The sequence below is a fragment of the Actinomycetospora sp. 2LY8.5 genome (assembly GCF_057180585.1).
The window spans coordinates 54,534-103,994 of record NZ_JBXUHE010000025.1 but is presented as its reverse complement, the minus strand read 5'-3'; the positions used below and the strand labels follow the sequence as shown (position 1 = coordinate 103,994).

Here is a 49,461-nt window from a genome sequence, read left to right as displayed (position 1 = left end):
AGCGGTCGTTGGCGCCCTCCGACCACGGTGACAACACCCCCCAGATCATCAACGACAGGGGCACTCAGTCATGCCGTGGCCGGCGGCCTGCAAGCCCTCACCGGGCCTGATCAAGAAGGTAACGGGGTCGTCAGACGATGCGCGGGCCGAGCGCGGCCTTCACCGCGCGGCTCGCGCGGAACGCGCCGAGCACCTCGATCGACGCGATCGTGGCCGTCGCCAGCTCGACGGGGACGTCGTCGGCGATGGTGGCCAGACCGAGCACCCGGACGTGCACCTGCTCGCCGGCGTCGCGGAGGGCTTCGAGATCGCGCCGGGAGAAGTGCTGCGTGCCGAGCACGAGCGTGCGGCGCGCGACCGTGTGCTCGATCGCGGGCCCGCTCGCGGCGAGCTGGTTGCGGACGGCGGTGCGGATGAAGTCGGTGCGGTTGGTGAAGTGCCCCTCCTGCACCAGCAGGTCGATGCGGCCGAGGTCGACCGGGCCGATGTTGATCGTGATCTTCTCGGTCCCCGGTTCACCGACCACGCGACCCCTTCCACCATCCACATGGATGGTGCACGGATGGTCGACCGGAAATCAAGCCCGTGCGTCGTAACGGTGCAGCACCAGCGACGAATCCTCCAGCTGCCGGGTCCCCAGCAGGCGCAGCGGCACCCGGGTCGGCTCGGCCAGCAGCGGCACCCCGGTCCCGAGCAGGGCCGGACCGACCAGGACGTGCAGCTCGTCGACGAGCCCCGCGACCAGCAGCGGGTTCCACGTCGTGAAGCTGCCGAAGACGAGGATCTCGCCGCCGTCGCCGGCCGTGAGCTCCTCGACCACGTCGGCTGCCGACGCGCGGCGCACGACGCGGGTGATGTCGGCCCACGTCGAGCCCGGCTCGATCTCCAGCGAGTCGGAGACCACGACCTTCTCCAGAGTGTTGTGCACCCGGGAGATGTCGCGCTCCACCTCGCCGTGCGACGGGTCGTCGGCGACGCCCGGCCAGTACGCCCGGAACTCCTCGTAGGTGGTCCTCCCGGCGAGCAGGGTGCCGGCGGCGCGGAGGCGCTCGCCCGCGTAGTCGTTGAAGCCCTCGTCGAAGGGCATGACCATGACGTGCCCGCCGGGGCCGGCGACGAAGCCGTCGAGCGTGCAGATGGCGGTGACGACGAGCTTGCGCATCTCGGGGTGCTCCTTGTTCGTGTCGGTGTGCTGCCTTCACCGTGCTTCACCGTGCTTCACCGTGGAGACGGAGCCGGCTCGGGATTCCTCGACATACCGCCGGGAAATCTCGGTAGCGTCTCGGGCGTGACCGCGACGGTGCCCGACGACGGGCTCGTGGTGGTCCTCAAACAGGACTGCCCGACGTGTCAGCTGGTGGCGCCGGTCCTCGACGTCCTCGACGCCACCGTCTTCAGCCAGGACGACCCCGCGTTCCCGCCCGGGATCGCGGTCCGCGACGACACCGCGCTCGACGCCAGCGTCGCCTTGGGCATCGACGTCGTCCCGACCCTCCTGCGCCGCGAGGGCGGGCGCGAGACCGGGCGCACCGAAGGCTGGGACCGCGAGCGGTGGCGGGAACTCGCCGGAGTGGCCGACCTCGGCGCGGAGCTGCCGGAGTGGAAGCCGGGCTGCGGGTCGCGCATCCACGACCCCGCGGTGGCCAACGAGATGCTCGTGCGCGCCCGCGGCCACGAGCTCGCCGCCCGTCGCGTCGAACTCGCGGGCCTCGAGGACGAGGCCGAAGCGCTCCACGACCGGGGCTGGACCGACGGGCTGCCCGTGGTCGCGCCGACGCCGCTCCGGACACTGCGGATGCTCGCGGGCACCGCGCGGGCGGCGGACGAGGTCGTGGCCGTCGTCCCGCCGAACCTCGTGCCCGCCACCGTCGAGAAGGTCGCGATCAACGCGGTCCTCGCGGGCTGCCGCCCGGAGTACCTGCCGGTCGTGCTCGCCGCCGTCGAGGCCGCCTGCAGCACGGAGTTCAACGCGCACGGCCTGCTGGCCACCACGTGGGGCGCGGCCCCCGCGGTGCTCGTGCACGGTCCCGTCGCGCGCCGGATCGGGGTCAACGCCGGGGGCAACGCGCTCGGGCAGGGCACGCGAGCGAACTCGACGATCGGGCGCGCGCTGCAGCTGGTGATCCGCAACGTGGGCGGCGGGCGGCCCGGCGAGGTCGACCGGGCGACGCTGGGGCAGCCTGGCAAGGTGGGGCTCTGCTTCGCGGAGGACGAGGACGGCTCGCCGTGGGAGCCGCTGGCGGCCTCCCGCGGCGTGCCGGCCGGGGCGTCGGCGGTGACGGTGTTCGCCGCCGAGGGCGTCCGCGGCGTCGTCGACCAGATCTCGCGCACCCCGGAGTCGCTGGCCCGCACGCTGGCGGGCGCGCTGCGGGGCGTCGCGCACCCCAAGCTCACGGGCGGCTTCGACGCGATGCTCGTGCTCTCGCCGGAGCACGTCGCGGTGTTCGCCGAGGCCGGGTGGGACCGCGCCCGGTTCACCGCCGCCCTCGACGACCTGCTCCTGCTGCCGGCCGCGGAACTCGTGCGCGGTACCGACGGCATCGAGGAGGGCCTGCCCGCGGCGACCCGAGACCGGCCCAAGTTCCGCCCCGGCGGGCTCATGGTCGCCGTCGCCGGCGGGGGAGCGGGCAAGTTCTCGACCGTGATCGGCGGCTGGGTCGGCGGCCCCGGCGGCAGCAGCCCCGTCACCCGCGTGATCGAGGAGGAATGACGCGATGGTCATCGTGCTGGACCCCACCGACGAGTCGCGCCCGGCGGCGCGCACCGTCGGTCCCCGTCCCGACAGCCTCGCCGGGCGCACCGTCGGGCTGCTCGACATCTCCAAGCCGCGCGGCGAGGTCTACCTCGACCGGCTGGAGGCGCTGCTCGCCGAGCAGGGGGCGACGGTCCGCCGCTACGCCAAGCCGACCTTCACCAAGCCCATGCCCGCGGACCTGCGCGCGGAGATCGCCGCCGAGTGCGACGTGGTGATCGAGGCACTCGCCGATTGAGGCTCGTGCACGTCGTGCAGTGTGCACGACCTCGCCGCCCTCGAGGCCGACGGCGTCACCGCCACCGTCGTCGCGTCGACGGAGTTCGTGACCGCCACCGATGCCCAGGCCCGCGCGCTGGGGTTCGCGTCGGTGCCCGCCGTCTACGTCGCCCACCCGATCCAGGACCGCACCGACCCGGAGATGGCCGCGCTGGCCGACGACTCGCTGGCGCGGGTTCTGGCCGCGGTCACGGGCGGCACCCCGACCGGGTGACGCCGCGCCACGCCGCGTCGACACGCCGTGTGGCACACAGGCCACGGTCCGTCGAGCGTCCGCTCGGGTGGCACACAGAACAGCTGAGATCCGGTGCTCTCGGGCTCACGGCGGGCATACGCTCGGCCGTGATCCGGGAGGGAGCACCCAGATGACGGACGCCGAGGTCGCGCACCGGGCGGCGGTGGACGCGGTACGGGACGGGCTCGCGGCACTGCCGGCGGACGCTCCGGTCCGGCTGCGCAAGAAGACCTCCAACCTGTTCCGCTTCCGCGGCGGCGCGGGCGGGCTGACGGTCGACGGACTCGACCGCGTGCTCGCCGTCGACCCCGTGGCGCGCACCGCCGACGTCGCGGGCATGACGACCTACGAGGATCTCGTCGCGGCGACCCTGCCGCACGGGCTCATGCCACTGGTGGTCCCGCAGCTGAAGACGATCACGCTCGGGGGGGCGGTCGTCGGGCTCGGCATCGAGTCGTCGTCGTTCCGCGACGGACTGCCGCACGAGTCGGTGCTCGAGGCCGACGTGCTCACCGGCACGGGCGACATCCTGTCCACCCGAGCACCCACGGCCGGCTCCGCAGGCTCCGCGTCCGGAGACCACCCCGACCTGCTCTCCGGCCTGCCCAACTCCTACGGGACGCTGGGTTACGCGCTGCGCCTGCGCATCGAGCTCGCGCCGGTGCGGCCGTTCGTGCGCCTGCGCCACGTCCGGTTCGACACGGCCGAGGAGATCACCCAGGCGCTGGCCGACGTCGCGAAGACCCGCGAGTGGGCCGGCGAGCGCGTCGACTTCTGCGACGGCGTGGTGTTCTCCGGCCGCGAGCACTACATGACCGTCGGCGAGATGGTCGACACCGCGCCCTACCTCTCGGACTACACCGGCCAGCAGATCTACTACCGGTCGATCCAGCACCGTGCCGAGGTCTCAGGGGAGGTCTCAGGGGGAGTCGACTTCCTGACGATCCACGACTACCTGTGGCGCTGGGACACCGACTGGTTCTGGTGCTCGCGCGCCCTCGGCGTGCAGCAGCCGGCGGTGCGCCGGCTGTGGCCCGCCCGCTACCGGCGCTCGGACGTCTACCGCCGCATCGTCGCTCTCGACCGCCGCCTCGGCCTCTCGCAGGCGCTGGCGCGTCGCGAGGGCCACGCGGGCACCGAGCCGATCATCCAGGACGTCGAGGTGCCGGTGGACAGGCTGCCGGAGTTCCTCGCGTTCTTCCACGACGAGATCGGGATCAGCCCCGTCTGGCTGTGCCCCCTGCGACAGCGCGACCGGCGGAGCTGGCCGCTCTACCCCCTGGACCCCGACACGACCTACGTCAACGTCGGGTTCTGGTCGGACGCCCCGCTGTCCCCGGGCCAGGCGCCGGACCACCACAACCGGCGCATCGAGCAGGTGCTCATGGGGCTGGACGGGCACAAATCCCTGTACTCGACGTCCAGCTACACACCCGAGGAGTTCGACGCGCTGTACGGGGGGACGACCTACCGGGAGCTCAAGGCTCGCTACGACCCGGACGGCCGCCTCCCCGACCTCTACACCAAGACCGTGACGGGCTGAGGAGGATCGTCGTGCAGGTCGCCGAGATGTTCCGACCGGTGCTGGGGGAGCAGGCCCCCGTAGCCATCCGCGCCTACGACGGGAGCAGTTCGGCTCCGCCGGGAGCCCCGCCCGTGGCCACCGTCGACGTGCGCAGCGAGACCGCGCTCGCCTACCTCGCGGGCTCGCCCAACACCCTGGGCCTCGCGCGCGCCTACGTGTCCGGGCACCTGGACGTGGACGGCGACATCTACGAGGCGCTGACGGCGATGGGCGAGCTGACCGTCTCCGACGTCACGCCGGCGACACTCGTGCGCATGGCCGCGCGCCTGGCCCCGCTGCGGTTCAAGCGTCGCATCGCCCCGCCGCCCGAGGAGCACCGTCAGCACGGCAAGCGGCACTCCAAGGACCGCGACTCCGACGCGATCGAGCACCACTACGACGTGTCGAACCGCTTCTACGAGATGGTCCTCGGGCCCTCGATGGCCTACACCTGCGCGGTGTACCCGTCGGAGACCGCGACGCTCGAGGAAGCGCAGTTCACCAAGCACGCGCTGGTGGCCGAGAAGCTGCGCCTCGAGCCCGGGATGCGGCTGCTCGACGTCGGCTGCGGCTGGGGCCAGATGGCGATGCACGCCGCCGAGCACCACGGGGTGCGCGCACTGGGCGTGACGCTCTCGCGTGACCAGGCGAACTGGGCGCAGAAGGAGGTCGCGCGCCGCGGGCTCGGCGACCTCGTGGAGATCCGTCACGGCGACTACCGCGACGTCACCGAGGGCGGCTTCGACGCGGTCAGCTCGATCGGGCTCACCGAGCACATCGGGCGCCGCAACATCCCGGGCTACTTCCGCTTCCTCTACCGCAAGCTGCGCACGGGCGGGCGCCTGCTCAACCACTGCATCACCCGACCCGACGCCCACCACCGGGCCCACGCCGACCCGTTCATCGACCGGTACGTCTTCCCGGACGGGGAGCTGCTGCCGATCGGCTGGCTCGTGTCGCGGATGAACGCCGCCGGGTTCGAGATCCGGCACGAGGAGAACCTCCGCGAGCACTACGCGAAGACGCTCGCCGGGTGGACGGCCAACCTCGAGGCGAACTGGGACGAGTGCGTCGCCGAGGCCGGCGAGGGGCGCGCCCGCGTGTGGCGGCTCTACATGCCGGCGTGCCAGGTGGGCTTCGACCTGAACAACATCCAGCTCCACCAGGTGCTGGGGGTCAAGCTCGGCCCCGACGCCCGGTCCGGGTTCCCGCTGCGGCCCGCGTACTGAGCAGGCCGCGTGGCGGGGTGTCGTCGGGACCGCGGTCGGCGCCGGCATCGGTCATGACACCCCGCAGCTTGGCGACGGCGCGGTGCTGGGCGACCCGCACCGCTCCGGGCGTCGACCCGACCGCCACGGCGGTCTCCTCGGCGGAGAGCCCGACGACGACGCGCAGCACGAGGATCTCGCGCTGCGTGGCGGGCAGCTGGGCGAGCAGCGCGCGCATCTCGGCACTCGCGGACGACTCGAGGGCGTGCTGCTCGGGGCCGACGGCGTCGGTGAATCCCTCGGGGACCTCGTCGGTCGGCTCGGAGCGGTCGCGGCCGGCGTGGCGATGGGCGTCGACGACCTTGTGGGCGGCGATGCCGTAGACGAACGCGAGGAACGGCTTGCCCTGGTCGGTGTAGGTCGGCAGCGACTTGAGCACCGCCAGGCAGACCTCCTGGGCGACGTCGTCGGCGGCCACACCGGCGCGTTCGGTGCCCAGCCGCGAGCGGCAGTACCGCACCACGAGGGGGCGCAGGATCGCGAGCAGTTGGTTGAGCGCCGCCCTGTCGCCCGCCACGACGGCGGCGACGAGCCGGTCGATCTGGTCGGATTCCTCGGTCACCGGCGCCCCCACCGGCGTCCTGGCCCTGCCCTCACGGTTCCCCCCGAGCACGTCCGGGTCCTCGCCCGGCCTTGATCGTGATCGGGTCGTCACGGAGCGAACATGAAAGTCGCGGTGTGCGACCCGGTCGTGACCTCACCGTGCTCGATCGTGTGCGCGATGGGAAGGAGGCGCGCGGTCGGCGGCACGACTATCCGCCGGGCGGCCGATCGATCGTGTGCCATTCAACGTTTCCGGCCCGTGGTGACGCCGTCACCGGTCGGTCCTCGCCGACGAGCGGATCTCGATCACCGACGGTTCCCGGGCAGCGACTCCGCACTACCAGCATGATCCGATAATCGACATTATGTCATTTCGGCAGAAGTGGCCCTTCCCCATGTCAGCGGCGTGGCGTCGCTGTCATCCAGTGTCCGTAACGCCACGCGCTCGCCGGTGCTCACTCGTCGTCGGCGCCCGCCCCGGGTGACGTCCCGGGCTCCGACCCCGCATGATCATCGGGACCTCGGGCCTGGCGGACACCGCCCAGGCTCGTTCGAACACCTGAGCGAATCTCCCCTCCCTCGCGCCGCGGCGGGTGAGGCCTAGGCTCCCGCGCGGTGGCAGAACAGCGCGCGAGGTGGCCGGGCGCCGGCGCCCGGTGGGCGCTGCTGGTGGTGGTGACCGTCGCCGCGACCCTCGGGTTCGCCACGCTCGCGGTCCCCTCGGCCGCGCTGTTCGCCGGGCTCGCGGTGGCGACGGTCGTCGCGCTGGCGGGTCTCGGGCCGTCGGCGGTCCCGCGCCGGGCGACGAGCTCCGCGCAGGCCGTGATCGGCGTGGTGATCGGCCTGCTCGCCCGCCCCGAGACGCTCGCCGCCGTCGTCGCCGAGTGGTTCCCGATCCTGCTGATCAGCGTCGCCACCCTGCTGGTGAGCATGGCGGCGGGACTGGTGATGGGCGTGCAGCGCGGGGTGTCGCCGCTGACCGGCATGCTCGCGCAGACCGCGGGGGGCGCGTCCGGGCTGGTGGCGATCAGCTCCGAGCTCGGCGGCGACGAGCGGATCGTCTCCGTCGTCCAGTACGTCCGCGTCGGGCTGGTGACGGCGACGATGCCCGTGGTCGCGGTCGTCGGCTACGGCGCGGTCCACGTCGGGGCGAGCACCCCGGACGTCGTCGGCCCGACCGCGCCCTGGTGGGTCGGCGTCCTCATGCTCGTCGGGTGCGGGGTGGTCGGCGCCCCGATCGCCCGCGCCCTGCACGTGCCCGCGGGCTCGCTGCTCGGGCCGATGGTGCTGGCCGCGGCGGTGAGCATGTCCGGCCTGGTCGTCGGGGCGAGCGTGCCGAGCCTGCTGGTCGACCTCGCCTATGCGGCGATCGGGTGGCAGGCCGGCCTGAAGTTCACCCGCCGGGCGCTGGTCACCGTCGCGCGCGTCCTGCCGCTGGCGACCGCCCTGATCCTGGCCGTCATCGCGATCTGCGCCGGGCTGGGCCTGGTGCTCTCGTGGACGACCGGGATGACACCGCTCGAGGGCTACCTCGCGACCACGCCCGGTGGCGTGTACGCCGTGCTCGCCACCGCGATCTCCTCGGGCGCCGACGTGACCTCCGTCGTCGCGGTCCAGGTGCTGCGCGTGCTGCTCATGCTGCTGGTGGCGCCCGCGCTCGCCCGGTTCGTCGGCCGGCGCACCGGATAGCTCAGCGACGCAGGCCGTCGAGCAGGCGGGCCGGGGACACGGCGATCGCGAACGGCGCAGTCGGGGCGACGGCCTCGTCACCGAGAGCCCGCGGCGTCGTCGCGTACCGCCCGTCGGCGTCGAGCTCGAGCACCTCCAGCTCGCCGTCGCCGTCCGGGTCGAGGAGCCAGTACGACGGCACCCCGAGACGCTCGTCGTGCGCCTTCTTCGTGTTGCGGTCGTGCAGCCGCGTACTGCGCGAGGCGACCTCCGCGGCCAGCACCGGCGCGACGGGCAGGTTCGCTCGCGTGAGGTCCGCGTAGCGGCAGACGATGACGTCGGGCTGGAGTCGCGTGCAGCTCTCGGCGACGGTGGACGCCGCGGTGGACGCCAGCTCGGTCACGGCACTCATGGTCCCGCTCCTCCCCTGTCATCACCAGCCGCTACCGGATGCGCCGCACACCGTCCGGGGTGCTGAGGAAGACGCCGACCGTCCCGAGCCCCGCGCCGGACGCCGCGCCGTGCAGCGCCCGGGCCCATTCCTCGTCGGCGGGACCGGTCTCGCGGGGCCCGAAGCGCTCGAGCGCGAACAGGCACGCGCCGGGCCCGGCGTCGGTGGCCAGCGGCCCGCCGAGGTGCGCCAGCATGTCGCGCAGGCCATCGACGAGATGGGTCTCGGGGTAGCGCGGGGAGTCCGCGAGCGGGATGACGACGGGCGCCTGCCGGCGATCGCCGTCGACGAGCATCAGCCAGACGCATCCGTCCTGGGTCGCCGGGCCGACGATCGCGGCCACGCGGTCGTGCACGTCGTCGTCGGTGAGCAGGGGTGCGGCGTTCTCGGGTGTGACGGTCATCCGCCCACGGTGGACGCGGGCGGTGCACCGTGGGTGCCGATTCGCGAAAGCAAACCGCTCAGGGCCGCACCCGCTGCAGCAGCGGGATCGCCGCGATCTTCTCCTCGGTCAGCTGGTCCCAGTCGATCCGTCCCGGGTGGCGCGCCGCACGCGTGCAGGTGATGACGCGGTCGGCGGTGACGACGAGATCGAGGCGCACGTCGTGGTCGGTCACCGGGATGTCGCCGACCGGCACGACCTGCTGCTCGTGGACGGTGGTCACCACCGGGGTGTCCGGCGCGATCAGGCCGGCCTCGCCGGCCACGGCGAACTCGAGGTCGCTGAATCCCCCGCCCTTGCCCAGCCGCGCGCCGTCCTCCGCGACGGCCACACAGCCGGTGACGACCAGGTCGACGGGCTCGAGGTCGTCGACCGCCACCGTCCGCCCGGACCGGGACGCCCCCTTGATCGACGACGCCTTGCGCGGGGTGTCGGCGAGGTGCTCGGGGTCGAGCAGGAAGAACGGCGCCTCCTCGGCGAGGCGCGGCACCGCCATGTAGACGGTCTTGCCGTCCTGCAGGGCGCGCTGGCGCACCGGCCACTGCGCGGCGTCCGGGTTGCACTTCAGGGTCCGCGCGCGCCGCCAGACCTCGGTCCCGCGCAGGCGCTCGGCGGCCGTCTCGGCGCCGCTGACGTTCGGGATGCGCCCGTGCGCCCCCGGAAACCGCGCGAGCCTCCCGTCCTTCAGCGCGTCCCACACGCGCTGCCGCACCGCCGCCTTCGCCTCGTTCACCTCCGCGGGGCCACCCGCGTCCGCGTCATGTCGTCGGCTCCCTGCCACGGGGCGCCACGGTACGGGTCCCCCATTTGACAATTTTTCTTGTCAATGTTGTCGTGGGTCCGTGCTCGACGTGGACGTGATCGACGAACCGGCTGCCGCCGCGGCGGCCCTCGACCCCCTGCGCGCGCGCCTGCTGGCCGCGCTCGCCGAGCCCGGATCGGCCTCCACCCTGGCCGGTCGGGTCGGCCTCACCCGACAGAAGGTCAACTACCACCTGCGCACGCTCGAGGCCCACGGCCTGGTGCGCGAGGTCGCCCAACGCCCCAGGCGCGGGCTCACCGAACGGATGCTCGAGGCCTCGGCCGCCTCCTACCTGGTCTCCCCCGCCGCTCTGGGCGAGGCCGCGAGCAGCCCGGAGCGGGTCTCCGACCGGCTCTCGGCGCGCTACCTGCTCGCCCTCGGCGGACGACTGGTCCGCGAGGTGGGTGACCTCGCCCGCCGTGCCGACGCGCAGGACAAGCGCCTCGCGACCCTCGCGATCGACACCGAGATCAGCTTCGCCTCGGCGGCCGAGCGGGCCGCGTTCGCCGACGAGCTCGGTGCCGCGGTCCGCGAGCTCGCCGCCCGCTACCACGCCCCGGACGGCCGCCCCCACCGCCTCGTCGTCGGCGCGCACCCCGTGCCGGCCCCGACCACGGAGGACGACGCATGACCGAGAAGGACCCCCGCACCGTCGACCTCGAGGTCACGGTGCCCGGCACTCCCGAGCAGGTCTGGGACGCGATCGCGACCGGGCCCGGCATCAGCTCCTGGCTGCATCCGACCCGCGTCGGCGAGCACGTCGGCGGCGAGTTCGCCTTCGACATGGGCGGCGGCTTCTCCGACGGCGGCGAGGTCACCGCGTACGACGCCCCGGAGCGCTTCGCCACCGCGGCGACCTGGCCCGCCGGGAACGAGACCACCACGCTCGCCACCGAGTGGCTGGTCAGCACGCGCGACGAGGGCACCTGCGTCGTGCGCATGGTGATGAGCGGATTCGGCCACGGCGACGACTGGGACGACGAGATCGACGCCCTGCGCGAGGGCATGGCCTCCGCGCTGGAGACCCTGCGCCTCTACCTCGCCCACTTCCCGGGGCGGCGCCCGGCGACGATCTCCGAGGGCGCCGCGCTGGGCGGGTCGCAGCAGGACGCGTGGACCGCGCTGCTCGCCGCGACGGGTCTGGAGAAGGCCCGGGTGGGTGACCACGTGACGCTCGTCGGCACTCCGGAGCTCGTCGGCACCGTCGAGGTCCTCGCCCCCGGCCGGTATCTCAGCAGCGTCGTGCTCCTGATCGACGCGCCCGCCCCCGGCGTGGCCGACCTCGCCACCGCGGGCACCGACGGCCACGCCGCCGTGCACCTCACCTTCTTCGACGGCCCGAGCACCGACGCCACCGCCGTCGCCGACCGCGAGCGCGCCCGCTGGCGCGCCTGGCTCGAGGAGATCCGATGACCCGCCCCCGACTCGCCCTCGCCGTCCTCACGCTCCCGGCCCTGCTCGTCGCGCTCGACCTGTCCGTGCTGCTCGTGGCCCTCCCGCGCCTCGCGGAGGACCTGCACGCCGACGCGGCGGAACAGCTCTGGATCACCGACGTCTACGGCTTCCTCGTCGCCGGGTTCCTCGTGACGATGGGCAGCCTCGGTGACCGCATCGGACGGCGGCGCCTGCTGCTGATCGGTGCCGCGGCGTTCGGGGTGGCGTCGCTGGCCGCGGCTCTCGCACCGACCCCGGAGCTGCTCATCGCCGCCCGCGCGGGGCTGGGCATCGCCGGCGCCACCCTCATGCCCTCGGCGCTCGCGCTGGTCACGAGCCTGTACACCGATCCGCGTCGCCAGGGCATGGCCGTCGCGACCGTCTTCTCCGCGATCATGGCGGGCGGCGCGCTCGGACCGGCCCTCGGCGGCCTGCTGCTGCAGCACTACTGGTGGGGTTCGGTGTTCCTGCCCGGCGTCGCGGTGATGGTGCTGCTGCTCGCCGTCGGTCCGCGGCTGCTCCCGGAGGGTCCGGGCACCGGCGGCGGCCGCCTCGACCCCGCGAGCGTCGCCCTGTCGCTGCTCGCCCTGCTCCCGGTGGTCCACGGGGTCAAGGCGCTGGCGCGTGGCGATGTCGGCGCCACGACACTCGCCGCCCTCGTCGTCGGGGTGCTCGCGGGCGTCGCGTTCGTCCGCCGCCAGCGCCGCCTCCAGCACCCGCTGCTCGACCTGCGCCTGCTCGCGCACCCGGCGCTGCGCGGCGCGCTCGCCACGATGCTGCTCGGCGGCGTCGTCATGGGCGGGATGTTCCTCGTCATCACCCAGCACCTCCAGCTCGTGGCCGGCCTCGACCCGCTCACCGCCGGCCTCGCGACACTGCCCGGCACCGTGGCGATGCTGGCCGGGGTCCTCCTCGGGCCGGTGCTGGCGCGGCGGGTCCGCCCGGCGTGGGTGATGGCCGGCGGCATGGTGCTCGCCGCCGTCGGGCTGGCCGGCGTGGCGCTCGCGGCCCGGGCCGGCACGACGCCGATGACGGCCGCCTTCACGGTCGCCCTGTTCGGGATGGGCCTGCCCGGCGGCCTCGGCGTGGGTCTGGTGGTCGGCTCGGCGCCGCCCGCGCAGGCGGGATCGGCATCGTCGCTCTCGGAGACCGGCCAGGAGCTGGGGATGGCGGTGGGCCTCGCCGGGATGGGCAGCCTCGCGGTGGCGGTGTACCGCGGCCTCCTGCCCGCCGACATCCCGGCAGCCGCTCGCGAGGGGCTCGCCGGCGCCGTCACCACCGGCGACCCGGGCCTCCTCGACCCGGCCCGCGCGGCGTTCACCGGCGCGGTCACCGTGACCGCCGCGGTCGCCGCGGTGGTCCTCGTCGCGGTGTCCGCCCTGGTCGTCGCCAGGCTGCGGCACGTGCCGGTGACGCCGACCTCGACGCCGGAGCCCGAGCCCGTCGGCGGGTGAGTCAGGCCGCGCGCCACCGCCCGGGTGGGACCCCGTGCTCGGCACGGAAGCGGCGCACGAAGTAGCCGGCGTCGCGGAACCCCACCCGGGCGGCGACGGCGGCCACGGTCAGGTCGGTGTCGTGCAGCAGGCGGCGGGCCTCGCGCAGGCGGCGCTCGGTGATCCACTGCTGGACGGTCCGCCCGGTGCGCCGCCCCACGACCGTCGTCACGTGGCCCGGCGTCAGCCCGACCTCGGCCGCCACGTCGCGCAGGGACAGCGGCGCGCGAAAGCGGCGCTCGACGACCTCGAACACCGCCGCGAGCAGCGGCTCGTCACGGTCGCGGAGCTCGTCGGTGACCACCGCCTCGAGCCGGGTGAGGCCCACGAGCAGCAGCGTCAGGTACGCCCGGGCCGCCGCGGCCGCGCCGTCGCGACGCTCCCGCAGCTCGGTGTCGAGGGCGCGGACGTGCCCCAGCCATCGCTCCCGCTCCTCCCCCGGCACCGTGAACCGCTGCCCGCCGGCGCGGCCGTGGCCGAGGAGCGGGGCGAGCAACGGGTGGGAGCGCCACGAGACCAGCGAACCGGTCGCGGTCGGGTCGACGACGTCGGTCGGGAAGTAGACCATCCAGGCCTCGCTGTCCGGACCGACGTGCTGCGCCTGCGGGGCGACGACCGTGCCGGGTGCGAGCACCAGCACGTCGCCCGCCGCGAGCGGGACGTCGCGGTCGTCCACCCGCATCGTCCCGGTCCCGCGCTCGACGAGCAGGAGGAAGAGGAAGTCGTGGGCGTGGGCCTCGCGGACGGGCGGCCCGGCGGACGCGGTGCCCCCGACCGCGTGCCGCACGGTGACGTCGAGCCCGTCCGCGGCGCGCGGGTAGCCGACGAGCCGGACACCCGAAGAACGTCCCATCACGTCCGCGCTTCGTTCCTTGTCACCTGGTGAACGCCCGGCGACCGTGGACGCCGACACCGAATCACGTCCCACGAGGAGAGCACACCATGGCGGAGCCGGAGCGCGCCAGCACCGGTGATCGGTCCTACCTGCCCGCGACGACCAGCAGGGCGTTCCTGCCCTGGTACGACGCGATGAGCCGCGTGCTGGGCGCCGGGCGGGCGCACCGGCGGCTCGTCGCCCGGGCCGCACCGCCGCCCGGCGGACGGGTGCTGGAGATCGGCTGCGGCACCGGGAACGTGCTCGCCGCGCTCGCCCGGCGCCACCCGGACGTCGAGCTGATCGGTCTCGACCCGGACGCCGACGCGCTCGAGCGCGCCCGCACGAAACTGCCCGCCGACGCCCGGCTGGAGCAGGGCTTCGCCGACGCCGTGGCGCTGCCCGACGCGCACGTCGACCGGGTGCTGTCGTCGCTGATGTTCCATCACCTGCCCGCCGAGGAGCAGCCCGGCGCCCTGCGGGAGGCGCGCCGCGTGCTGCGCCCCGGCGGCTCGATCCACATCGTCGACATCGACGGTGAGGGGCGCGGACGGGTCGCGCGCCTGGTGGGGAAGGCGATGCACGCGCTGAGCCGGGCGACGCCGTCGCACGGCCACGGCCACGAGCACGGCCACGAGCACGGCCACGAGCACGGCCACGAGCACGGCCGGCACCCGCTGCGCCGGCATCCCTCCGACGCGGACGCCGTCGTCGCGCTCCTGACCGACGCCGGCTTCGTCGACGCCGAGGTCGTCGAGCGGCGCCGCTGGGTCATGGGGACGCTCGTCTCCTACCGGGCGCGGCTCAGAGCAGACGGGTGATCGCCGCCGTCGAGCGCGCGATGTCCTCCGGGGTCGTCGACCAGTTGGACACCGACAGACGCACCGCCGGGCGCCCCTGCCAGGCGGTCGTGCCGACCCAGCAGGTGCCGTCGCGGGCGACGGCGGCGGCGAGCTCGCGCGCGTCGCCCGCGCGCGGCCGGAACAGGACCTGGTTGAGCACCACGTCGTTGAGGATCTCGACGCCCGGGTGCGCACCGAGCTCGTCGGCGGCCTGGCGGGCGAGCGTGCAGCAGCGCTCGACGAGATCGGCGACGCCGTCGCGCCCGAGGCTGCGCAGGGCGGCGTGCACCGGGAGCGCCCGCGCGCGCCGGGAGCTCTCCGGGACGCGGCTGGAGGGGTCGGCGAGCTCCATCGGCAGGTAGGCGGCGGACAGGCTCATCGCCGCCGTCAGCGCCGCCGGGTCGCGCACGATCGCCATCCCGCAGTCGTAGGGGACGTTGAGCCACTTGTGCCCGTCGACGGTCCAGGAGTCGGCGCGCTCGGCACCGGCGACGAGGTGACGACGACCCGGGGCGGCCGCGGCCCACAGACCGAACGCCCCGTCGACGTGCAGCCACCGCTGCTCTCTCGAGGCGACGACCTCCACGACCTCCGCGATCGCGCCGAGCGGGTCCGACGCGCCGGTGTCCACCTGACCGGCCTGCGCGCACACGAGGACCGGGCCGTCGATCGCGGACAGCAGGTCACGCAGCACGTCGGCGCGCATCCGCCCCTGATCGTCGGCGGGCACGCGAACGGCCCGACCGGACCCGAACCCGAGCAGGCGCAGCGCCTGCAGGATCGTCGAGTGCGCGTGCTCGCCGATGACGACGGTCGGCACCGGCGCCCCGGCGAGCCCGTCGGTCCCGACGTCCCAGTCGGCGGCCGCGAGCAGGGCGTGCCGGGCAGCCGCGAGGCACACGACGTTGGCCATCTGCGCCCCGGTGACGAAGCCCAGCGCGACGCCCGCGGGCAGCCCGAGCAGCTCGCCCACCCAGCGCCCGGTGACCTCCTCCACCTGCGCCATCGCGGGCGACATCACGCGCGCGGCGACGTTCTGGTCGGCCGCCGAGACCATCCAGTCGGCGCCCAGCGCGGCCGGCAGCGAGCCGCCGGTGACGAACCCGAAGTAGCGCGGACCCGGCGTCGCCACCAGCCCCGGCTCGAGGGCGGCCGCGAGCGCGTCGAGGACCTCCGGGGCCGGCGTCCCGTGCGCCGGCAGCTCACCGTCGAGGTGGACACCGTCCTCGACGGGACGTCCCACCGGCCGGTCGGTCAGCGACGCCAGCCACTGCCTCGCGAACCGCCGTGCCCGGTCGAGGGTCTCGGCCCGCAGCGTCTCGTCCGGCAGCGTCTCGTCCACCACACCGCGGGACGCTACGCGGCGGGGCGCTCCACGAGCTGATCGTCTCCGGCGGCCGCCGAGCGGCGGGCGTGCGCCAGCGCCCACGCCCCGAGCAGTGCCACCACGAGCACCTCCGCCAGGGCGAGCCCCCGCTCGAGCAGCCCCAGCGGGACCGCGCGCCACCACGGCACGCCGGTGATCCCGCGCAGCGCGATGGCCCCGACGACCGGCAGGAACGACACGAGCGCCAGCCACGACCCCACGCGCACGCCGACCCGGAACGGTCGGGTGACCGGGTCGCTGCGGTGGCGCCGGGCGAGCAGCAGCGCGCCGAGGGGCAGGGTGAGGAACGCGGTGAGGCTCGCGTAGCGGTGGATGTAGCCCGAGAGGCTGGGGCCGATCGACCAGTTGGTCTTCTCGAACGCGACCACGAGCAGCAGCCCCACGCACCACGCGCCGAGCAGCACCACCGGGAGGGATCGCGCCGGCGCCAGCCGGGCCGCGACCAGGGCCGCGATCACCCCCGCCGACCCGAGCGCCAGAGCCACGACCGCGACGTCGAACAACCACCCGCCCGGCAGGAGCGCGTACTCACTGATCGTGCGCCGGATCGGGTCGACCCGGGACGAGGGCCCGACGAGGTGCATCGCCCCGATGACCACGAGCGCGAGCAGCACGCCGGCGATCCCGGTCCGCGCGCCGGGCGCCACGACGCGGGAGACGACACGGGGAACGACACGGGGACTCGCCACCTCGGAGGTCGTCACGCGGTGACCAACGTCGCGCCGCCCGCGCACGTTCCCGACCGCCCGGCGAGTGCCATCCATCTCTCACCACACCCGCGCGCCTACCTCCCGGTACGGCCGTACCGTGTCGACGGCGAGGAACCGCCCCGTCGGCACGGCGAATGCACGGCCATTCGGCCGAGAATGTTCCGACCCCTTTCCTGTTACCTCGATTCGCGTGATCGACGGTAGCACCTGATCGCCAACTATCCCGGACATCGTGTCCCGGGAATTGCGAATGGCGGAAATGCGCCGGCGCCGCCATCGTCGTCATCATGAGAGCGGCACAGCGCTACGACCAGGTCGTGATCACCGGGCTGGCGCACCTCGACGCCCCGCACGTGGTCACCTCCCGCGGGCTCGAGGACCGGATCGGCGAGACCCTCCGCCGCCTACGCATCACGCCCGGCCTGCTCGAGAAGCTCTCCGGCATCGTCGAGCGCCGCGTATGGGACGAGGGCATCGCGCCGAGCGAGGTCGCCGCGCGAGCCGGTGAGGTCGCGCTCGAGCGCAGCGGCGTCGACCGCGACGCGATCGGTGCGCTGATCAACACCTCGGTGAGCAGGGACCACCTCGAACCGTCGACGGCGAGCATCGTCCACGGCCGGATGGAATTGTCGCCGGAGGCCGTGAACTTCGACCTCGGCAATGCCTGTCTCGGATTCCTCAACGGCATGAACCTGGTCGCGACGATGATCGAGCGCGGCGAGATCGACCACGGTCTGGTCGTCGCCGGCGAGACGAGCCGCTACGCGATGGACTCGACGGTCGCCCGACTGGCGGGTGAGGGCGCCACGCGCACGATGTTCCACGAGCAGTTCGCCACCCTGACCGTCGGCTCGGGCGCGGTGGCCATGGTCCTCTCGCGCGCCGACGGGCCGGGCGGCCACCGGTTCCTCGGCGGGCTCGGCCGCGCCAGCACCAGCGGCAACGCCGACCTGTGCGTCGGTCAGGCCGACGAGATGCGCACCGACACGCGCGGCCTGCTCATGGCCGGGATGGAGCTCGCCGGGCGCACCTGGAAGGAGGCCGTCGACAGCTTCACGTGGGACGCGGCGGGGTTCGACGTCTACTGTCTGCACCAGGTCAGCAAGGTCCACACCCGCGCGGTCGCCGAGCAGCTCCAGCTCGACGAGGACCGTTTCCCGTCGCAGTTCCCGCGGTTCGGCAACATCGGCCCGGCGGGCGTGCCCACGGTGCTCAGCAAGGCCGTCGAGGACGGCACGGTGACCGACGGTTCGCGGGTCATGCTCATGGGCGTCGGCAGCGGCATCAACGCGGCCGCGGCGGAGGTGCTGTGGTGAGCAGGCAGGCCCTCACGGTGCCGGGCCATCCGTCCACGCCCCGGTCGGTCGAGATCGGCGGACACCGGATGTCCTACGTCGACGAGGGCTCGGGGCCGCCCGTGCTGCTGGTGCACGGCAACCCGACCTGGTCGTTCTACTGGCGATCGCTGCTGGCGGCGCTGCCCGCGGCCGGCCTGCGGGCCGTCGCGCCCGACCACATCGGGATGGGGCGCTCCGACACGCCCGGCGCCGACGAGTACCCGCACACCCTGCGCCGCCGGGTCGACGACCTCGCGGCCTTCGTCGACTCCCTCGATCTCGACGAGCCGGTCTCGCTCGTCGTGCACGACTGGGGCGGCCCCATCGCCCTGTCGTGGGCAGTGGAGAACCTCGACCGCCTCGACCGCCTGGTCCTGCTCAACACCGGCGCGTTCCCGCTCCCCCGCGGGCACCGGATTCCCTGGACGCTGCGGGCGGCGCGGCTGCCCGTCGTCGGGGACGTGGCCGTGCGCGGCCTCGGTGCCTTCTCCCGCGGCGCTCTCGTGCTCGGTACCGGCCGGGCGTGGCTGCCGGCCGAGGCCCGCCGCGGCCTGCTCGCCCCGTACGACGTCCCGGCGCACCGGGTGGCCGTGCACGCGTTCGTGCAGGACATCCCGACCGGCCCCGCGGACCCCGCTCACCCCGTCCTCGCGCGCCTCGCCGAGCGCCTGCCGCTGCTCGACGCGTTCCCCACGCAGATCTGGTGGGGCATGAAGGACCCGGTCTTCGACGGCCGGATCCTCGACGAGCTGAGGACGTACCTCCCGAGCGCCGAGGTGCACCGCCTCCCCGACGCCGGCCACTACGTGCTCGAGGACGCCGCCGCCCGGATCGTGCCGCGCGCCTGCACCTTCCTGGCCGGCGACCGTGGCTGAGCCGGCGGTGGCCTCCGCCACCACCCTGGACGGGATGCTCGCCGCGCACGCCGCGGCCGCCCCGCAGCGGCGTGCGCTCGTGCTGCCCGGGCCGCTCGGCAGCACCCGCACGGTGACCTTCGGAACGCTGGCGCGGCGGGTGGAGGACGCGGCGGCGGGGCTGCTCGCCGCCGGGATCGGGCCGGGCACCCGGACCGCGCTGCTCGTGCCGCCCGTCGCCGACTTCTTCGTGCTGGCCTACGCGCTGCTGCGGGTCCGCGCGGTCCCGGTCGTCGTCGACCCGGGGATCGGGGTGCGCCGGGTGCGCTCCTGTCTCGCGGAGGTCTCCCCGGAGGCGTTCGTCGGCGTGGCGAAGGCGCACCTCGCCCGCCGGGCCCTGCGCTGGTGTCCCGACGCACGGATCGCCGTGACGGCGGGCGGCCTCCCGGTGCCCGGGACCGTGTCGCTGCGACGGATCGAGCGCGCGGGCGCGCGCGGCCGCCCGGTGACCGCGGCACCGTGCCCGCCGGGCACGCCGGCCGCCATCCTGTTCACCAGCGGGAGCACCGGGCCGCCCAAGGGGGTCGAGCACTCCCCCGACGCCCTGCTGGCCCAGGCCGGTCTGGTCCGCGACCTGTACGGGCTCGGGCCCGGCGACGTCAGCCTCGCCACCTTCCCGCCCTTCGCCCTGTTCGGCCCCGCGCTGGGGATGACCACCGTCGTGCCGCGGATGGACCCCACCCGCCCGGCCTCGGTGGACCCGGCCCGGCTGGTGCACGCCGCGCGCCGCACCGGCGCGACCGTCATGTTCGGTTCGCCCGCCGTGCTCGACCGGCTCGGGCGCGGCGCGCCGGCCGGCACCCGCCTGCCCGGGCTGCGCCAGGTCGTCTCGGCCGGCGCACCCGTGCCCCGCGACACCCAGCGCCGCGTGCTGGCGCTGCTCGGGCCCGACGCCGAGGTCCACACGCCCTACGGCGCCACCGAGGCCCTGCCCGTCACCACCATCGGCAGCCGCGAGCTGCTCACCCTGCCCGACGACGGGATCTGCGTGGGGCGGCCGGTTCCCGGCGTCGACGTGACCCTGGTACGGATCGTCGACGGGCCGGCGGCGAGCGTCGCCGAGCTGGGCGAGGTCACGCCCGGCGAGGTCGGCGAGGTCGTCGTCCGCGGCCCGGTCGTGCGCGCCGGCTACGCCGAGCGTCCGGAGGCGACCGCGGCGGCCACCCTCGACTGGGACGGGGTACCGGCACACCGGATGGGTGACCTCGCGTCGGCCGACGCGCAGGGGCGGCTGTGGTTCGCCGGCCGCGTCGCCCACGTCGTGCACACCGCCGAGGGACCCCTCTACAGCGTGCCGTGCGAGGAGGTCGTCAACGCACACCCCGCCGTGCGGCGCTGCGCCCTGGTCGGCGTCGGGCCCTCGCGGGCCCGGCGTCCGGTGCTGGTCGTCGAGCTGCTGCGCCCGGCACGGCTCGACGCGGCCCTGCGCGACGAGCTGCTGGCGCTCGCCGCCGCGCACCCGCGCACCCGCACGATCCGCACGCTGCTGGAGCACCCGGGACTCCCCGTCGACCCGCGGCACAACTCGAAGATCGACCGCCCGGCCCTGGCCGCGTGGGCCGCCGGGGAGCTCGCGTGAAGGCGCTCGTCACCGGAGGCGGCGGATTCCTGGGTGGGGCGGTCGTCGCAGCCCTGCTCGCCCGGGGCGACACCGTCACCAGCCTCGCGCGCGGCGACTACCCGCACCTGCGTGAGCAGGGCGTGTCCACGGTCCGCGGCGACCTCGCCGACCCCGCGGTGGCGCGGCGCGCGGTCGAGGGGGTCGACGTCGTCCTGCACGTGGCCGCGAAGGCCGGGATCGGGGGACGTGCCGCGGACTTCCGCCGCAGCAATGTCGAGGGCACGCGCGTCCTGCTCGCGGCGTGCCGGGAGGCCGGCGTCGGGCGGCTGGTGTTCACCGGCACGCCGAGCGTGGTGCACGGCGGCGGCGACCTCCACGGCGGTGACGAGTCCCTGCCCTACGCCACCTCGTTCGACTCGGCGTACCCCGCCACCAAGGCCGAGGCCGAACGACTGGTCCTCGCCGCGAACGGCCCCGAGCTCGCGACCGTCGCGCTGCGACCACATCTCGTGTGGGGTCCCGGCGACACCCAGCTCGTGCCGCGCATCCTCCACCGCGCCCGCTCCGGCCGGCTCCGGCTGGTCGGCGACGGTTCGTCGCTGATCGACACGACCTACGTCGACGACGCGGCCGCCGCGCACCTCGACGCCGCCGACCGCGTGGCGCCCGACGCCGCGTGCGCAGGGCGCGCGTACTTCATCACCTCGGGCGATCCGCGCCCGATCCGCGAGCTGATCGACGGGATCCTCCGGGCGGGCGGGCTGCCGCCGGTGTCCGGCACGGTGCCCCGGCCGGTCGCGGTCGCGGCGGGCGCGGCCGTCGAGGCCGTCTGGGGGCTGCTGGGCCGCACCGACGACCCGCCGATGACCCGTTTCCTGGCCCGCCAGCTGTCCACCGCGCACTGGTTCGACATCACCGCGGCCCGGCGTGACCTGGGCTTCGCCCCGCGCGTCAGCCTCGACGAGGGCCTCGTGCGGCTGGCCGCCGCGCTGGGCACCGCACCGGCGACCTAGGACGGCACGGCGGCCCCGAAGCCGTCGGCGAGACCCACACAACGCCCGCCGGTGAAGATGCCGGCGCGGTAGTGCAGGCCGCCGGGGGCGTCGTCGACCGACAGCGCGACGTCGTAGGTCCGCGGGTGCGCGACCTCGTCGACGTACTGCACCTCCCAGGCGCTCGGCGCGAGCGCCTCGGGCGGTCCGCCGTCCATGTCGCCGAGCCGGCGCGTCAGGAAGGACGCGACGGCGTCGGCGTACCAGGACAGGACCGCGACGTTGTTGACGTGGCGGTTGGTGTCGACGTCGCCGATGCGCGTCGTCACCGCGTGTCCGTGCGCGTAGGCGCTGCGGTCGTGGCGCGCCGCCTCCGGGCGGGGCGGGGCGCCGCCCGGCTCGTCGATCACCATCGCGGCGAGGTCGGTGCGCAGCTCGTCGGGCAGCCCGCAGGGCCCGGACGCGGTGGCCAGCACGGTCACCGAGTCCGACAGCGCGACGCAGCGGTCGCCCGCGAACACGCCGTGCCCCCACGAGTACGACGATCCGCCGATGCGCCGAACCCCGGTGCCGATGCGGTAGTCGCCGTCGAGCGTCATCGGCGCGAGGGCGCGGATCCGCTGCGCGGCCAGCAGGACACGGAACACCCCGAACCCGCCGTCCTCGACGAGACGCCGGAAGCGGGGCAGGGCCGCGGCGACGCGCGCCTCCTCGAACCAGCGGCCCAGCGCCACCGTCGTGACCCGGCCGTCGCCGCCCAGGTCGGCGTAGCGCGGGCTCGCGGGGCGCAGGACGGGGAACGCGGCGGGGTCGGTGAGGCGGTGGCCGTCCTGGTCCGTCGAAGGGTCCAGCGAGGGCCCCGCGGACAGGACCGGAGCGTGGTCGGCCATACGGCCCATGGTCGGTGACCGCGACCGGCGAGGCCCGCCGCCACCGCCCGGATCACATGTGACGACCGACCCCGGGATGGCCGGACCCGGTGACGGACTTCCCTCCGGGGTTCTTCGACCGCGCCGACGACACCGACGACCCGGTGATCGCGGCGAGCACCGCGCGCTCGACGGGCGTCGGGTCGCCGCCGGACAGGTCGAACTCGCCGGTGGGCAGCAGCGGTGGCTGGGCCATGAACCGCGGGCGGGTGCCGTGGTGCGGCTGGGCGGCGTGCACGAGGAACGGGTGGCAGAGGACGACGTCGCCCGCGGCCCCGGTCACGAGCGTCACCGGGCGGTGTTCGGAGGCCGGGACGGCGTCGCCGCAGAGGTCGAGCCACTCGCGGCCGTCCTCGCCGACGTCGGCGAGCAGCGGCGGGACGTCGCGGTGGGAGCCGACCCGTACACGCGTCGGCGCGTCGTCGGGACCCACCTCCGAGTACAGGAACAGCATCAGCAGCGCCCGCCCCCGCGAGCGCAGCGACACCCGCCCCTCCCCCGCCGCGCCGGCGAAGCTCGCCTCGAGGTGCCAGCCGTCGTCGCCGGCCGACTCCGGGTGAGGGAAGCGCACCGGCCACGTCCCGAGACCGCCGGGCTCGACCCACCGCCCCGGCCCCGCGAGCTGGTCGTAGGCCTCGCGGAGCACCGGCACCGTCGCGGCCTCCCGGAACGGGGCCGACGCGTACCCGCCGAGGCGCACCACGGGCCGCACCCACGTCGCCGGGTCGTCCGGCACGGCGCCCGACGCCTCCGTCACCGCCGCCCACAGCTCCTCGCGCCCCGCGGCGACGAGCTCCGGGGGCACGGCGCCGTCCACCCGCACGAACCCGTCGGTCACGAACGCGGCGATCTGGTCGTCGGTCAGCACGCCGCGCACGGTGGCCGAGGGAGCCGTCGGCGCGCCAGCGGATTCCGTGGCTACCCCGCCCCGACCGGCAGGTTGCGCATGATCGACAGGCCCGCCTGCCGAACGTGCCGCTCGCCCCCACACACCTCGCCGCGGCAGCGCTACTCCGCCGCCAGCCGCTCCAGTGCCGCGCGGGTCTCGGCGTCGGCGGGCACGAACGATTCCAGCGAGAGCTCGTCGAGCGTGACGTCCCAGGCGGCACCGAAGTGCGTGATCGTCGAGTACAGGCGCAGGTCGCCGTCGGGGTGCGCGATGTGCAGCGGCAGCATCACGTGCACGGCCCGGGCGGCGGCGCCGGTCGGGGCGGGCGGGGCGTAGCCGGCGAGCTCCTCGCGCAGGGCGACGAGGCGCGGGTCGCCGGTGAGGTCGCTGAGGCGCTCGAGGCGGTGCAGGAGGTGCCCCGCCCACTCCGGGAGGTTGCGCACGTGGGGTGCCAGCCCGTCGGGGTGCAGGCTCAGCCGGTAGACGTTCACCGGCGGCTCGAGCAGGGCCGGGTCGAGCAGGGCGAGCAGCGTGCCGACGGCGCGGTTGGCCATGACGACGTCGCCGCACCGGTCCACGACCAGGGCGGGGAACGGCTCGTGCCCGGTCAGCAGGTGCTCGAGCGCGTCCCGGACGGCGTCCAGGGCCTGGGCGTCGAGCCGCGACTCGCTGTAGGTGGGGGCGAATCCGGCCGCGAGCAGCAGCGTGTTGCGCTCGCGCAGCGGGACCTCGAGGTGCTCGCAGAGGTCCACCAGCAGCTCGCGGCTGGCCCGGGCGCGGCCGGTCTCCACGAAGCTCAGGTGCCGGGTGGAGACGCCGACGTCGAGCGCGAGGTCCATCTGGCTGCGCCGGCGGCGGGTGCGCCAGCCGCGCAGCAGGTCCCCGGGAGCGGGCCGGAACTCGAGCGTCGTCACGACGCCGACGCTAGGGGGCGCCGCCGCCCGCGGCCATGACCTACGAGGTCATCGACCCGCTTACCCCTCGCGCCGCAGGGTTCTTCTCGACGATCCCGACCGAGGAGGACCCCATGAGCACCACGACCCGCCCGACCGCCGGCACCCAGCGTTCCCTGCGGGGCGTCCTGCGCCTCGACGCCGCGGCCTCCGGCGCCCTGGGCGTCGCCGCGGCCGCCGGGGCCGGCACCCTCGACAGCCTCGTCGGTCTGTCGACGCCGCTGCTGCTCGGCGTCGGCATCTTCCTCGTCGTCTACGCCACGGGGCTGGTGCTGCTCGCGGGGCTGCGGGTGATCCCGCGCCCCCTGACGTGGGTCGTCGTGCTCGGCAACAGCGCCTGGGTGCTGATGAGCCTCGCGCTCGTCGTCGGCGCCTGGGAGCAGCTGACCGTGCTCGGTGTGATCGTCGTGATCGCCCAGGCCGCGGCGGTCGCCGTGTTCGCCGACCTCCAGTGGGCGACGGGTCTGCGGCGGCGGTGAGGCCCCGGGTTTGGCCGCTACTGGTTGGTATCGCTCGCCCAGCGAGCGATACCGACCAGTAACCGTGGTGACCGCAGCAAGGCGATCGCCGACCTCGACGTCGCCGTCGACGTCGCCGTCGCCGTCCTGGCCGGGGCGAGCGCGCGGGTCCGGAACCTGAGACGGGAATGCCGGCCCCCGCGGGGCGGGTTGCCGGGGTACAGGTGCATCCCCAGCCCAGGAGGTCGTCGTGGCCCTGACCATGTTCGGTGGCCCGTTGTCGCGCAAGGTGCCGGAGACCCGGACGTTCACCGTCGAGGGCCCCGCCCACTCGCTGCTGCTCGAGCCGTTCACCCGGCGCGTGCGCGCGGAGGTCGACGGGGTGACGGTGCTCGACACGACCCGCGGCGCGCTGCTGTTCGAGACCGGGCTGCCGCCGCAGCTCTACGTGCCCGAGGAGGACCTCCGGGCCGACCTCCTCGAGCCCAGCGACACCACGACCCACTGCCCCTTCAAGGGCGACGCGACCTACCGCTCGCTACGGGTCGGCGACCGCGTCGTTCCCGACGCGGTGTGGGCCTACCCCGAGCCCGTCCCCGAGTCGTCGTGGCTCGCCGGACTCGCGGTGCTGGCGCCGGAGGCGGCCGACCGCTGGTTCGACGAGGACGACGAGGTCATCGGGCGCCTGCCCGACCCCTACCACCGCGTCAGTCTCCGGAACACGAGCCGGCACGTCACCGTCACGACCACCGAGGGCGTGCCCGTGGCCGACGCGCAGGGCGGGGTGCTGCTCGGCGAGACCGGCCTGGTCGACCGCCTCTACATCCCGCGCGCGTCGGTCTCGGTGACACTCGAGCCCTCGGAGAAGCGCACGGTCTGCCCGTACAAGGGCTACGCCACGTACTACTCGGTGCGTCTGCCCGACGGGCGCGTCATCCCCGACGCCGCGTGGTCGTACGAGACGCCGACCGACGAGTCCCGCGCCATCGAGAACCTGGTCTGCTTCGCCCACGACGAGCTGACCGTCACCGCCTGATCAGGCCGGTTCCTCGTCCTGCGGCTGCGGGTGGGCGCCGGTCAGCGCGGCGGCGGCGTCACGCAGCACCTGCGCCTGCCCGGCGTACCGGGCCGTCTCGGTGATGAGGTGCAGCAGGATCCAGCGCAGCTCGATGTGCCCGCGCCGGTCGTCGCGGACGGTGTCGTCCAGCGACTCGGCGCCGGCCAGCGCGTCGCGGCCCTTCTCGCACACCTCGAGATAGGCACCGACGACGTCGTCCGGGGTCTCGACGTCCGCGAGCCGGAACCCGGGGACGTCCTCGTCGACATAGCTCGGCACGTGGCGACCGCCGCGCGCGCCCCAGCGCTCGACGAGCCACGTGCGCTCGAGCTCGGAGAGGTGCTTGACGATCGCGAGCAGGCTCGGCCCGTCCGGGGCGGGGATCCGGCGCCGCAGGGTCTCCTCGTGGAGCCCGTCGAGCGCGAGGACCACCAGCGCGCGGAAGTAGTCGAGCCAGCCCTCGAGGGCCTCACGCTCGTCGGCCACCTCCGGCGGCGACGGGCGGCGTTGCAGGGGGGCCTGGAACAGCACCGGCTCTCCTGGAGTCGTATCGCTCACACCTGACACACCGTCCGTCGTCGGGCGACCGCAGAACGTTACACCGCGCGGGGGACTGCCTACTCCTCCACGAGGACCTCGAGCGCCGGCAGCGCCGCCTCCAGCGCCGCCCGCTGCTCCGGGTCGAGACGGTCGAGCCGCTGGGCGAGCGACGCGGTGCGCTCGGTGCGGATGCGCCGTATCGCCGTGTGGCCCTCCTCCGAGAGGTGGATCAACGCGGAGCGCGCGTCCTGCGGGTCGGGCGTGCGGATCAGCAGGCCCGCGTCGTCGAGGGCGGCGAGCACGCGGCTCATCGTGGGCGGGGTGACCGCCTCACGGCGCGCCAGCTCCGAGAGGCGCAGCGGCGCGTGGTCCTCGATCGTGGCCAGCACGGACGTCTGCAGCGGCGGCAGGGCGGCCGCGGAGTCGACCCGGATACGGCGGTTGAGCCGGCCGATGGCCAGCCTCAGGCGCGACGGCAGGTCGGGATCCGACGACCCGGACCCGCTGGACGGCCCGGCCTGCGTCCCGGGGGCGGCGGAAGTGGACATACCTCATGGTCCCACGAGCACGTTACGGAGCGGTCAGAGCTTGCGCAGACGGATGCGTCTGACCGAGTGATCGCCGCCCTTCGTGAGCACCAGCCCGGCCCGGGAGCGGGTCGGCGCGATGTTCTCGCGCAGGTTCGGGCCGTTGATCTCGTCCCACAGCCGCGCGGCGTGGGCCCGGGCCGCCGCCTCGTCCATCTCCGCGTAGCGGCGGAAGTACGACGCCGGGTCCCGGAAGGCGGTCTCGCGCAGGGCCAGGAAGCGCTCGACGTACCAGCGCCGGACGTCCGCCGGGTGGGCGTCGACGTAGATGGAGAAGTCGATGAGGTCCGAGACGGCCAGCGCGCTCGCCCGCTCGCCGGTCTGCGGGGCCGGCTGGAGGACGTTGAGGCCCTCGAGCACGAGGATGTCCGGTCGCGACACGATCCGCTGCTCGTCGAGGACGTCGTAGACGAGGTGGGAGTACATCGGGACGGGCACCTCGGGCTTGCCCGCCTTGATGTCCGCGACGAAGCGCAGCAGCGCGCGCCGGTCGTAGGACTCCGGGAAGCCCTTGCGACCCATGAGGCCGCGGCGCTCCAGCTCGGCGTTCGAGTGCAGGAAGCCGTCGGTGGTCACCAGGGCCACGTCGGGGTGGTCGTCCCAGCGCGCCAGCAGCAGGCGCAGCAGCCGCGCCGTCGTCGACTTGCCGACCGACACCGACCCGGCGATGCCGATGACGAACGGCGTCGCCTCCTCGTCCTGGCGCAGGAACGTCCGGTAGGCGTCCAGCAGGCCGGAGTTCGCCCGGACGTGCAGGTCGAGCAGGCGCGAGACCGGCAGGTAGACGTCGCGCACCTCGTCGAGGTCGACCGGGTCGCCGAGCGAGCGCAGCTCCTCGAGCTCCTCGGCGGTCAGCGGGACGGCGCTGGTGTCGCGCAGCTGCGCCCAGGACCCACGGTCGAAGTCGACGAACGGGCTTCCACTCACGAGCCCGGCTCCGCTCCGCTGCGCGGGTGGCTGCTCATTCCCGCCCTCCGTGGCACATGGCGCGACATTGTCGTCGTGGGCGTGGGGTTCCCCGCCACCGGCTGCGGCGCAGGTCACCGAACCGAGCGGTCACTCCCGGCCCTGGGCGGTCGACATCAGCGCGTACTCGACCACGCACACCTCGGGCGGGAGGCCGAGCACGTGCACCACGGCGGCGGCGACCTGCTCGGGCGTCAGACCCAGCCCGTGCATCCGCTCCCGGAAGGCCGTGACGTCGTCGCGGCCGGCCTCGTCGGCCGCCATGAGGTCGGTCGCGACGAAGCCCGGAGCGACGGTGGTGACGCGCACGCCCCGCGCGCCCGCCTCGCGGCGCAGCGTCTCGTCGACCGCGTGCGCGGCGTGCTTGCTCGCCGCGTAGACCCCGCCCGCGGCCGAGGGCACCCGCCGGCCCGACATCGACGAGATCGTCACCCAGCTCGCACCGTCGCCCAGGTGCGGCAGCGCCGCGCGGGCCGTCGCGAGCAGGCCGTGCACGTTGACGTCGAACACCTCGCGCCACCGTTGCGGGTCCGTCTCCCCCACCGCCCCGAGGTGCATCGTGCCGGCGGCGGCCACGACGGCGTCGATCCCGCCGAGGGCGTCGGCGAGCTCGTCGACCCCACGCCTGACGGCCGTCGCGTCGGTGACGTCGGCGACGGCCGCCCGCCCGCCGACATCCTGGGCCAGCGCGGACAGCCGGTCGGCCCGCCGTGCCAGCAGCCCGACCCTCGCCCCGGCACCGGCCGCCGCCCGCACCACCGCGGCCCCGATGCCCGAGGACGCACCCGTCACCACCACACGCCGACCGTCGAGCGCTCCCACGGTGATCACCGTAAAGGGCGGCCCCGTCCCCGCGGCTACGCTCGTCGCCATGGTGAACGTGGCGACCAACGACCGTGTGGGACGCGAGGAGCTCGACGCGTTCCTGCGGACGCGGCACAAGGCGATCGTCGTGACCCGGCGCTCCGACGGCGGCGACCAGACCTCGCCGGTCACGCTCGGCATCGACGCCGACGGGCGCCTGCTCGTGTCCACCTACCCCGAGCGCGCCAAGGTCGCGAACATCCGCCGCGACCCGCGGGTGGCGATGTGCGTGCTGTCCGACGACTTCGACGGTCCCTGGGTCCACGTCGAGGGCGCCGCCGAGGTCCTCGACCTCCCCGACGCGCTCGACCCGCTGTGCGAGTACTTCCGCTCGATCTCCGGCGAGCACCCGGACTGGGACGAGTACCGCGAGGCCATGGCGAAGCAGGGCAAGTCGCTGATCCGGCTGTCGGTGGAACGCTGGGGGCCGATCGCCACCGGCGGCTTCCCGGCCCGATTGGCCACGGGCTGAGGCGGGGACTCGAACGATCGTGGACGTCCTGCTGTCGGTGCTCGGCCTCGTCGGGTTCGTCGCCGTCACCTTCGGCACCGCCATCTTCGTGGCGGCCGAGTTCTCCCTGACCAGCCTCGAGCGCAGCCAGATCGACAACCACGTCGCCGAGGTCGGCGACCGCCGGTCGAAGATCGTGCAGCGCGCGCACCGCAACCTCTCGTTCGAGCTCTCCGGCGCCCAGCTGGGCATCACGATCACCACGCTCGTCACCGGTTACCTCTCCGAGCCCGCGATCGCGACGCTGATCTCCCCGCTGCTCGAGGATCTCGGCCTGCCCGCGGGCGCGGCCGGCGGCACCGCGTCGGTCATCGCGCTGATCGTGGCCACCGCGCTGTCGATGACCTTCGGCGAGCTGGTGCCGAAGAACCTCGCGATCGCCCGCCCGATGGGCACCGCCCGGATGGTCGCGGGCATCCAGGCCGGCTTCTCGCGGGTGTTCTCGTACTTCATCGGCGGGCTCAACGGCTCGGCGAACTGGATCGTGCGGCGCCTCGGCGTCGAGCCCGCCGAGGAGCTGCGCTCGGCGCGCTCGCCGCAGGAGCTCGGCTCGCTGGTGGCCACGAGCGCCCAGCAGGGGACGCTCGACGAGGGCACCGCCGAGGTCATGGCCCGCTCCCTGCGGGTCGGCGATCGCCGCGCCGACGAGCTGATGACCCCGCGCGTGCGGGTCGAGTCGCTCTCCCAGGACGCCACGGTCGACGACCTGCTCGCCGCCACCGTGCGCACCGGGTTCTCCCGGTTCCCCGTCGTCGACCGCGACCTCGACGACATCCGCGGCGTCGTCCACGTCAAGCAGGCGTTCTCCGAGCCGCGGTCGCGCCGGGCGACGACCAAGCTGCGCAACCTCATGCGCACCGCCACCACCGTCCCCGACTCCCTCGACGGCGACGAACTGCTCGACCGCCTGCGCGGCGCGGGGCTGCAGATGGCGCTGGTGGTCGACGAGTACGGCGGCACCGCCGGCATCGTCACCCTCGAGGACCTCGTCGAGGAGATCGTCGGCGACGTCCGCGACGAGCACGACCGCGGCGAGGCGGCCCGCGTGCGCGACGAGGGCGAGGACACCTGGATCGTCTCGGGCATGCTGCGACCGGACGAGCTCGCCGACGCCGTCGGCTGGTCGTTCCCCGAGAGCGAGGTCTACGAGACGCTCGCGGGCTACATCGTCGCGGAGCTGCAGCGCCTCGCCAACGTCGGCGACGCGATCACGTGCGACGAGTGGCAGCTGATCGTGACCCGCGTGGACAACCGCCGCATCGCCGAGGTCCGGGTGGTGCGCCCGCCCCAGGTCCCGGCCGCCGTGTCGACCGACGGGGTGGAGGCGCCGACATGAGCGACATCGTCGCGGTGCTGCTGATGATCGCGCTGCTGTTCGCCAACGCGTTCTTCGTCGGCGCCGAGTTCTCGCTGATCACCGCGCGCCGCGACCGCCTCGAGGCCCTGCAGGCCGAGGGCGTGTCCGGGGCCGCCACGGTGCTGCGGGCCTCCGAGCACCTCTCGATGATGCTGGCCGCGGCCCAGCTGGGCATCACGATCTGCTCGCTGGCCCTCGGCTCGCTCGGCGAGCCCGCGGTCGCCCACCAGCTCGAGCGCGTGCTCGAGCCGATCGGCGTCCCGTCGGTGCTCGTCCACCCGATCGCCTTCGTGGTCGCGCTGACGATCGTGACGATCCTGCACATCGTCATCGGCGAGATGGTGCCCAAGAACATCGCCATCGCCGGTCCGGAGCGAACCTCGCTGTGGCTGGTGCCGGCGCTGGTGGCGTTCCTCAAGGTCACGCGGCCGGTCATCACGGTGCTGAACTGGTGCGCCAACCACGTCCTGCGGCTGTTCGGCGTGACGCCCGTGGACGAGCGGGACGCGGCCTACACGCCACAGGAGATCGCCGAGATGCTCTCGGAGTCGCGGCGCGAGGGGCTGCTGGACGCCTCGCAGACGCGCCGCCTCACCCAGGCGCTGAGCTCCGCCGAGCGCACCGTCGCGGACGTGTCGATCCCCCTGGACCGGGTCACCGTCCTTCCGCCCCACCCGACGGTCGGGGCGGTCGAGGAGGCCGTCGCCCGCACCGGCTTCTCGCGGTTCCCGGTGCAGGCCCCCCAGGCGCCCGACGCCCACCCACGCCTCGACACCCGCGCGCTCGAGGCCGGCACCACCCCGATCGGCCCGTCCGACGGCGACGGCACCTCCGAGCACGCCCCCGTGGTCGCGCTCGACGGGTACCTGCACGTCAAGGACGTCCTCGACCTGGGCGACGGCGACGGCGACGGGCAGTCCGACGACGAGGCCGCGGACCGGCCGGTGCCCGCCGAGCGGGTCCGCGCGCTGACCGAGCTGGCCCTGTCGGCGCCCGTCGACGAGGCGCTCGCGGCGCTGCGCCGGGAAGGCTCGCACCTCGCCCGGGCCGTCGACGACCACGGCGCGACCGTCGGACTCGTCGCCCTGGAGGACCTCGTCGAGGAGTACGTCGGCACGGTCCGCGACAGCACGCACGTGACGCGGTCGCGGGCATGACCATCGACGCGCCCGCCCTCCGCACCGAGGTCCTCGTCGTCGGCGGCGGCGTCAGCGGGATCGCGTGCGCCCGCGCGCTGGTCGGGGCGGGCGTGCGCGTGCGGGTGCTCGAGCGCTCGCACCGCGTCGGCGGGCGGATGGCGAGCCGGACGCTGCCCGACGGCACGGACGAACGAGCACACGTCGTCGACCTCGGCGCCGCCTACTTCACCGTGCGGGACGACGAGTTCGCCGCGGTGGTCGAGGACTGGCGGCGGCGCGGGCTGGCCCGCCCGTGGACCGACACGCTGGCCAGCCGCGACGAGGACGGGTCGTGGTCGTCGCGACCGGGGCCGCAGCGCTGGTGCGCGCCCGGGGGGCTGCGCTCGCTGGTCGCGGACCTCGCCGGTGGCATCTCAGGGGGCGTCACCGTCAGCACCGGCCACCCGGTCGCCACGGTCGAGCCGGGCCCGGCCGTCGACGGCGCCCCGGCGATCGCGGCGGTGCTCGCCATGCCCGACCCCCAGGCCGCGCGCCTGCTGCACCCCGCGCTGCGGGCCGCCGCGCTCGTCGCCGACCGGGACTGGCAACCGGTGATCTCGGTGGCGCTCGGCTACGGGCACCGCAGCTGGTCGCCGTTGAACGCCGCCTTCGTCAACGGCCACCCGGACCTCGCCCTGATCGCCGACGACGGCGACCGGCGCGGTGACGGCGCCCCGGTGCTCGTGGCGCACACCACCGCCGAGCGGGCCCGCCGCCACCTCGACGATCCCGGCCGCGCGATCGCGCCCGTGGTCGCCGCCGTCACCGAGCTGCTCGGCCTGGACGACGCGCCGGCGTGGACCCACGCGCACCGGTGGTCGTTCGCGAGCCCCGCGCAGCCGCGCGAGGAGGAGTTCGCGCTCACCGAGGATCTCGTCGGGCTCTGCGGCGACGGCTGGGGCAGCCCGAAGGTGGAGACGGCGTGGCGCTCGGGCACGCTGCTGGGCCGGGCGATCGCGGCACGGGTCGTCTGCTGATCGCCGGTCGTCGCGCGAGACGACCGCCGACCGCGCCGCACGTCCCGCCCGTCGGTACCGAGGCAACCTCGCCTGATCGAGACATCCGGTTCGTCTACTGTCGCTCACGGAACGGTCACGAGAAGGTCACGGCTCCCCCACAGTGATCTGCTCACCCCGACCGGCGACCACCGACCCCGACGGTGACTCGCCAGACCAGCCAGGCCGTTCCGTGACTGGAAGGCAGCACGTGACACGGCAACGCTCCCCCTGGGGCCGTGACGCGCACGAAGGACCGCGCCGACGCGAGCCCCGCACCGTCCCGTTCGTCATGCCCGAGGGCGCCGTCCGCGGCGGCTCCCGGCACCGCTCCAACGGGCGGTCCGCGATCCGCCACGGTGCGGTCGCCGCGGGTCTGACCGGCAGCGCGCTCGCCCTCGTCGGGCCGGCCGTCATCGCCCTGCCCGACAACGCGGACGACGCGGCCACCACCCTGGAGCTCTCCGCCCAGGGAGCCGTCCTCGCCGACACCACCGCCTCGGCGGGCCCGGCCGCGGCCGTCTCCCCGGTCAGCGGCCCGGGGACGAGCGCCGCGTCGGCGGACCTCATCAAGGCCACCGAGCGCGACCGCGCCGCCGCCGCGGAGACCGCGCGCCAGACCGAGGAGCGCGCCGCCGAGCAGCAGCGCGCGCAGCAGGCCCAGCAGGATCGACGAGCCGAGCAGGAGCGCACCGCGTCGGTGACGAACTGCGGCGCGTCGGGTTCCTACGGCGGCGTGGCCGACTCCGTACAGGAAGTCGGCAACGCGATGGAGTGCGTCTTCCCCGGTCACGACGTCCTCGGCGTCGGCAGCCGCGGCGGGCAGTCCGACCACCCCGACGGCTACGCGCTCGACTTCATGACCACCACCGGCGACGCGATCGCCGACTGCGTGGTCGAGAACAAGGACGACCTGGGCATCGAGTACGTCATCTGGGACCAGCGGATCAACACCGGGTCCGGCTGGGAGACGATGGAGGACCGCGGCGGCGCCACGGCCAACCACGAGGACCACGTGCACATCTCGTTCGAGCGCGGAGGCTCGCCGGACGTCTCGGCGCTTCGCGGCTGCGGCTGATCACGCTCACGCACTTCACACGGACCTGACTCACCTGGTCCACTGAGCGAGTGTCAACGGAGACGAGCGGATCGAGCACGGACAGTGACATCGGCCGGCGAACGCTGCGCAAGGTCGCCTGGCGGTTGATGCCCCTGCTGGGGCTGCTGTACTTCGTCAACTACCTCGACCGCGTCAACATCGGCTTCGCCGGACCCAACGGCATGAACACGGAGCTCGGCCTCACCGCGACGGTGTTCGGGCTCGCCTCGGGCATCTTCTTCATCGGCTACCTGCTGCTCGAGGTGCCCAGCAACCTCGCGCTGCACCGCTTCGGGGCACGCCGGTGGATCACCCGGATCCTGGTGTCCTGGGGGATCGTCGCGACGGCCATGGCGTTCACCCCGAACGCGACCGTGCTGATCATCCTGCGCTTCCTGCTCGGCGTCGCCGAGGCGGGATTCTTCCCCGGGATCATCCTGTATCTGACCTTCTGGTTCCCGGCCGAGTACCGGGCGCGGGCGGTCGGCTGGTTCATGGTCGCCGTCCCGATCTCGACGGCGGTCGGGTCGACGGTGAGCGCGCTGATCATCTCCGCGGGCGAGGGCCTGTTCGGGCTCGCGGGCTGGCGGGTCATGTTCCTGTTCGAGGGCATCCCGGCGATCCTGCTGGGCATCGTCACGCTGGTCGCCCTCACCGACCGGCCCGAGCAGGCCCGCTGGCTCGCCGAGGACGAGCGCGGCTGGCTGCGCCGACGCCTCGACGCGGAGGCCGAGGAGGTCGAGGCGGGATCGGGCGGCCACTGGACGCTGCGGCGCGCCCTCACCGCGCCGCGCATCCTCGCGCTCGCGTTCGTCTACTTCGGCGTCACCTACGGCCTCTACGCGCTCGGCTTCTTCCTGCCGACGATCGTCTCGGGCTTCGAGCAGCAGTACGGCACCAAGCTCGACACCATCGAGAAGGGCCTGGTGACCTCCATCCCCTACGCCGTCGCGGCGATCGGCATGGTGGTCTGGAGCCGCGCCGCCGACCGCGCGGCCGCCCGCCGCGACGGCGGCTTCCTGGCCGGCGAGCAGGGCCGGCGCTGGTGGCTCGCGCTGCCGATGATCATGGGCGGCGTCGCCATCCCGATCGCGCTCTACCTGCAGGACCCGTACTCGGCGATCGCCGCGGTCACCGTCTGCGCCGTCGGCACCTGCGCGGCCCTGCCGACGTTCTGGCCGCTGCCCTCGCAGTTCCTCACCGGGGCGGCCGCGGCCGGCGGCATCGCGCTGATCAACTCGCTGGGCAACATCTCCGGGTTCGCCGCCCCGTACGTCACCGGCGGGCTCGCCGACCTGACGGGCAGCCAGCGCGCGGGCCTCTGGGTCGTCGGCATCGTGACGGTCGTGGCGGCGGTCGTCGCGCTCTCGGTGGGGCGCCGGACGAGTCGCGCCGCGGCGCATCCGTCGGTGAGCGAGACCACGGGCTAGAGTCCGGAGATCACCCGCTCGAGGGCGAGGGAACACGAACGCAGCGACCTCGAGGGGGAACCTGTGCCCGGACCTGGCCGCACCGCCTTCCTGCGGCGCAAACCGGTGACCGCGATGGCCGCCGAGACCGGCGCGGACGCCGGGCGCGAGGGCGGCGACCTCAAGCGCTCGATGGGCCTCGGTCAGCTCGCGGCGATCGGCATCGGCTCCACGGTGGGCACCGGCATCTTCTTCGTGCTCTCCGAGGCCACCCCGGAGGCCGGCCCCGCGGTGGTCCTGTCCTTCGTCATCGCCGCGATCACCGCAGGCCTCACCGCCCTCTGCTACGCCGAGCTGGCCTCGGCGGTACCGGTGTCGGGCTCGTCGTACTCCTACGCCTACGCCACGCTCGGCGAGGGCGCGGCCATGGCCGTCGCGGCGTGCCTGATCCTCGAGTACCTCGTGTCCTCGGCGGCAGTGGCGGTGGGCTGGTCGGAGTACCTCAACGCCCTGCTCGAGGCCACCGTCGGCATCCGGTTCCCGGAGGCGCTGTCCGGGGCGCCCGGCACGGGCGGACTGTTCAACCTGCCGGCCGTGATCCTGGTGGTGCTCTGCACCCTCCTGCTCGTCCGCGGTGTCAGCGAGTCCGCGACGGTCAACGCCGTCATGGTCGTGATCAAGCTCGCGGTGCTGCTGCTGTTCGTCGGCATCGCGTTCACCGCGTTCGACACCGACAACTTCGCGGAGTTCACCCCCCTCGGGTTCAGCGGCGTGGGTGCCGCGGCGGGCACGGTGTTCTTCTCGTTCATCGGCCTCGACGCGGTGTCGACGGCCGGCGAGGAGGTCCGCGACCCGCGGCGCACCCTCCCCCGCGCCCTCATGCTCGCCCTGGTCACCGTCACCGCGATCTACCTGCTCGTCGCCGTGTCGGCGGTCGGCGCCCAGCCGTGGGCCGAGTTCGAGGGCCAGGAGGCCGGTCTCGCCGCGATCATGGGCGAGGTCACCGGCTCGGCGTGGCCGGGCATCCTCGTCGCCGCGGGCGCCGTCATCTCGATCTTCAGCGTCACGCTCGTGACGATGTACGCGCAGTCCCGCATCCTGTTCTCGATGAGCCGCGACGGCATGCTCCCGCCCTTGCTCTCGCGGGTGAACCCGCGCACGCTGACCCCCGTGCCCACGACGATCATCGTCGGCGTCGCCGTGGCCGTCCTCGCCGGGCTGATCCCGCTCGACGTCCTCGCCGACCTGGTCAGCGTGGGCACGCTGGTGGCGTTCTCGGTGGTCTCGATCGGCGTGATGGTCCTGCGCCGCACCGCCCCGGACCTGCCGCGCGGGTTCAAGGTGCCGGGCTACCCGGTCACGCCGATCCTCTCGATCGCCGCCTGCGTCTACCTCATCTCCGGGCTGCACTGGATCACGCTGCTCGTCTTCGTGCTCTGGCTCGGCGTCGCGCTGGTGTTCTGGGGCTCCTACGGCGCCCGCCACTCGCGGCTGGCGGCCGCCACGACCGGTGGGGAGGCGTCGTCGTGACCGTGCTGGTCGGCCGTGTGCCCGGATCGGCTCCCGGGGCGGGTGCGCTGGTGCTCGGCACCCGGCTGGCCCGTGCGCTCGGGGGCCCGCTGGTGGTGTGCACGGTGGCGTCCCCGGGTGAGGCGCAGGGTCACGCGGACACGGCGCCCGTCGTGGACGGCGTCGAGGTCGAGACGACGGTGGTCGAGGACCGCTCGGTCCCCGGGGGCCTCGCGCGCGCGGCCCACGCCCGGCAGGCGGCCGTGATCGTGCTCGGCGACGCTCCACCCGGCCCGGGCTCGGTCGGCGCACGGCTCGCCCGGTCCGCGAACGTGCCGGTGGCGCTCGCCGGGGACGGCGCGGGCGGCTCCGTCCCCGACGGCCCGATCACGCGCGTGACCTGCGCGTTCGGCGGCGGCCGGCACGCCCGGTGGGTGCTCGCCACGGCGGTCGACCTCGCCCGGCGCACGGGGGCCTCGCTGCGCGTCGCGTCCTTCGGCCCCCAGCGCGGGCCCACGGTGCCCCCCGAGGCCGGCCTGCACGCCGAGGAGATCGTCGTCGAGCAGTGGCGCGACCAGATGATCGCCGCCCAGCGGGCGGCGCTCGCCGAGCTCGACGTCACCGACGCCGAGACGGTGACCGCCACCGAGGCGAGCGTGGAGGAGGCGGTGGCGAGCGTCGGCTGGGACGACGGCGAGATCCTCGTCGTCGGCGCCAACGCGGCCGGCACCGCCACCCGCGTCCTGCTCGGCGACCCGGGCGGCGCGATCGTCCGCGGCGCGCCGGTACCGGTCGTCCTCACGCCGGGGACGACGACGTTGTCGTAGGCACGTTCGCACGGGCGAACATCTGGCCGGAACGACCTCGAGACCGTTTCGACCATCCTCCGGTCGGCGCACGAGCACCGTCCGACATCGGAGTCCGTGCGACGACCGTTCCCGCACCGGCCGCGCCCGCCGAGGCGATCACGGTGTGCGCGGGGCGCGAGGGTCACGTTCGCTGCCTCGGAGGCACTCGAGGACGCCCTCGCTCCCGGTTCGATGCACCCGGTGAGTCCCTCGCTCCCTGCGAAATGTCAACCACGGTTGACACCGTCGTTCCCGTCAACCTAGATTGACAGCATGGCTGATGCGACGGCGGTGGCGGCGGCGGCGTCCTCGCGGGACCCGGCGACAGGGCTCGCCGCGGTGGCGTCGCTGCGCACACTCCTCGAGTCCCTGGAGGAGCTGCAGGTGCGCAACGCGCGCGACCAGGGGTGGTCCTGGCAGCAGATCGCCGAGGGGCTCTCGGTCAGCCGGCAGGCGGTGCACAAGAAGTACCGCCGGCACATCCTCTGAGGATCGACGGCGGGAGGCCGACGTGTTCGAACGATTCACCGACCCGGCCCGGCGGGTGGTCGTGCTCGCGCAGGAGGACGCCCGCGAGCGCGCCGCCGACCGGATCGGCAGCGAGCACCTGCTGCTGGCGCTGTGCCGGGCGAGCGACACGCGCGGGGCGGCGCTGCTCGCCGACCGCGGGGTCACCCGCGCGAGGGTCGAGGCCGACCTCGGTGCCCCGGGGGGCGACCTGCCCGACAAGGACGCGCTCGCCAGCGTCGGGATCGACCTCGACGAGGTCCGCGAGCGCGTCGAGGACGCCTTCGGTCCCGGCGCCCTGGAGAGCACGCGAGCCGGCGGCGCGCGGCGTCGGCGGTGGGGTCACATCCCGTTCGACCGCGGGGCGAAGAAGGTCCTCGAGCTCGCGCTGCGCGAGGCGATCCGGCGCGGCGACCGCTCGATCGGCTCCCAGCACGTGCTGCTCGGGATGCTGCACGCCGAGACCGGGCGCGCGATGCCCCTGCTCGCCGCGCGGGGCGTGACGCTGACGGAGATGCGTGCCGCGCTGGACGAGCCGGGAGCCGCGGCTCAGTAGGACGGGCTGTTCGCGAAGAAGATCGCGAGGCCGAGGATCAGCAGACCGCCGAGGACGAACGCGAAGGTGCTCCTACCGTGGTAGTTCTGTCGCGCGGCCATGATCCGGCGCCCGTCGTCGACCGCGCGGAAGTACTCGGCCCAGCGCCGCCCGACGACGAACCCGATCACGAGCCCCGCGACGGCCCCGGCAGCGATGTATGTGGTCACGGTGACCCCCCTGATCTCGTGCACCACAGTGTCACCTCCGGCCACACGATCGAGTGACATCGACACGCTGTGCACTGCGGTCGGCGACCAGAAATCGGCGCGAGCACTCGAGCGAGGGAGCCCCCTGCTGCCTGGCACGCAGCCAAGGAGTCCCTCGCTGCGACGGGTTCCGCCGGTGGGTGAGGAGCGAGGGAGCCCCCTGCTGCCTGGCACGCAGCCAGGGAGTCCCTCGCTCCCCCACGCCAGCGGTGTGGCGCCTACTCGGCGAGCTCCTCCAGGGGCGGGCAGGAGCAGACGAGGTGGCGGTCGCCGTGGGCGGCGTCGATGCGGCGCACCGGCGGCCAGATCTTGGTCGGGCGCCCGCCGGCCGGGAAGGCGGCCTCCTCGCGGCTGTAGGCGTGGTCCCACGACGCGCCGAGCACCGAGCGCGCGGTGAACGGGGCGTGCACCAGCGGGTTGTCGTCCGCCGGCCACTCCCCCGACTCGACGCGGGCCACCTCACCGTGGATGGCGATCATGGCGTCGCAGAAGCGATCGATCTCGTCGAGGTCCTCGGATTCCGTGGGCTCGACCATCAGCGTGCCGGCCACCGGGAAGGACATCGTCGGCGCGTGGAAGCCGTAGTCGGCGAGGCGCTTGGCGACGTCGTCGACCGTGACGCCCGAGCTCTTGGTCATCGGGCGCAGGTCGAGGATGCACTCGTGGGCGACGAAGTCGTCCGGGCCGGTGTACAGCGTCGGGAAGTGGTCCTCCAGGCGCTTCGCGACGTAGTTGGCCGCCGCGACCGCGGTCAGGGTGGCGCGGCGCAGGCCGTCGACACCCATCAGCCGCACGTAGGCCCAGGAGATCGGCAGGATCGACGCCGAGCCCCAGGGCGCGCCCGCCACCGGGCCGACGCCGGTCTCCGGGCCCGCCGACGGCTGCGCCGGGTGGTTGGGCAGGAACGGGGCGAGGTGCTCGGCCACGCCCACCGGGCCGACGCCCGGCCCGCCGCCGCCGTGCGGGATGCAGAAGGTCTTGTGCAGGTTCAGGTGGCTGACGTCGGCGCCGAAGCGCCCGGGCCGGGCGAGCCCGACCAGGGCGTTGAGGTTGGCGCCGTCGACGTAGACCTGCCCGCCGGCGTCGTGCACGGCCGCGCAGACCTTGCGCACGTGCGGCTCGTACACCCCGTGGGTCGACGGATAGGTGATCATGATGGCGGCGAGCGCGTCGCCGGCCTCGGCGATCACCTCGTCCAGGTGCTCGCGGTCGACGTCACCGCGGTCGGTCGTCTTCACGACCTTCACCCGCATCCCCGCCGAGATCGCCGACGCGGCGTTGGTGCCGTGCGCCGAGGACGGGATGACGCAGACGTCGCGTTGCAGGTCGCCCCGGCTGCGGTGGTACGCGCGGATCGCGAGCAGGCCCGCGAGCTCGCCCTGCGAGCCGGCGTTGGGCTGCAGCGACACCGCGTGGTAGCCGGTGAGGTGCACCAGCCAGTCCTCGAGGTCGTGGATCACCTTGAGCATCCCGGGCGCGTCCGACTCCGGGGCGAACGGGTGCAGTCCGGCGAAGCCCGGGTACGTGATCGGCTCCATCTCGGCGGTGGCGTTGAGCTTCATCGTGCACGAGCCCAGCGGGATCATGCTGCGGTCGAGCGCGACGTCGGAGTCGGAGAGCTCGCGCAGGTAGCGCAGCAGCGCGGTCTCGCTGCGGTGGCGGTGGAAGACCGGGTGCGTGAGGTACGACGACGTGCGCACGAGCGCCGGCGGGATCGCGTCGTCGGTGGCGGCGTCGAGGTCCTCCACGTCCCGCTCGCCGACACCGAACGCCCGCCAGAGCGCGCGCAGGTGCTCGCGGGTGGTCTGCTCGGAGCAGGAGACACCGACGTGGTCGGCGTCCGCCTCGCGCACGAGGATCCCCTCGGCACGGCATGCCGCGACCGCCCCGGCGGCGCCGCCGGGAACGCGCACGAGCACGGTGTCGAAGAACTCGCGGTGCACGACCTCGACGCCGCCCTTGACCAGACCGGCAGCGAGGACCGCGGCCATCCGGTGGCTGCGCCGGGCGATGGTGCGCAGCCCCGACGCGCCGTGGTGCACGCCGTACATCGACGCGATCACCGCGAGCAGAACCTGGGCCGTACAGATGTTGCTGGTGGCCTTGTCCCGGCGGATGTGCTGCTCGCGGGTCTGCAGGGCCAGGCGGTGGGCGGGGTCACCGTCGGCGTCGACCGAGGTGCCGACGAGCCGGCCCGGCAGCTGGCGCGCGAGCTTCTGGCGGACCGCGAGGAAGCCGGCGTGCGGGCCGCCGAAACCGAGCGGGACGCCGAAGCGCTGCGTGGAGCCGACGGCGACGTCGGCGCCGATCTCCCCGGGCGGGGTCACCATCGTGGCGGCGAGCAGGTCGCAGGCCGCGACGACGGCCGCGCCGCGCTCGTGGACGGCCGCGACGACGGCGCGGTGGTCGCGCAGCGCGCCGGACGCGCCGGGGGCGGCGAGGAGCAGGCCGAAGAAGTCGTGCTCGGGGAGCCCGACGCCCTCCCCCGTCGCTCCGCTCGCCCCACCGGTGACGTCGACGACCTCGAGCTCGATCCCGAGCGACTCGGCGCGCGTGCGGAGCACGGCGATCGTCTGGGGCAGGGTGTCGGCGTCGACGAGGAACGTGGAACTCTTCGTCTTGTCCGCCCGGCGCAGCAGCAGCATCGCCTCGGCGGCCGCGGTGGACTCGTCGAGCATGGAGGCGCCCGCGACGTCGAGACCGGTGAGGTCACAGACCATCGTCTGGAAGTTCAGCAGCGCCTCGAGGCGGCCCTGGGAGATCTCGGGCTGGTACGGCGTGTACGCGGTGTACCAGGCCGGGTCCTCGAGGACGTTGCGGCGGATCACCGGCGGAGTGATGGTGCCGTGATAGCCCAGGCCGAGCATCGGCTCGAGGACGGTGTTCTGCGCGGCGAGCCCGCGCAGCTCCTCGAGGACCTGGGCCTCGGTGGCCGGCGGGGGCGGCGCGTGTCCGGTCGGGTCGTCGGACCAGTCGGCGGGGTCGGTGCGGATCGACGTGGGCATCGCCCGGTCGGCGAGCTCCTCGAGCGAGCCGACGCCGACCGTCTCCAGCATGCGCGCCAGGCCGCGCGCGTCGGGTCCGACGTGGCGGTCGGCGAAGGGGACTCCGTGCTCGAGCGCGGCGAGCGGGGCGCTCTCCCAGGAGGAACGGAACTCGGAACCAGGCTGTGCGGTCATCGACGCCTCCGGCGGCAGGGCGAACTGGGGCCTCGCGCGGTGCGGACGTCACCGTCCGTCTCGCACGGCCTCCCCCTCTGCCGCTGCCCGCTACAGCGCGAGCGCCTGAGAGCTTCGCCGGTGAGGTGGGCTCACCTTCGGCTTGCACCATCGGCGGGTGCACGGAAGCCGGCGGGCGCCGGACCGAACACCTCTTTCCAGAGGTCGCCTCCTCCGCGCGGTCGGGGTGCCTGAGAGGTTCCGGGGAGGAGTTGCTCCTTCGGCGCCTGCACCCAGAGGCTTCTGTCTGCAGGTCTCTCCCGCGCGGTGTCCAAGTACGACGCGAGGAGGGTACCGCAGTCCGCGGCCTCGACCCAGGACGTCCGTGGGCCGCGTCACCCGGGAGTCACCCCGAGAGCCAGCCGGGAGCCAGCCGGGAGTCACCCCGGACCTATCCCGCGGAACGGGCCCCGCGGTTGCGTCGCGAGGCCAGCTCGTCCTCGGGTGCGTGCTCGACGACAGCAGCGTCGGCGCGCTCGGCCGGGAACCGGGAGATGCTGCCGGAGATCTCGCGCATCGCCCCGCCGACGGCGATGCCGAACACGCCCTGGCCGCCCTGCAGCAGGTCGACGACCTCCTCCGGGGAGGTGCACTCGTAGACCGTGACGCCGTCGGAGAACAGCGTGATGCGAGCGAGGTCGCGCACGCCGTGGCGCCGCAGCTGCTCGACCGCGACGCGGATGTTGTTCAGGGAGACGCCGGTGTCCAGCAGGTTCTTGACCACCTTGAGCACCGCGAGGTCCTTGAACGAGTACAGCCGCTGCGAGCCCGACCCCGTGGCCGTGCGGATGCTCGGCACGACGAGCTTCGTGCGCGCCCAGTAGTCGAGCTGTCGGTAGGTGATGCCGACGATCTGACACGCGGCAGGACCGCGGTAGCCGACGACCTCGCCGGTGCCCGACCCGTCGTCCCCGAACAGCTCGTCGGCGAACAGCAGACCCTGTTCACCCTCCGGGCCGAGGGGCTCGAGCTCGGGGCCGGCGGGACCGCCGTCCTGACCACCGCTCACCGACTGCCTCCCTCGTACCGTTGTGTCGCCGACGGTACGAGCGGCGGAGACGGGGGTCAACGCGACGCGCGGCGACTCTCGACCTCGAGTTGAGGGTGAGAATAGCGGGGTCGGATCTCGGCTAGGTGTCGGCCCCGCGGAAGTCCTCCGGGGACACGGAGTCGAGGAACTCGCGGAACTTCTCGACCTCGTCCTCCTGCTCGTCGGGGATGACGAGCCCGGCCTCGGAGAGGACGACCTCCTCGGCGTGGATCGGCACGCCGACGCGCAGGGCGAGCGCCACGGAGTCGCTCGGGCGGGCGGAGACGCGGACGTCGCCGTCGAACACGAGCTCCGCGTAGAAGGTGCCCTCCTGCAGGTCGATGATCCGGACCTGCTCGAGACGGCGGTCGAGCGCGCCGAGGACGTCCTTGAGGAGATCGTGGGTCAGGGGCCGGGCCGGCTTGACGCCCTGCTGCTCGAGGGCGATGGCCGTGGCCTCGACCGAGCCGATCCAGATGGGCAGGTACCGGTCGCCCTCGGCCTCACGCAGCAGGAGGATCGGCTGGTTCGCGGGGAGCTCGACCCGAACCCCCACGACACGCATCTCACTCATGCGACTCGCCCTCCTCGACTGGATCGAGCCCTGTCAAGCTACTGGCTCCGTCTGCCCGGGTACCGGTCGACGCACCGTGACGCTACACGCTCTCCGACCCCTTCGCGCGCGTCCACAGACGCCTCGAGGATCGCGTCGCCCAGCGGATCCGAGGCCCGGCGGAGCCCTCGTGTGACAGGCGCGTGACGACCCCGCGACGGCGCCCTCAGCGCCGCAGGCCGTGACGCAGACCCGACCCCACGAGCAGGGCGTGCAGGCGCCCGGACAGAGCCGCGAGCTCGGACGACAGCTCCTCCGCGCGGCGCGTCGCCTCCGGCCCGCGGCTGCGGGCCACCGGCGTCACGAGCTGGGTCAGCAGGCCCACCTCGCGGTCCGCGCTGGCGCGGGCCGAGCGCAGCAGGCGCGGCTCCACCCCGAGGCGTGCGAGCGCGCCGGCGGTCCGCGCGACGAGGACGTCCTCGGGCTCGTAGCGGCCGTCGGCGTCGGCGCGCAGGATGCCGTGGTGCTCGAGGCCGTCGAGCAGGGCGGCGTCGACGCCGTCCTCGGCGAGGAGCACGTCGCGACCCACCGAGTCGCCGCGGGGCACGCCGGCGAGGCCGTCCGGGTCGTCGTCGGGCTCGGCACGGTCGGCGACCGAGGCGAGGCTGCGCACCCGCGCGGACACGGGCGTGCTCGGCCCGCCGACGGGAGCGCCGGACCCGTTCGGCCCGCCCGGACCGCCCGGCCCGCCCGGGCCACCGCTGTCGGCGGCGGGGCCGACCGCCAGCGCCACCTCGCCGCCGGAGACCGTGTCACCGGGCAGCGACGGCCCGCCGGCCACCGGGTTGCGGTCGAACTCCTCGAGCCGCGAGCGGATGACCTTGAGCGGGAGGTAGTGGTCGCGCTGCGCGGACAGGACGAACCGCAGCCGGACGACGTCGTCGTGCGAGAACTGCCGGTACCCCGCGGGTGTGCGGGCCGGCCGGATCAGCCCCTCGGACTCGAGGAAGCGGATCTTGGAGATCGTGATCTCCGGGAACTCGGCCCGCAGCGCGTCCAGGACCGAACCGATCGAGAGGGGGGCTCCCCCCGGCTCGGGCAGCCCGGCGGCGGTCACTCCAGCCCCGCCCCCGCCCCGGCCGACCCGCCGTCGCGGGGGCCGGTGAGGAAGACGAGGCGGAACTTGCCGATCTGCACCTCGTCGCCGTTGGCGAGGACGGCCGTGTCCACGGGCTCGCGGTTGACGTAGGTGCCGTTGAGGCTGCCGACGTCGACGACCACGAACTCCGCCCCGTCGCGGCGGAACTCCGCGTGACGGCGGGAGACGGTGACGTCGTCGAGGAAGATGTCGCTGTCGGGGTGGCGCCCGGCGCTCGTGGTGTCGCGATCGAGCAGGAAGCGCGAGCCCGCATTGGGGCCGCGTTTGACCACCAGCAGCGCCGAGCCGGCCGGCAGGGAGTCGACCCCGGAGACCGGCGCGCTGCGCGACTCGGTCTCGGGCTCGGCCAGGAAGTCGGCCCGGAAGACCGACGTCGTCTCGCCCTGACGCTCGGGGGGGACCGGGGGACCGCCTGTGCTCACCGTGCTCCTCCGTCGTGTCGTGCTCGTCCAGGTCGTCCCGCCCGTCCCGCGTGCCGTGCACGACGCTCTGGGAGAGAGCGCCGGTGCGGGCTCGGTGACGGATCGTCGCGAGGTGGCCGTCACGGTACCGGTCCCCGTCACAGGGTCGAGTCCCTCCCCACCCACCGTGAGCGCGCATCCGCGTGCTGTGGCGGAGCGTAGGGAGGAGTCCCCTCGTCCAGGGCGTTCCGACGAGCGGCCGAACCTCGCGACGAGGCCTCAGGAACCGTCGACGAGGGCCTGGTAGCCCTCCGCGTCGAGCAGCTCGTCGACCGCCCGCGCGTCGGGCACCCGCAGCTCCATCATCCAGCCGGAACCGTACGGGTCGGAGTTGATGAGCTCGGGGGTCTCGGACAGTGCGTCGTTGACCGCGGTGACGTCGCCGTCGAGCGGCGCGTAGATCTCCGAGACCGACTTCGTCGACTCCACCTCGGCGACGGACTCGCCAGACGAGACCGAGGCGCCGACGGTCGGCAGCTGGACGAAGACGACGTCGCCCAGCTGGTCCTGGGCGTAGTCCGTGATGCCGATCCGGACGATCGACGCGTCCCCCCCGGTCGCGGTGATCCACTCGTGCTCGGCGGTGTAGCGCAGGCCCTCGGGGACCACCGGCGCCTCCTCATGTCCGATACTGCTCGGTAAGACTTCGGGCGGCGGCAGGCTAGAGCGCCCGGGACGCGAGGGCCAACCGCACGGGGGCGCGCGTCACGCCCTCTCGGGGAGCTCCGCGGGCTCGGTCCGCACCAGCTGCACGAGGTAGAGCGTGCCGGACCACAGGTGCAGCGCGATGCCCCACGCCGTGAACGCGTAGGCGAACGGTCGGGCCAGGTCGGCGCCCGCCCAGTCCATCTGGGCGAGCAGGAGCAGCGGGAACGCGTAGAGCAGGTTGAGCGTCGCCGCCTTGCCGATGTAGAGCACCGGGAACGCGAGGTAGCCCTTGCGCCGCAGCAGCGGCAGCGCGAGCGAGACGACGAGGTCGCGCCCGATGATGAGCGCGAGCACCCACCACGGCACGATCCCGCGGATGAGGAACGCCACCAGCGTGGCCACGGTGTAGAGCCGGTCGGCGAGCGGGTCGAGCATCTCGCCGAGCCGGCTGTACTGGTCGAGCGCACGGGCGATGCGCCCGTCGAGCCAGTCGGTGATCCCGCTGGCCACCAGCACGACCAGCGCCCACCCGTCGGCCTGCGGCCCCAGCAGCAGCCAGAGGAACAGCGGCACGCCGGCGAGGCGCACGAAGCTCAGCAGGTTGGGGACGGTGAGCCAGCGCTCGTGGGCGAGCTCCCGGAGGGTCACGGCCCCGGAGTATCCCCCCGACCGCGCTGTGATGACGCGCTCGGTCTCGACCCTCGAGCGGCCCCTATCGGGAGCTCCCCTCGATGCTTCGTCTCACCGCGCGGTCCATCCCATGTCCATCGTCACGGGCGACCCGGTGAACGCCCCGCCCGCCGGGGTCTGCAGGAACGCGACGACGTCGGCGACCTCCGAGGGCTCGATGAGCCGCTTGAGGGCGTGCGGGGTGAGGATCACCTCCTCGATCACCCGGTCCTCGCTGATGCCGTGCGCACGGGCCTGGTCGGCGATCTGCTTCTCGACCAGCGGGGTGCGCACGTACCCCGGGCAGACCGCCGTGGCGGTGATGCGGTCCTCGGCGCCCTCGAGCGCGAGGGTCTTCACCAGCCCGAGCACGCCGTGCTTCGCCGAGACGTAGCCCGCCTTGTACGGCGACGCCGCCAGCGCGTGCGCCGAGGCGATCGCGACGAAGCGCCCGCCCTCGGGGGCGGCACGCAGCGCCTCCCACGCGTACTTCGCGAGCAGGAACGGGCTGGTCAGCAGGATGCCGAGCAGCGCGTCCCAACGGTCCTCGTCGAAGTCGGCCACCGGCGAGACGTGCTGGAACCCGGCGTTGGCGACGACGAGGTCGAGGCGCCCGAAGTGCTCGAGCGCCGTGTCGACCGCGGCGCGGTTGCCCTCGCGGGTGGTGAGGTCGGCGCCGAGCGACGGGCCCGGCACCGTCTCGGCCAGATCTCCTTCGGGGGCCTTGAGGTCCACACCGAGCACCGACCAGCCGTCACCGTGGAGCCGGTCCACGATCGCCCGGCCGATCCCGCTGCCCGACCCGGTCACCAACGCCGCTCGCTGCTCGTTCGCCATGTCCCGACCGTAGGCTCTCCCGCCGTGACAGGCCCTGCCCTCGGGCTCCCCGCCGCTCCCGCTCCCCTCGTGTCCGGCGTGCGGCGGATCGCCGTCCTGCGGGCGAACGGCATCGGCGACTACGTCGTCTCCGAGCCGGCCCTGGCCGCCCTGCGCCACGCGTACCCGGACGCCGAGGTGACGCTGCTGGGCCAGCCGCACCACGCCGCGCTGCTCGCCGACCGCCCCTCCCCCGTGGACCGCGTCCTCACGGTGCCGCCGATGCCCGGCGTGCGAGCGGGCGACGTCCCGGACGCCAGCGAGGACGAGGTCGAGGCGTGGTGTGCCGTGCGGCGCGCCGAGCGGTACGACCTCGCCGTCCAGCTGCACGGCGGCGGCCGGAACTCCAACGCGCTGCTGGCCCGCCTCGGCGCGCGGGTCACCGTCGGCGCCGCCACCCCGGACGCGCCGCGCCCGGACCGCTGGGTGCCGTACTGGCCCTACCAGCACGACACGATCCGCTGGCTCGAGGTCGCGGCCGCGGCCGGCGGCACGCCGACCCGCGTCGAGCCCCGCGTGGCGGTGACCGAGGACGACGTGACGGCCTCGCACGCGGCGGTGCCGCCCGGCTCCGAGGACGCCGCACCGCTGCTCGTCGTCCACCCCGGCGCCACCGACGCGCGGCGCTGCTACCCCGAGGAGCGCCTCGGCGCGATCGCGCAGGCCCTCGCCGACCGGGGCGCCCGCGTCGTGGTCGCCGGCGCGGCCGCGGACGCCCAGCGGGTCGAGCGCGCGATCGCGGGGATGCGTACGGTCCCGGAGACGGCCGTGGGGACGCTCGACCTGCCGGCGCTCGTCGGGCTGCTCTCCCGGGCCTCGCTGATGCTCGGCAACGACTCGGGCCCGCGGCACCTGGCGGGCGCGGTCGGCACCCCGACGGTCGCGGTGTTCAGCTACGCCAACCTCGCCGACGTCGCGCCCCTGACGCGCGTGTGGCACCGGGTGCTCGTGTCGTGGCACGGCGGGTGCCAGGTGTGCGGCCTGCGCGTGCTCGAGGGCTGGTGCGATCACGGGGCGAGCGCCACCCACGACGTGGACCCCGAGGAGGTGCGCGAGGCCACCCTGGACCTGTGGGACCAATCACGGGGAGCACGCCGATAGGGCTCACCTGACCCGCAGCGTCGTCCCCTCCCCGGGCGCCACGATCTCGCCGATCACGGGGTGACCCGGGATCTCGCCCGCGAGGAGCAGCCCGCCGGAGGTCTGCGCGTCGGCGAGCAGCAGCGCGGTGACCTCGTCGACGTCGAGGCGCGCGTGCGGGCGCACCCAGTCGAGGTTGCGCCGCGAGCCGCCCGGGACGTAACCCGCGGCCGCCGCGTCCCGCGCGCCGTCGAGGAACGGCACCGCCGAGCTGTCGATCACCGCGGTGGCCCCGGAGGCCCGGGCGAGCTTGTGGGCGTGCCCGAGCAGGCCGAAGCCGGTGACGTCGGTGCCGGCGCGGATCCCGGCGGCCAGCGCGGCCCGCGAGGCCTCGGCGTTGAGCCGGGTCATGACCTCGATCGCCTCGGCGAACGACTCCCCGGTGGCCTTGTGCCGGTTGTTGAGCACGCCGAGCCCGAGCGGCTTGGTCAGCGTGAGCGGTGTGCCCGGGCGGGCGGCGTCGTTGCGGATGAGCGTGTCGGGATCGCCGACACCCGTGACCGCCATGCCGTACTTGGGCTCGGGGTCGTCGACCGAGTGCCCGCCCGCGACGTGGCAGCCGGCCCGGTCGGCCACGGCGAGGCCGCCGCGCAGCACCTCGGCGGCCAGGTCGTAGGGCAGCACCTCGCGCGGCCAGCACAGGAGGTTCAGCGCGAGGACCGGACGCCCGCCCATGGCGTAGACGTCGGACAGCGCGTT

The 49,461-nt window shown here is 74.3% G+C and carries 52 protein-coding genes and 1 riboswitch (1 of these 53 cut by a window edge); of the genes, 26 read left to right on the top strand and 26 right to left on the bottom strand.

The features are described 5' to 3' along the window. Positions 1 to 130: 130 nt before the first annotated feature. A complete protein-coding gene (locus AC2A1K_RS23430) occupies positions 131 to 526 on the bottom strand; it encodes a CopG family transcriptional regulator (RefSeq protein ID WP_337705987.1) in 396 nt (131 codons plus the stop codon). 51 nt (positions 527 to 577) lie between these two features. Further along, the gene (locus AC2A1K_RS23425) at positions 578 to 1,162 is read right to left on the bottom strand and encodes a dihydrofolate reductase family protein (protein WP_483898743.1); all 585 of its coding nucleotides are present in this window, start codon (positions 1,160 to 1,162) and stop codon (positions 578 to 580) included. 126 nt (positions 1,163 to 1,288) lie between these two features. Between AC2A1K_RS23425 and AC2A1K_RS23420 the strand changes: the two genes are divergently transcribed. The 4 genes from AC2A1K_RS23420 (at position 1,289) to AC2A1K_RS23405 (ending at position 6,059) form a co-directional block, all read left to right on the top strand. After that, on the top strand, positions 1,289 to 2,710 hold the full coding sequence (locus AC2A1K_RS23420) for a thioredoxin domain-containing protein (RefSeq protein ID WP_483898742.1): 1,422 nt from the start codon (positions 1,289 to 1,291) through the stop codon (positions 2,708 to 2,710). Between the two features lie 4 nt (positions 2,711 to 2,714). Then, positions 2,715 to 3,245 carry a UGSC family (seleno)protein gene (locus AC2A1K_RS23415; protein WP_483898741.1) on the top strand — a complete coding sequence of 177 codons (531 nt, stop codon included), beginning with the start codon at positions 2,715 to 2,717 and terminating at the stop codon, positions 3,243 to 3,245. A gap of 151 nt (positions 3,246 to 3,396) precedes the next feature. Next, positions 3,397 to 4,809 carry an FAD-binding oxidoreductase gene (locus AC2A1K_RS23410; protein ID WP_483898740.1) on the top strand — a complete coding sequence of 471 codons (1,413 nt, stop codon included), beginning with the start codon at positions 3,397 to 3,399 and terminating at the stop codon, positions 4,807 to 4,809. An 11-nt stretch (positions 4,810 to 4,820) separates the two neighbouring features. Beyond that, on the top strand, positions 4,821 to 6,059 hold the full coding sequence (locus tag AC2A1K_RS23405) for a class I SAM-dependent methyltransferase (RefSeq protein ID WP_483898739.1): 1,239 nt from the start codon (positions 4,821 to 4,823) through the stop codon (positions 6,057 to 6,059). Here AC2A1K_RS23405 and AC2A1K_RS23400 read toward each other — a convergent pair. Further along, the gene (locus AC2A1K_RS23400; protein WP_483898738.1) at positions 6,007 to 6,660 is read right to left on the bottom strand and encodes a sigma-70 family RNA polymerase sigma factor; all 654 of its coding nucleotides are present in this window, start codon (positions 6,658 to 6,660) and stop codon (positions 6,007 to 6,009) included. The genes AC2A1K_RS23405 and AC2A1K_RS23400 overlap by 53 nt on opposite strands. A 596-nt stretch (positions 6,661 to 7,256) precedes the next feature. On the opposite strand from AC2A1K_RS23400, the gene AC2A1K_RS23395 reads away from it, so the two are divergent. After that, on the top strand, positions 7,257 to 8,330 hold the full coding sequence (locus tag AC2A1K_RS23395) for an AbrB family transcriptional regulator (protein ID WP_483898737.1): 1,074 nt from the start codon (positions 7,257 to 7,259) through the stop codon (positions 8,328 to 8,330). A gap of 1 nt (position 8,331) precedes the next feature. Here AC2A1K_RS23395 and AC2A1K_RS23390 read toward each other — a convergent pair whose 3' ends face one another. The 3 genes from AC2A1K_RS23390 to AC2A1K_RS23380 are packed head-to-tail and all read right to left on the bottom strand — an operon-like array spanning position 8,332 to position 9,935. Then, positions 8,332 to 8,721, bottom strand: coding sequence for a Uma2 family endonuclease (locus AC2A1K_RS23390; RefSeq protein WP_483898736.1), 390 nt, complete (start codon positions 8,719 to 8,721; stop codon positions 8,332 to 8,334). A 31-nt stretch (positions 8,722 to 8,752) separates the two neighbouring features. Further along, the gene (locus AC2A1K_RS23385) at positions 8,753 to 9,163 is read right to left on the bottom strand and encodes a hypothetical protein (protein ID WP_483898735.1); all 411 of its coding nucleotides are present in this window, start codon (positions 9,161 to 9,163) and stop codon (positions 8,753 to 8,755) included. Positions 9,164 to 9,221: 58 nt separating this feature from the next. After that, complete coding sequence (locus tag AC2A1K_RS23380) at positions 9,222 to 9,935, bottom strand: 5-formyltetrahydrofolate cyclo-ligase (RefSeq protein WP_483898734.1); 714 nt, start codon at positions 9,933 to 9,935, stop codon at positions 9,222 to 9,224. 109 nt (positions 9,936 to 10,044) lie between these two features. On the opposite strand from AC2A1K_RS23380, the gene AC2A1K_RS23375 reads away from it, so the two are divergent. The 3 genes from AC2A1K_RS23375 to AC2A1K_RS23365 are packed head-to-tail and all read left to right on the top strand — an operon-like array spanning position 10,045 to position 12,892. Beyond that, a complete protein-coding gene (locus AC2A1K_RS23375; protein ID WP_483898733.1) occupies positions 10,045 to 10,635 on the top strand; it encodes a helix-turn-helix domain-containing protein in 591 nt (196 codons plus the stop codon). Beyond that, entirely contained in the window at positions 10,632 to 11,417 is a 786-nt protein-coding gene (locus AC2A1K_RS23370; protein ID WP_483898732.1) for an SRPBCC family protein, read from the top strand. The genes AC2A1K_RS23375 and AC2A1K_RS23370 overlap by 4 nt, the downstream gene beginning before the upstream one ends. Further along, positions 11,414 to 12,892: an MFS transporter gene (locus tag AC2A1K_RS23365; protein ID WP_483898731.1), complete on the top strand. Its 1,479-nt coding sequence runs from the start codon at positions 11,414 to 11,416 to the stop codon at positions 12,890 to 12,892. The genes AC2A1K_RS23370 and AC2A1K_RS23365 overlap by 4 nt, the downstream gene beginning before the upstream one ends. Position 12,893: 1 nt before the next feature. Here AC2A1K_RS23365 and AC2A1K_RS23360 read toward each other — a convergent pair whose 3' ends face one another. Further along, positions 12,894 to 13,784, bottom strand: a complete 891-nt coding sequence (locus tag AC2A1K_RS23360) for an AraC family transcriptional regulator (RefSeq protein WP_483898730.1) — start codon at positions 13,782 to 13,784, stop codon at positions 12,894 to 12,896. 89 nt (positions 13,785 to 13,873) lie between these two features. Here AC2A1K_RS23360 and AC2A1K_RS23355 point away from each other — a divergent pair, with 89 nt between their 5' ends. Further along, positions 13,874 to 14,626, top strand: coding sequence for a class I SAM-dependent methyltransferase (locus AC2A1K_RS23355; RefSeq protein WP_483898729.1), 753 nt, complete (start codon positions 13,874 to 13,876; stop codon positions 14,624 to 14,626). Here the strand turns inward: AC2A1K_RS23355 and AC2A1K_RS23350 are convergent. Beyond that, on the bottom strand, positions 14,610 to 15,992 hold the full coding sequence (locus AC2A1K_RS23350; protein ID WP_483898728.1) for a pyridoxal phosphate-dependent decarboxylase family protein: 1,383 nt from the start codon (positions 15,990 to 15,992) through the stop codon (positions 14,610 to 14,612). The two genes, AC2A1K_RS23355 and AC2A1K_RS23350, sit on opposite strands and share 17 nt — an antisense overlap. Before the next feature lie 11 nt (positions 15,993 to 16,003). Continuing rightward, positions 16,004 to 16,738, bottom strand: coding sequence for a DUF998 domain-containing protein (locus tag AC2A1K_RS23345; protein WP_483898727.1), 735 nt, complete (start codon positions 16,736 to 16,738; stop codon positions 16,004 to 16,006). A 293-nt stretch (positions 16,739 to 17,031) separates the two neighbouring features. Here AC2A1K_RS23345 and AC2A1K_RS23340 point away from each other — a divergent pair, with 293 nt between their 5' ends. The 4 genes from AC2A1K_RS23340 to AC2A1K_RS23325 are packed head-to-tail and all read left to right on the top strand — an operon-like array spanning position 17,032 to position 21,569. Next, positions 17,032 to 18,060, top strand: a complete 1,029-nt coding sequence (locus AC2A1K_RS23340) for a 3-oxoacyl-ACP synthase III (RefSeq protein WP_483898726.1) — start codon at positions 17,032 to 17,034, stop codon at positions 18,058 to 18,060. Continuing rightward, a complete protein-coding gene (locus tag AC2A1K_RS23335) occupies positions 18,057 to 18,956 on the top strand; it encodes an alpha/beta fold hydrolase (RefSeq protein WP_483898725.1) in 900 nt (299 codons plus the stop codon). Before AC2A1K_RS23340 ends, AC2A1K_RS23335 begins: the two co-directional genes overlap by 4 nt. A gap of 7 nt (positions 18,957 to 18,963) precedes the next feature. After that, positions 18,964 to 20,574 (top strand): fatty acid CoA ligase family protein, encoded by a 1,611-nt coding sequence (locus AC2A1K_RS23330; protein WP_483898724.1) that lies wholly within the window; start codon positions 18,964 to 18,966, stop codon positions 20,572 to 20,574. Then, positions 20,571 to 21,569: an NAD-dependent epimerase/dehydratase family protein gene (locus tag AC2A1K_RS23325; RefSeq protein WP_483898723.1), complete on the top strand. Its 999-nt coding sequence runs from the start codon at positions 20,571 to 20,573 to the stop codon at positions 21,567 to 21,569. Before AC2A1K_RS23330 ends, AC2A1K_RS23325 begins: the two co-directional genes overlap by 4 nt. On the opposite strand, the gene AC2A1K_RS23320 is transcribed toward AC2A1K_RS23325, so the two are convergent. The 3 genes from AC2A1K_RS23320 to AC2A1K_RS23310 form a co-directional block, all read right to left on the bottom strand. Continuing rightward, positions 21,566 to 22,438 (bottom strand): acyl-CoA thioesterase, encoded by an 873-nt coding sequence (locus AC2A1K_RS23320; protein ID WP_483898722.1) that lies wholly within the window; start codon positions 22,436 to 22,438, stop codon positions 21,566 to 21,568. The two genes, AC2A1K_RS23325 and AC2A1K_RS23320, sit on opposite strands and share 4 nt — an antisense overlap. A gap of 52 nt (positions 22,439 to 22,490) precedes the next feature. Beyond that, complete coding sequence (locus tag AC2A1K_RS23315) at positions 22,491 to 23,345, bottom strand: phytanoyl-CoA dioxygenase family protein (RefSeq protein ID WP_483898721.1); 855 nt, start codon at positions 23,343 to 23,345, stop codon at positions 22,491 to 22,493. Between the two features lie 140 nt (positions 23,346 to 23,485). After that, a complete protein-coding gene (locus tag AC2A1K_RS23310; RefSeq protein ID WP_483898720.1) occupies positions 23,486 to 24,280 on the bottom strand; it encodes an MmyB family transcriptional regulator in 795 nt (264 codons plus the stop codon). 113 nt (positions 24,281 to 24,393) lie between these two features. Here AC2A1K_RS23310 and AC2A1K_RS23305 point away from each other — a divergent pair, with 113 nt between their 5' ends. After that, entirely contained in the window at positions 24,394 to 24,798 is a 405-nt protein-coding gene (locus tag AC2A1K_RS23305; protein ID WP_483898719.1) for a hypothetical protein, read from the top strand. 229 nt (positions 24,799 to 25,027) lie between these two features. Next, complete coding sequence (locus AC2A1K_RS23300; RefSeq protein WP_483898718.1) at positions 25,028 to 25,813, top strand: DUF427 domain-containing protein; 786 nt, start codon at positions 25,028 to 25,030, stop codon at positions 25,811 to 25,813. Here AC2A1K_RS23300 and AC2A1K_RS23295 read toward each other — a convergent pair whose 3' ends face one another. From AC2A1K_RS23295 to AC2A1K_RS23280, 4 genes are all read right to left on the bottom strand, one after another. Then, a complete protein-coding gene (locus AC2A1K_RS23295; protein WP_483898717.1) occupies positions 25,814 to 26,365 on the bottom strand; it encodes a mycothiol transferase in 552 nt (183 codons plus the stop codon). 86 nt (positions 26,366 to 26,451) lie between these two features. Beyond that, positions 26,452 to 26,922 (bottom strand): MarR family transcriptional regulator, encoded by a 471-nt coding sequence (locus tag AC2A1K_RS23290; RefSeq protein WP_483898716.1) that lies wholly within the window; start codon positions 26,920 to 26,922, stop codon positions 26,452 to 26,454. Positions 26,923 to 26,955: 33 nt separating this feature from the next. Further along, complete coding sequence (gene coaA, locus AC2A1K_RS23285) at positions 26,956 to 27,888, bottom strand: type I pantothenate kinase (RefSeq protein ID WP_483898715.1); 933 nt, start codon at positions 27,886 to 27,888, stop codon at positions 26,956 to 26,958. Positions 27,889 to 28,017: 129 nt separating this feature from the next. Further along, a complete protein-coding gene (locus AC2A1K_RS23280) occupies positions 28,018 to 28,749 on the bottom strand; it encodes an SDR family oxidoreductase (RefSeq protein ID WP_483898714.1) in 732 nt (243 codons plus the stop codon). 49 nt (positions 28,750 to 28,798) lie between these two features. Here AC2A1K_RS23280 and AC2A1K_RS23275 point away from each other — a divergent pair, with 49 nt between their 5' ends. The 10 genes from AC2A1K_RS23275 to AC2A1K_RS23230 all read left to right on the top strand — a co-directional run bounded on the left by AC2A1K_RS23275 (position 28,799) and on the right by AC2A1K_RS23230 (position 38,760). Further along, positions 28,799 to 29,263, top strand: a complete 465-nt coding sequence (locus tag AC2A1K_RS23275) for a PPOX class F420-dependent oxidoreductase (RefSeq protein ID WP_483898713.1) — start codon at positions 28,799 to 28,801, stop codon at positions 29,261 to 29,263. A gap of 19 nt (positions 29,264 to 29,282) precedes the next feature. Further along, positions 29,283 to 30,638 carry a hemolysin family protein gene (locus AC2A1K_RS23270; RefSeq protein WP_483898712.1) on the top strand — a complete coding sequence of 452 codons (1,356 nt, stop codon included), beginning with the start codon at positions 29,283 to 29,285 and terminating at the stop codon, positions 30,636 to 30,638. Next, positions 30,635 to 31,816, top strand: coding sequence for a hemolysin family protein (locus tag AC2A1K_RS23265; protein WP_483898711.1), 1,182 nt, complete (start codon positions 30,635 to 30,637; stop codon positions 31,814 to 31,816). The genes AC2A1K_RS23270 and AC2A1K_RS23265 overlap by 4 nt, the downstream gene beginning before the upstream one ends. After that, positions 31,813 to 32,814, top strand: coding sequence for an NAD(P)/FAD-dependent oxidoreductase (locus AC2A1K_RS23260; protein WP_483898710.1), 1,002 nt, complete (start codon positions 31,813 to 31,815; stop codon positions 32,812 to 32,814). Before AC2A1K_RS23265 ends, AC2A1K_RS23260 begins: the two co-directional genes overlap by 4 nt. A gap of 310 nt (positions 32,815 to 33,124) precedes the next feature. Then, positions 33,125 to 33,910: a VldE C-terminal domain-containing protein gene (locus AC2A1K_RS23255; protein WP_483898709.1), complete on the top strand. Its 786-nt coding sequence runs from the start codon at positions 33,125 to 33,127 to the stop codon at positions 33,908 to 33,910. A 128-nt stretch (positions 33,911 to 34,038) separates the two neighbouring features. Then, positions 34,039 to 35,361 carry an MFS transporter gene (locus AC2A1K_RS23250; protein WP_483898708.1) on the top strand — a complete coding sequence of 441 codons (1,323 nt, stop codon included), beginning with the start codon at positions 34,039 to 34,041 and terminating at the stop codon, positions 35,359 to 35,361. Between the two features lie 114 nt (positions 35,362 to 35,475). Next, positions 35,476 to 36,870 (top strand): APC family permease, encoded by a 1,395-nt coding sequence (locus tag AC2A1K_RS23245; RefSeq protein ID WP_483898744.1) that lies wholly within the window; start codon positions 35,476 to 35,478, stop codon positions 36,868 to 36,870. Next, positions 36,867 to 37,676, top strand: coding sequence for a universal stress protein (locus tag AC2A1K_RS23240; RefSeq protein WP_483898707.1), 810 nt, complete (start codon positions 36,867 to 36,869; stop codon positions 37,674 to 37,676). Before AC2A1K_RS23245 ends, AC2A1K_RS23240 begins: the two co-directional genes overlap by 4 nt. Positions 37,677 to 37,970: 294 nt before the next feature. Beyond that, the gene (locus AC2A1K_RS23235; RefSeq protein WP_337706031.1) at positions 37,971 to 38,186 is read left to right on the top strand and encodes a helix-turn-helix domain-containing protein; all 216 of its coding nucleotides are present in this window, start codon (positions 37,971 to 37,973) and stop codon (positions 38,184 to 38,186) included. A 22-nt stretch (positions 38,187 to 38,208) separates the two neighbouring features. Beyond that, positions 38,209 to 38,760: a Clp protease N-terminal domain-containing protein gene (locus tag AC2A1K_RS23230; RefSeq protein WP_483898706.1), complete on the top strand. Its 552-nt coding sequence runs from the start codon at positions 38,209 to 38,211 to the stop codon at positions 38,758 to 38,760. Here the strand turns inward: AC2A1K_RS23230 and AC2A1K_RS23225 are convergent. From AC2A1K_RS23225 to AC2A1K_RS23185, 9 genes are all read right to left on the bottom strand, one after another. Continuing rightward, on the bottom strand, positions 38,754 to 38,969 hold the full coding sequence (locus tag AC2A1K_RS23225; RefSeq protein WP_483898705.1) for a hypothetical protein: 216 nt from the start codon (positions 38,967 to 38,969) through the stop codon (positions 38,754 to 38,756). The genes AC2A1K_RS23230 and AC2A1K_RS23225 overlap by 7 nt on opposite strands. Before the next feature lie 257 nt (positions 38,970 to 39,226). Next, the gene (gcvP, locus tag AC2A1K_RS23220; protein ID WP_483898704.1) at positions 39,227 to 42,187 is read right to left on the bottom strand and encodes an aminomethyl-transferring glycine dehydrogenase; all 2,961 of its coding nucleotides are present in this window, start codon (positions 42,185 to 42,187) and stop codon (positions 39,227 to 39,229) included. A gap of 208 nt (positions 42,188 to 42,395) precedes the next feature. Next, a riboswitch (glycine riboswitch) is annotated at positions 42,396 to 42,499 on the bottom strand. Positions 42,500 to 42,617: 118 nt separating this feature from the next. Further along, positions 42,618 to 43,235: a MerR family transcriptional regulator gene (locus AC2A1K_RS23215; protein WP_483898703.1), complete on the bottom strand. Its 618-nt coding sequence runs from the start codon at positions 43,233 to 43,235 to the stop codon at positions 42,618 to 42,620. A gap of 121 nt (positions 43,236 to 43,356) precedes the next feature. Beyond that, positions 43,357 to 43,830 (bottom strand): bifunctional nuclease family protein, encoded by a 474-nt coding sequence (locus AC2A1K_RS23210; RefSeq protein ID WP_483898702.1) that lies wholly within the window; start codon positions 43,828 to 43,830, stop codon positions 43,357 to 43,359. 205 nt (positions 43,831 to 44,035) lie between these two features. Beyond that, positions 44,036 to 44,926, bottom strand: coding sequence for a MerR family transcriptional regulator (locus tag AC2A1K_RS23205; protein ID WP_483898701.1), 891 nt, complete (start codon positions 44,924 to 44,926; stop codon positions 44,036 to 44,038). Further along, a complete protein-coding gene (garA, locus tag AC2A1K_RS23200) occupies positions 44,923 to 45,390 on the bottom strand; it encodes a glycogen accumulation regulator GarA (protein ID WP_337706036.1) in 468 nt (155 codons plus the stop codon). Before garA ends, AC2A1K_RS23205 begins: the two co-directional genes overlap by 4 nt. Positions 45,391 to 45,648: 258 nt before the next feature. Continuing rightward, positions 45,649 to 46,038, bottom strand: coding sequence for a glycine cleavage system protein GcvH (gene gcvH, locus AC2A1K_RS23195; protein WP_483898700.1), 390 nt, complete (start codon positions 46,036 to 46,038; stop codon positions 45,649 to 45,651). Positions 46,039 to 46,134: 96 nt separating this feature from the next. Beyond that, on the bottom strand, positions 46,135 to 46,725 hold the full coding sequence (gene clsA / locus AC2A1K_RS23190) for a cardiolipin synthase ClsA (RefSeq protein ID WP_483898699.1): 591 nt from the start codon (positions 46,723 to 46,725) through the stop codon (positions 46,135 to 46,137). 93 nt (positions 46,726 to 46,818) lie between these two features. Further along, positions 46,819 to 47,583, bottom strand: coding sequence for an SDR family oxidoreductase (locus AC2A1K_RS23185; protein WP_483898698.1), 765 nt, complete (start codon positions 47,581 to 47,583; stop codon positions 46,819 to 46,821). 24 nt (positions 47,584 to 47,607) lie between these two features. Here AC2A1K_RS23185 and AC2A1K_RS23180 point away from each other — a divergent pair, with 24 nt between their 5' ends. Beyond that, positions 47,608 to 48,723 (top strand): glycosyltransferase family 9 protein, encoded by a 1,116-nt coding sequence (locus tag AC2A1K_RS23180; RefSeq protein WP_483898697.1) that lies wholly within the window; start codon positions 47,608 to 47,610, stop codon positions 48,721 to 48,723. Between the two features lie 3 nt (positions 48,724 to 48,726). Here AC2A1K_RS23180 and selD read toward each other — a convergent pair whose 3' ends face one another. Continuing rightward, positions 48,727 to 49,461, bottom strand: partial view of a selenide, water dikinase SelD gene (selD, locus tag AC2A1K_RS23175; RefSeq protein WP_483898696.1) — the 3' portion only. Its footprint extends 327 nt past the window's final position; the window shows 735 of its 1,062 coding nt (coding positions 328-1,062); its start codon lies beyond the right edge, outside the window; it ends in the stop codon at positions 48,727 to 48,729.

What these genes read in the sequence shown, in the direction of transcription:
- AC2A1K_RS23320 (WP_483898722.1), bottom strand. Translation starts at nt 22,438, where the DNA reads ATGGCCGACCACGCTCCGGTCCTGTCCGCGGGGCCCTCGCTGGACCCT.
- AC2A1K_RS23365 (WP_483898731.1), top strand. Translation starts at nt 11,414, where the DNA reads ATGACCCGCCCCCGACTCGCCCTCGCCGTCCTCACGCTCCCGGCCCTG.
- AC2A1K_RS23275 (WP_483898713.1), top strand. Translation starts at nt 28,799, where the DNA reads ATGGTGAACGTGGCGACCAACGACCGTGTGGGACGCGAGGAGCTCGAC.
- AC2A1K_RS23210 (WP_483898702.1), bottom strand. Translation starts at nt 43,830, where the DNA reads ATGAGTGAGATGCGTGTCGTGGGGGTTCGGGTCGAGCTCCCCGCGAAC.
- AC2A1K_RS23255 (WP_483898709.1), top strand. Translation starts at nt 33,125, where the DNA reads ATGCCCGAGGGCGCCGTCCGCGGCGGCTCCCGGCACCGCTCCAACGGG.
- AC2A1K_RS23290 (WP_483898716.1), bottom strand. Translation starts at nt 26,922, where the DNA reads ATGTCCACTTCCGCCGCCCCCGGGACGCAGGCCGGGCCGTCCAGCGGG.
- AC2A1K_RS23385 (WP_483898735.1), bottom strand. Translation starts at nt 9,163, where the DNA reads ATGACCGTCACACCCGAGAACGCCGCACCCCTGCTCACCGACGACGAC.
- AC2A1K_RS23245 (WP_483898744.1), top strand. Translation starts at nt 35,476, where the DNA reads ATGGCCGCCGAGACCGGCGCGGACGCCGGGCGCGAGGGCGGCGACCTC.
- AC2A1K_RS23265 (WP_483898711.1), top strand. Translation starts at nt 30,635, where the DNA reads ATGAGCGACATCGTCGCGGTGCTGCTGATGATCGCGCTGCTGTTCGCC.
- AC2A1K_RS23360 (WP_483898730.1), bottom strand. Translation starts at nt 13,784, where the DNA reads ATGGGACGTTCTTCGGGTGTCCGGCTCGTCGGCTACCCGCGCGCCGCG.
- AC2A1K_RS23390 (WP_483898736.1), bottom strand. Translation starts at nt 8,721, where the DNA reads ATGAGTGCCGTGACCGAGCTGGCGTCCACCGCGGCGTCCACCGTCGCC.
- gcvP (WP_483898704.1), bottom strand. Translation starts at nt 42,187, where the DNA reads ATGACCGCACAGCCTGGTTCCGAGTTCCGTTCCTCCTGGGAGAGCGCC.
- AC2A1K_RS23370 (WP_483898732.1), top strand. Translation starts at nt 10,632, where the DNA reads ATGACCGAGAAGGACCCCCGCACCGTCGACCTCGAGGTCACGGTGCCC.
- AC2A1K_RS23185 (WP_483898698.1), bottom strand. Translation starts at nt 47,583, where the DNA reads ATGGCGAACGAGCAGCGAGCGGCGTTGGTGACCGGGTCGGGCAGCGGG.
- AC2A1K_RS23235 (WP_337706031.1), top strand. Translation starts at nt 37,971, where the DNA reads ATGGCTGATGCGACGGCGGTGGCGGCGGCGGCGTCCTCGCGGGACCCG.
- AC2A1K_RS23305 (WP_483898719.1), top strand. Translation starts at nt 24,394, where the DNA reads ATGAGCACCACGACCCGCCCGACCGCCGGCACCCAGCGTTCCCTGCGG.
- AC2A1K_RS23250 (WP_483898708.1), top strand. Translation starts at nt 34,039, where the DNA reads ATGCCCCTGCTGGGGCTGCTGTACTTCGTCAACTACCTCGACCGCGTC.
- AC2A1K_RS23340 (WP_483898726.1), top strand. Translation starts at nt 17,032, where the DNA reads ATGAGAGCGGCACAGCGCTACGACCAGGTCGTGATCACCGGGCTGGCG.
- AC2A1K_RS23410 (WP_483898740.1), top strand. Translation starts at nt 3,397, where the DNA reads ATGACGGACGCCGAGGTCGCGCACCGGGCGGCGGTGGACGCGGTACGG.
- AC2A1K_RS23425 (WP_483898743.1), bottom strand. Translation starts at nt 1,162, where the DNA reads ATGCGCAAGCTCGTCGTCACCGCCATCTGCACGCTCGACGGCTTCGTC.
- AC2A1K_RS23355 (WP_483898729.1), top strand. Translation starts at nt 13,874, where the DNA reads ATGGCGGAGCCGGAGCGCGCCAGCACCGGTGATCGGTCCTACCTGCCC.
- AC2A1K_RS23260 (WP_483898710.1), top strand. Translation starts at nt 31,813, where the DNA reads ATGACCATCGACGCGCCCGCCCTCCGCACCGAGGTCCTCGTCGTCGGC.